Here is a 41892-nt window from a genome sequence, read left to right on the forward strand (position 1 = left end):
TTTGCGGTCGGCCGCGACTGTTGTTTATACGCCCCCGGTCCGGGGCGGAGCCCCAGGGACAGGATGGGACGGGTAGGGGCGGCGGGGGCGAAAGAAGCCCGTCCCGGTCACCCCCCCACCTCACCCCTTACTCCTCGCCCCGTTCCTCCGTCACCCTCAGCATGTTCTCGGCCTCGGCACACCGCGCCCCCGCGATCTCGTCCCCCTCCGACGCCCCGGCGTAGGCGGACAGAACACCCCGCGCCCGCGCAGCCGCGGCGGCGGGCCGGAGCAGGTCCGCCTCCAACCACCCCGCGGCAAGCTCCGCCCCGGTCCGCGCGTCGACCGCCTCGTCCCCCAGGGACGCGAACACCGACACGGCCAGCGTGACTTGCCCCAACGCCTCCTCGAAGAGCCCCCGGGCGGCGTCCTGTTCCACGTCGTCGGTGACGGACCGGGCGACGAGGTCGCCGAACTGCCGGTGGGTGTGGCCGAGTTCCGAGACCAGGCGGAGCGGGACCCGCGGGTCCTGTCCGGCCTCCGCCTCGGAAACCGCCCGCACCCCCTCCTCGCACTCCCGCACCGCCGTCGCCATCAGCTCCCGCGCCCCGTCCAGCCCCGCCCCCGTCCGCAGGGACGCCCAGGCCCGTGCCCGCAGCGACCGGACCAGCGCGTGCACGTTGCCGAGCTCCCGCCACAGGTCACCGGCCCGGGCGTACGCCCGCTCGGACTCGCCGGGCAGCCCGGCACGGCCGAGCGCTTCGGCGGCAAGATGGGCGAGCATCGCGTGGTCGCGCTGCTCGGGCCAGTGCCGGGCGATGTCCGCGGCCCGCAGCCAGTTCTCGGCCGCGGCACGGTGCTCGCCGAGCTCGGTGAGACAGTCGCCGAGCCACCAGCGGGTCTGCACGATCGCGCCGTCGCCGTGCATGTCGGCGGTCAGGTCGGGCAGCGCCGACTCCAGGATCTCCGCCGCTTCGGCCCAACGTCCCTGCCGGAGCAGGAAACCGCCCAGTTGGTGACGGGCCCAGGCCCCGAGCGTGGGCCCCTGCCCCGCCTCGTCGGCCCAGTGCGCGGCCTCCAGCGCGTGGTCCGCGGCGGCCGCGGACCGCTCGGTGTCGCCGAGGATCTCGGCGAGCTGGAGGTGCAGCTGCGCCTGCCCCATCGGCTCCAGACGGGGCCCGCCGTGCTCCAGCGCGGCCCGCGCCGCCCGCTCGGCGCCCTCCGCGTCGCCCAGCTGCCGGGCGATTCCGGCGAGCCGGGACTCGTACTCCACGGCGAACGACGGCAGCCCGGCCGCCACGAACGCCTCCGCCGCCCGTCCGAGCAGTTCCGCGGCGGCCCCGGCGTCCCCGGAGTGCGCGGCGAGCTCGCCGAGCATCGCCTGGGCCTCCGCCGCCCGCGAGGCCATCCGTACGTCCTCGACGTGCGGCTCGGCGAGCGCCAGCAGCTCCCGTACGGCCGCCTCGGCGGCCCGGACCTCGTCGGCGTGGCCCGGCCCGGACCCGTCCGCGTCGTCGCCCTCCTGTACCCGATGCACCAGGATCCGGGCCCGCCCGATCAGCACGGAAGCCGCCTGCGACACCCCCGTCCCGCCGTCCGCGAGGAGAGCGAGAGCCTTCCCGTGCAACTCGGTGACGGCCGCCAGCGCCTCCTGCGACCCGCCGACGAGGGCGAGGACGTACGCGGCGCGGGCCCGGGCGGCGAGCGCCTCGCCGGGATCGCCCGCCGCGTCGTAGAGCTCCGCGGCCTCGTGGAAGAGCTCGATGCCCTCGGGCCCGCGCTCCATCGCCGCGTGGTCGGCGATCTCCGCGCGGTCGCGGACCTCCAGCTCCCGGCCCTCGGCGGCGCGCGAGACCGCGGCCCAGGCCGCCACGGCGTCCGGGCTGCGGGACTGCGACAGCCGCCGGGCCTCGGCGAGCAGCTCGGGCAGGTCCGCCCCGGTGACCCGCGCCGGGCCGTCGTCCCCCGGCCGCGGCGGCGCGGCCGGCTCCGGGACCGATCCGGGACCCGCGGCCTCGGCGGTCGGGGCCGGCGGTACGTGCCGTGCCGAACGCACGCCCAGCGGCAGCCGGTCCACCAGCGGCCGCTGGTCCATCCGCGCCCGTGCCCGCTCGCTGACGTACGACGTGCCGTTGCGCGCGTCGAACCGCGCCGCGAGGGAAAGGGCCTGCTCGCGCGCGTGGACGGCGAGTTCGCCGGCGGTCCACGCGCGCCCGGCCGGTCCCGGCACCGTCCGACCGCCGAGACCGAGCCCGGTCAGGCGGTCCATCACCAGGGCGGTGACGGCCATGAAGTCGAGCTTGCTGCGGGGGTCGCCGGAGTCGGTGAAGTAGGCAGGCCGCTCGGCGAGCAGCTCCAGGGCGCGCGCCTCGTTCCCCGACAGCGCGCAGAACTCCACGTGGTCCGCGTAGGCCGCGCGCATGCTCTCCATCGGACGCACCAGACGCAGGCCCCGGAGGTGATGGGCGCGGGCCTCCTCCGGTCGGCCCAGGCGCAGCAGCGGGACGAGGGAGGACGCCAGCACGGTGTGCGGCTCGTGGGCGCAGCTGTGCTCGCCCTCCAGGACCGGGCGCCACAGTTCCAGCGCCTCCGTGTCGGCGCCGCGCTCGGCCCGCCACCAGCCCTGGCTGTGCAGTTCACACGCGTGGCAGTTCGCCATGCTGTCCCGGTCGGCGGCCAGCCAGGCGGCATAGGCCCGCTCCGCGCGCTCCAGGTCCCCCAGGTGCGCGGCCACACTGAACTCGGCACCGCGCACGGCCCGTTCGGAATGACCAGCGAGCCGGTAGCGGTACTCCATCTCGCCGAGCCACTTCTCGATGGAGGCGAGCGGGATGTGCGGCTGGTCGAGCATGCCGGCCGACATCCACTTGAAGACCCAGTGCAGCGAGTGGATCTCGTACTCGTCGAAGTCCTCGGGGTGCTCGTCCCACAGGCGCAGCAGGCGCGCGAAGGGGACGAACATCCTGTCCTTCTCGGAGCTGTAGTTGTAGACCTTCAGCTGGTGTCCGAGCGCCTCGATCACGGCGAGCGGGACGTCCAGCTTCTCCGCCTCGGCGAGCAGCTGTTCCGCGCGCGCGTTGCGCGCGGGACCCTCCGGCTGCTCGTAGTTCTCCGCCATCGCCTGGCGCAGGGTGTCGAAGTCCATGGCCGGGGCGCTCATCGGCGGTCGTCCTCCTCGGGATCGGTGTGGGTGGCCCATTCCAGGAGGCCGATGAACGCGCGGTTGAGGAGCGCGGAGTCCGCGGGCCGCAGCGGGCGCTGCGCCATCAGGAGGGCCTGGCCGTAGAGGGACTCCGTGGCGGTGCCGATCAGCTCCGGGTCGTTCAGCGAGCTGATCCGGCGGATCAGCGGGTTGAGATGGTTGAGCACCAGACGCGCGCGGGGGGCGCTGCCGCGCAGCGAACCGAGAATGCCCGCCCACAGGTCGTCGGCCTGCTCCTCGGCCTCCGCGCGGGCCTGCTCGTGACGCGCGGCCCGGTCGTCCAGGTGCAGGGCCGGGACCGAGAGCGGGTGGAAGGCGCGCAGTGACACGTCGCAGCCCAGCGGGTCGAGCTTGGCCCGCGCGGCCGCCAGGAAGCCGGACAGGGCCAGCTCCTCGGCCGGATCGACCGCGTCCAGGTGCGCCGTCACGGTGTCGGCGTCCAGCTCCGAGACCACCGAGCCCGGACGGACCGAGGGCAGCGCCTCCACCAGCTCGCTGTCGTAGGTGTAGCCGCCGTTGACGACACCGATGCCCTGCGCGGAGGCGATGGGCGCGACCTGGCGGTACTCCTCCACCGTGCGCGTGAAGTGCACCACCGGGTGGCGCTGCGCGAACTCCTCCAGGGACAGCCGTCCGTCGGTCGTCTCGAAGGGCAGCCAGGGCAGCATCGTGCGCAGCATCTCGTTGTCGTGCCGCGCCAGTGACTTCACGCCCAGGTGGTGGACGGACAGGAAGGCCGCCAGCCGCTCCGGGTCACCCGCCGCGAGTCCCGTCAGCCACGACCGGATGCGCTCGCCGAGGGCCTCGCGCACGGCCGCCAGGGTCTCGTCCTCGTAGAGCGACTCGCGGGACGCGGTGGGCCGCAGGCTGTCGGTGTCCAGGACACAGCGTACGAAGAACGCCCAGTCCGGCAGCAGCTGTTCGGCCCGCTCGGTCAGCAGCATGCCCTTCAGATGCACCCGGTGGCTCGCGCGCTGCGCGGGGCTGACCGCGGTCGGCAGGACGTACGCGACGCCCCGTACCCCCGCGAGCGGCACGTTCAGTTCGATCGAGTCCAGCGGCGTGAAGCCGAACAGCTCGCGGCAGTGCCGGGCCAGGGCCACCCTGCGGGTGCCGGGGCTCGGGTGGGCGCGGTCCCAGGGCGCGGGAAGGTCCGCGATCGCCTCGTCGCCGACGCGTACGTCGTACGGCAGCAGGGAGCCGAAGTCGCGGGCCAGTGACCGCACCCGCTCCTCGGTGAGCCACTCGCCGGCTCCGGCGCGCGCCACTAGGTGCACGGTGGTGCCCGGCTCCGTGCGGGCCTCGTGCGGCAGCGTGCGCACGGTGTACGAGCCGTCGTCGGTCGCCGTCCACTCCACGGGCGCCGCGTCGGGCGTCCGGGCGCTGCGGCTGACGACGCGGATGCGCTCGGCGACCACGAAGCACGCCAGCAGTCCGATGCCGAACTGGCCCAAGAAGTCGGAGCGGGCCGCCTGGATGCCGTCGTCCCGCTTGGAGCTGCGCCCGATCGTCGCGAGGAGGCTGTGCACGTCCGACTCGGTGAGCCCGACGCCGGAGTCCTCCACGCGCAGGGTGCCGTCCGCCGCGTGCAGCCGCACGGTGGCGGGCGCGTCCGGCTGCTCGGCACGCCGGGCGGTGATCGCGTCCACGGCGTTCTGCAGCAGTTCGCGCAGATAGACCTTGGGGCTCGAGTACAGGTGATGGGAGAGCAGGTCCACCAGACCACGCAGGTCGACCTGGAACGAATGGGGTGACGGGGATGCCTGGGAGGGCTGTGAGGTCTGGGAGTCCATCGTCGCTGCGCCGAGGGTGGGGGGACGGGCGACGGCGCGGGGTCGGGCGGTCCCGGCGGACGGTGACCGCGAAGAGGTCCGGAGCGCGTCATCCTAGGCCCGGAACGAGCCGTCTGACCAGCGGATTCCCAGGACGTATACGGCATTGTCGGTGGTGTGGTGTGCAATGGATCTCGTGCCCGCGCTCGATGAACCACTGAAGAAGGTGCTCGGTCCCCCCACCGCGAAGGTGATGGCCGAGCATCTCGGCCTGCACACCGTCGGTGATCTCCTGCACCACTATCCGCGCAGATACGAGGAGCGCGGCCAGCTCACCCACCTCGCCGACCTGCCCATGGACGAGCATGTGACGGTGGTCGCCCAGGTCGCCGACGCGCGCCTGCTCACCTTCGCCTCCTCCAAGGCGCCCCGCGGCAAGGGCCAGCGTCTGGAGGTGACCATCACGGACGGCAGCGGCCGCCTCCAGCTGGTCTTCTTCGGCAACGGCGTGCACAAACCCCACAAGGACCTGCTGCCCGGCACCCGCGCGATGTTCTCGGGCAAGGTCTCCGTCTTCAACCACCGCCTCCAGCTGGCCCATCCGGCGTACGAGCCGCTGCGCGGCGACGGCGACGAGGCGGTCGAGAGCGTCGACTCCTGGGCGGGCGCGCTCATCCCGATCTACCCGGCCACCGCCAAGCTGGAGTCCTGGAAGCTCGCCAAAGCCGTCCAGACGGTGCTGCCCAGTGCCCAGGAAGCCGTCGACCCGCTGCCGGACTCCCTGCGCGAGGGCCGTGGCCTCGTCTCCCTGCCCGAGGCCCTGCTGAAGATCCACCGTCCGCACACCAAGGCGGACATCGGCGACGCCCGCGCCCGCCTCAAGTGGGACGAGGCCTTCGTCCTCCAGGTGGCGCTGGCCCGCCGCCGGCACGCCGACGCCCAACTCCCCGCCGTCGCCCGCAGACCCCGGCCGGACGGCCTGCTCGCCGCCTTCGACGCCAAGCTTCCCTTCACCCTCACCGAAGGCCAGCAGAAGGTCTCCAAGGAGATCTTCGACGACCTCGCCACCGAACACCCGATGCACCGGCTGCTCCAGGGAGAGGTGGGCAGCGGCAAGACGATGGTCGCCCTGCGCGCCATGCTCGCCGTCGTCGACGCGGGCGGGCAGGCCGTGATGCTCGCGCCCACCGAAGTGCTCGCGCAGCAGCACCACCGGTCGGTCACCGAGATGATGGGGGAGCTGGCCGAGGGCGGGACGCTGGGCGGCGTCGAGCACTCCACCAAGGTCGTGCTGCTCACCGGGTCGATGGGGGCGGCGGGGCGCCGGCAGGCGCTGCTCGACCTGGTCACCGGCGAGGCCGGCATCGTCATCGGCACGCACGCGCTGATCGAGGACAAGGTGCGGTTCCACGACCTGGGCCTGGTCGTCGTCGACGAGCAGCACCGCTTCGGCGTCGAGCAGCGCGACGCCCTGCGCGGCAAGGGCAAGCAGCCCCCGCACCTGCTGGTGATGACCGCCACGCCCATTCCCCGCACGGTGGCGATGACCGTCTTCGGCGACCTGGAGACCTCCGTCCTCGACCAGCTCCCCGCGGGGCGCTCACCGATCGCCAGCCATGTCGTCCCCGCCGCGGACAAGCCGCACTTCCTCGCGCGCGCCTGGGAGCGCGTGCGCGAGGAAGTGGACAACGGCCATCAGGCGTACGTGGTCTGCCCCCGCATCGGGGACGAGGAGGACGACCCGAAGAAGGGCGCCAAGAAGAAGTCGCCCGAGGACGAGGCCGAGAAGCGCCCGCCCCTCGCCGTCCTCGACATCGCCCAGCAGCTGGCCGAGGGCCCCCTCCGGGGACTGCGGGTGGAGGTCCTGCACGGCCGTATGCCACCCGACGACAAGGACGCCGTGATGCGCCGCTTCGCCGCGGGCGAGACCGGCGTCCTGGTCGCCACGACCGTCATCGAGGTCGGCGTGAACGTGCCGAACGCCACGGCGATGGTGATCATGGACGCCGACCGGTTCGGCGTCTCCCAGCTCCACCAGCTGCGCGGCCGGGTGGGCCGTGGCTCCGCCGCCGGACTGTGCCTGCTGGTCAGCGAGATGCCCGAGGCGAGCCCGGCCCGTCAGCGGCTGAACGCGGTGGCGTCCACACTCGACGGTTTCGAACTCTCGCGCATCGACCTCGAACAGCGCCGTGAGGGCGACGTCCTGGGCCAGGCCCAGTCCGGCGTCCGCTCGTCGCTGCGCATGCTCACCGTCATCGAGGACGAGGAGATCATCGCCGAGGCCCGCGAGGAGGCGGCCGCGGTCGTCGCCGCCGACCCGGAGCTCGCCGGCCTCCCGGGCCTGCGAACCGCCCTGGAGGCGCTCCTGGACGAGGAGCGCGAGGGGTATCTCGACAAGGGCTGACGGAACCACCGACGAGGGCCGACGGGAGGGGGGAGGGCGCCGACGGGCCGGCCGGCGACCGGCCCGATCCGCACCGGCTCGCCCCGGGCAGGCCCAATGCCCTGACGTTCGCCCCGGACCGGTTCGCCCCGGACCGGTTCGAGACGGCTCGGCCCGCCCCGGAGCGGCTCGGCGGCCCGGCCCGGGAAGCATCCCGGACTCGGCCGGACCCGGACCCGGACCCGGACCCGGACCTGACCGGGGAGGCGGGATCCCGGCTCCGGCTGAGACACTGGCAGCCGACACGTCACCAGCGCAAAGGACCCTCATGACCCGCGTGATCGCCGGCCGGGCCGGCGGACGCCGTCTGGCCGTCCCGCCGGGCACCGGCACCCGGCCCACCTCCGACCGGGCGCGCGAGGGCCTCTTCTCCACCTGGCAGTCCCTGCTCGGCGGCCCGCTGGAGGGCGAGCGCGTGCTCGACCTGTACGCGGGCTCCGGCGCCGTCGGTCTGGAGGCGCTCAGCCGCGGCGCCGGACACGCCCTGCTCGTCGAGTCGGACGCCCGCGCCGCCCGCGTCATCCGGGAGAACGTCAAGGCACTGGGCCTGCCCGGCGCCGAGGTCAGGCCGGGCAAAGCGGAACAGATCGTCCAGGCGCCGGCGCCCGCGGAACCGTACGACCTCGTCTTCCTGGACCCGCCCTACGCCGTGTCGGACGACGATCTTCGCGAGATTCTGCTCACACTCCGGACGCAGGGCTGGCTCGCGGACGATGCGCTCGTCACCGTGGAGCGCAGCACCAGAGGCGGCGAATTCGGATGGCCGGGCGGTTTTGACGCGCTGCGGGCCCGTCGTTACGGCGAGGGGACCTTTTGGTACGGTCGCGCCGCCTCTACGTGCGAAGACGCACGATGACCGGACCGGAGAGCGAGGGACCACAGTTGCGCCGCGCCGTCTGTCCGGGGTCATTCGACCCCATCACCAATGGACACCTCGACATCATCGCCCGCGCTTCCAGGCTCTACGACGTCGTGCACGTCGTGGTGATGATCAATCAGTCGAAGCAGGGCCTGTTCACCGTCGACGAGCGGATCGAGCTGATCCGCGAGGTCACCGCGGAGTTCGGCAACGTCCAGGTCGAGCCGTACCACGGCCTGCTCGTCGACTTCTGCAAGCAGCGGGACATCCCCGCCATCGTCAAGGGACTGCGCGCGGTCAGCGACTTCGACTACGAACTGCAGATGGCCCAGATGAACAACGGCCTCTCGGGCGTGGAGACGCTCTTCATCCCGACCAGCCCCACCTACAGCTTCCTCTCCTCCTCGCTGGTCAAGGAGGTCGCGACCTGGGGCGGCGACATCTCCCACCTGGTACCCCCGGTGGTCCTGGAGGCGCTGAAGGGGCGGCTCGGCCAGGACTGACGGGCTGACAGCCCGTCACCCGGTGTCGGGCGGGGCGGGAGTGGTCGTACAGTCGACCCGTCCGTCTCCATCACAGCTGTAGAGAGTGGCGAGCACACGGTGGACGTGCAGAAGAAGCTCGATGAGATCGTCTCGGCGGTCGGCAGCGCCCGTTCCATGCCCATGTCGGCCTCGTGCGTGGTCAACCGCGCCGAGCTGCTCTCGATGCTCGAAGAGGTGCGCCAGGCCCTGCCCGGCTCCCTCGCCCAGGCCGAGGAGCTCATCGGCGGCCGCGAGCAGATGGTCGAGCAGGCGCGCATGGAGGCCGAACGGATCATCGAGACCGCGCACGCCGAGCGCGGCTCCCTGATCTCCGACACCGAGGTCGCCCGCCGTTCCCAGAACGAGGCGGACCGCATTCTCGCCGAGGCCCGCCAGGAGGCCGAGGAGATCCGCGCCGAGGCCGACGACTACGTCGACTCCAAGCTCGCCAACTTCGAGGTCGTCCTCACCAAGACCCTCGGCTCCGTCGGGCGGGGCCGCGAGAAGCTCCTCGGCACCGGTCCCGGCATCGACGAGCAGGGGTACGAGGACGAGGACGCCCCCGAGCGCAGCCACGACCCCGAGACGCTGCGCCGCAACGCCGACGACTACGTAGACGTGAAGCTCGGCGCCTTCGAGGCCGTCCTCGCCAAGACCCTGGAGGCCGTCGGCCGCGGCCGGCAGAAGCTGCACGGCCGGATCGCCAGCGACGACCTGGGCGACCTGGGAGCCTTCGCCGAGGACGGGACCCCCGTCCAGCACACCAGCGACGCCGACTACCTGGCCGGACTCGCCGAGCTCTCGGAGGTCCCCGAGCGGGCCGTCCAGGCCCCCGAGGTGCCGGCCCAGCCGTCCTACGCGCAGCAGCAGGACGCCTACGCGTACCAGCAGCAGCAGGCGGACCCCTACGGCTACCCGCAGCAGCAGTACGCCCAGCAGGACGCGTACGGCTACCAGCAGGCCGACCCGTACGCCGCCTACCCGCAGCACGGCTACGACCAGCAGCCCGCGTACGACCAGAGCGGCCAGCAGGGCTACCCGCAGCAGCAGACGCACGCCCTGGACCCACAGGCGAACGCCCTCGACGAGACCAGCCTCTTCGACACCACCATGATCAGCGCGGAGCAGCTGAGGGCGTACGAACAGGGGCGCTGACACCGGATTGGGCCGAGAGCGAAAGGTCCAGTATCCTGGCTCTTCGGTCGCGTGTACGTCCGCGATCACCGCTGCCCGGGAACACCAGGGGCGGCGCCCCTCGAGTTTTTGAAGATCGAAAGCAGGAACGGCTCTGAACACCCACCTCGACCACCGCAACCCTCTCGTGTTCGACACACACGAGCTGGGCCGGCGTCCTGGTGCGCTGCAGCGCCTGACCCGCACGATCGACGCCCCCACGGATCTCGGGATCCAGGGAGTCATCGGAGTGCCGGAAGGCACCCCGGTGGAGCTCGAACTCAGGCTCGAGTCGGTCATGGAAGGTGTGCTCGTCACAGGCACCGCCCGTGCACAGGTCGAGGGGGAGTGCGTAAGGTGTCTGGAGCCGCTCGAGCAGTCGCTCGCCGCGGACTTCCAGGAGATGTTCTCGTACCCTGACGCCGACGACCGGGGCCGCGCCAAAGCGGAGCCGGCCGACGACGCCGGGGAATCCGCGGATAACGAGGACATGCTCTTCATCGAGGACGGCCTGTTCGACCTCGAACCCGTGCTGCGTGATGCGGTGGTGCTCGCACTGCCGATGCAGCCGGTGTGCCAGGACGACTGCCCCGGCCTGTGCTCCCAGTGCGGAGCCCGGCTCGCGGACGACCCGGACCACCACCACGACGCCGTCGACATCCGTTGGGCGGCACTGCAGGGACTCGCTGGTTCATCCGGAGACGGCGAGAAGGACGAGTTGAGCGGCGGCGCGCTTCCATCAGCGCACGCCGACGAGAAGCAGGAGAAGTAGCCGTGGCTGTTCCGAAGCGGAAGATGTCGCGCAGCAACACGCGCCACCGCCGGTCGCAGTGGAAGGCTGCGGTCCCCACCCTGGTTGCGTGCGAGCGCTGCCACGAGCCCAAGCTGCAGCACATCGCGTGCCCGGCTTGCGGCACCTACAACAAGCGCCAGGTCCTCGAGGTCTGAGCGGCCGGTGAGAGGTCTGATGTCTGACGCCAAGGCGGAAACAAACGCCAAGAAAAAGGCGGACAACACAGCCTCGTCCCACACGCTTCTGGAAGGGCGGCTCGGGTACAAGCTCGAGTCCGCCCTTCTGGTGCGTGCGCTGACCCACCGTTCCTACGCGTACGAGAACGGCGGTCTGCCGACCAACGAGCGGCTGGAGTTCCTCGGGGACTCCGTGCTCGGCCTCGTGGTCACGGACACGCTGTACCGCACCCACCCCGACCTGCCCGAAGGCCAGCTGGCCAAGTTGCGGGCCGCGGTGGTCAACTCGCGTGCGCTGGCGGAAGTGGGCCGCGGCCTCGAACTCGGCTCCTTCATCCGGCTCGGCCGGGGCGAGGAAGGCACGGGAGGCCGGGACAAGGCATCCATCCTCGCCGACACCCTTGAAGCGGTGATCGGCGCGGTCTATCTCGACCAGGGTCTGGACGCGGCGGGTGAGCTCGTCCACCGGCTCTTCGACCCGCTGATCGAGAAGTCCTCGAACCTGGGCGCCGGCCTGGACTGGAAGACCAGTCTCCAGGAACTCACCGCGACCGAGGGGCTCGGCGTACCCGAGTACCTGGTCTCGGAGACCGGCCCGGACCACGAGAAGACCTTTACTGCTGCCGCCCGCGTCGGAGGCGTCTCGTACGGCACCGGCACCGGCCGCAGCAAGAAGGAGGCGGAGCAGCAGGCCGCGGAGTCCGCGTGGCGTGCGATCCGCTCCGCCGCGGACGAACGCGCGAAGTCGGCCCAGGCCGCCGAGCAGGTGGCCCAGGCGGCCGCTCAGCAGGCGGCCCAGGCCGCCGAGGAGGCCTCCGAAGCCCCCTCGGCTCCGACCAGCGACCCGGCCACGGCCTGATTCCTTCGCAAGAACGCCCGCAGCACCCGCGGCGACCACGAACCCGCTCACCGGCGGTGTCAGCGGTCCCGCGGGCGCGGAGGCACCAGCAGCAACGCAGTAACCGCAGGGCCCGAACCCCGTCGCAGCGTCCGTGCCGCGGCGGGGTTCGAGCATCCCCGCAACCACCTTCCGAAGGAGCGCCGTGCCCGAGTTGCCCGAGGTCGAAGTCGTGCGGCGCGGCCTGGAGCGCTGGGTCAGCGGGCGGACCGTCGCCTCGGCGGAGGTACGGCATCCCCGGGCCGTACGCCGTCACCTCGCGGGAGCCGAAGCCTTCGCCGAGGCGCTCGCGGGGCAGCGCGTCGGACCGGCGATGCGCCGCGGCAAGTACCTCTGGCTCCCCCTGGACGACTCCCCGTTCTCCGTCCTCGCGCACCTCGGCATGAGCGGTCAGCTCCTGGTGCAGCCACAGGACGCCCCGGACGAGAAGCACCTGCGCATCCGCGTCCGTTTCGACGACGACCAGGGCACCGAACTGCGCTTCGTCGACCAGCGCACCTTCGGCGGGCTCTCCCTGCACGAGACCACCCCGGACGGCCTGCCGGACGTCATCGCGCACATCGCCCGCGACCCACTCGACCCCCTGTTCGACGATGCCGCGTTCCACACCGCCCTGCGCGCCCGCCGTACGACGATCAAGCGCGCCCTGCTGGACCAGTCGCTGATCAGTGGCGTCGGCAACATCTACGCGGACGAGGCGCTCTGGCGCTCCAGGCTCCACTACGAACGTCCGGTGGCCGGCTTCACCCGGCCGCGCACCGCCGAACTCCTCGGCCACGTCCGTGACGTCATGAACGAGGCCCTCGCCGTCGGCGGCACCAGCTTCGACAGTCTGTACGTGAACGTCAACGGCGAGTCCGGTTACTTCGACCGCTCGCTCGACGCCTACGGGCGCGAGGACGAACCCTGCCACCGCTGCGGCACGCCCATGCGCCGGCGCGCCTGGATGAACCGGTCCAGCTACTTCTGCCCCCGCTGCCAGCGGCCGCCCCGGGTCACCGGCTGACGCCGACGACGACGCCGTACGGCCGCACCGCCTCCGGCGCGGCCACCAGACGGCGCCGTCGAACGCCCTCGCGCCTCCCGGCCCCCTCGGCGCTCCCGGCCCCCGCGAGCCTCGCCCTTCTCAGGCCCCGCGCGTCTCGTCGTAGTGCTCGCGCGCTTCCAGGACGTCGTCCATGCGCCCCTCCAGGAAGTGGATGAGGGTGAGCAGACGCTCCGCGACCTCGTGGCCGAGCGGTGTGAGGGTGTAGTCGACGCGCGGCGGGTTCGTCGGCTGGGCGTCGCGGTGCACCAGACCGTCGCGCTCCAGCGCGTGCAGGGTCTGGGAGAGCATCTTCTCGCTGACGCCGTCGACCCGGCGCCGCAGTTCGTTGAAACGGAACGTGCCGCCGTGCAGCGCGCCGAGCGTGAGCGATCCCCAGCGTCCGGTCACGTGCTCCAGCGTGCCCCGGGACGGGCAGCTGCGCGCGAACACGTTGTACGCGAGGTCCTGAAACTCACCGCTCTCGGCGGCGGGCACGGCGATTTCCATGGGATCACCATACTCCTGGACAGCGCTAACCGGGAGGTTGCACTAACTAGAAGTTAGTGCTTTCCTTTTGTTCGTTGTCACCACCTGGAGGAGTCCCATCGTGAGCACCCCTGTCGTCTCCATCGCCTACCACTCCGGCTACGGCCACACCGCCGTCCTCGCCGAGGCCGTCCGCTCCGGCGCGGCCGAGGCCGGCGCCGAGGTCCACCTGATCAAGGTCGACGAGATCACCGACGCCGAGTGGGAACGCCTCGACGCCTCGGACGCGATCGTCTTCGGCTCGCCGACCTACATGGGTACGGCGTCCGGCGCCTTCCACGTCTTCGCCGAGGCGTCCTCGAAGCGCTGGTTCGGGCAGGACTGGCGGGACAAGCTCGCCGCCGGGTTCACCAACTCCGGTTCCAAGAGCGGCGACAAGCTGCACACCCTGCAGTTCTTCCAGATCCTGGCCGCGCAGCACGGCATGAACTGGATCAACCTCGGCCTGCACCCGGGCTGGAACAGCAGCTCGGCGTCCGAGCACGACCTCAACCGCCTCGGCGTCTTCGCCGGCGCGGCCGCGCAGACCAATGTCGACGAGGGTCCCGAGACCGTCCACAAGGCCGACATCGCGACGGCGGAGCACCTCGGCCGCCGGGTCGCGGAGGCGGCCCGGGTGTTCACGCTGGGGCGTACGGCCGCGTGACGGCGGCGCCTCCTACGACGGGGGCGCACTCCCCGCGCCAAGGCCGCGGCCGCCGTGCTCCGGCGATCGCGGTCTCGGCCGTGAGCCGGGTCCGCCCGTCGGTGGTTGCCCACGCCGGTCGAGGTCGAGCACCCTCCGACGGCTCCGGGGCGGGCCGGCCGTCATGCGGGCCGCGCGTCACCAGGACTCGGCTTCCAGGTACAGGCTGATCGCCTCCACGAGGAACCAGATGATGAAGCAGACGGAGAACACGAGGCAGCCGACCCACAGCCCCCACAGGACCCAACAGGCCTCTCGCCGGACACGCATGAGCGGATCATCCCACCGCGGTCATGGCCCTGTCACCGACTTGGTCGCCCCCTGCGACAATGCCGCGACGGCGACGCAGGTCATGGGGCTGGGGAAGGAACGGCGTGGTTCTTCGTGGGGTGCTCGCACTGATCGCGGGCAGCGCTTTCACCGTGGTGGCCTGCGGCTACCGCGGCGTGGACGTGCGGATATGGGACTGGGCAGACGTGACGTTCTCGCCGCGCCACAGGACACGATGGGGCACGCCCTGGAAGAGCCTCGGACGCATGAGACTGCAGTTGGGGTTCGTGGGGGTCGGGCTGGTGATACTGGGTCTGGTGACCGTGGCGGGCTGACAGCGGGACCGGCGGAGTCGCGACCGGCAGGTCGACCCTCTTGAACGGGGCGGCCCCTGACCAGGTACATCGGTCAGGGGCCGTCGTGTTGCGTGCTGTCCGTGGGCGACCGTCGTTCCCCGGTGTTCCCCGCTCGCAACCGCTTCAACGATCGGGTCTGGCGGGCGGCGCTTGGGGCCGCTGGTGTCGAGACCGGACGCGACAACGGAATGCGTGCGCCGAGGCTCTGACCCGCGGCTGTCTCAGTAGCCGAAGTCCTGCGTCCACCAAGGACCGCCGGCGCCGAAGTGCACACCGACGCCCAGGGTCTTGAAGTCGCAGTTCAGTATGTTGGCGCGGTGGCCCTCGCTGTTCATCCAGGCGTCCATGACCGCCGCCGCGTCCGCCTGGCCACGGGCTATGTTCTCGCCGCCGAGCGCGGTGATGCCGGCCTTCGCCGCCCGGTCCCACGGGCTGAGGCCGGTCGGGTCGGTGTGGTCGAAGAAGTCGCGCAGGGCCATGTCCTCGCTGAAGGACTGGGCGAGATCCGTCAGGGCGCCGTTCGCCGTGACCGGGGTGCAGCCGGCCTTGGCCCGCTCCTCGTTGACCAGCGTGAGCACCGCGGCCTGCGCGGCGGCCTCGGCCGACACCACCACCGGGGCGGTGGCCGCCGGCGCCTTCGGCCTCGCGACCTCGGAGACCGGGGCAGAGGGCTCCGCGGGCTCGGCGGTCTTGCCCGGCTCGGTGGTCACCGGTTCCTGGGAAGGCGTCGCCGTCGGCGCGGCGGCCGCCGACGTCGAGGGAGGTGCGGAAGGGGAGGAGGCGCGGTCGGCGTCCCGGCTCGTCGACTGGTCGTCCCGGCTGTCCGCGCTGCCCGACGTGCCGCCCTGCTGGGTCTCCTGGCTGGACGGGGAACCGACGGCCTGGACGTTGTCGGACTTGTTGCCCCCACCGCCGAGCGCGTAGTTCTCCGCGCCCGGCACCACTCCGGCCGCGACGGCGACGGTGCCCAGGGCCACGGCCGCCGAGACGCCGAGCAGACCCGTGCGAACGGGCGTGGCCACCTTCCGCTTGCGGTGCGAGCGCGCGGCCGCCGTGCTGGGGAGGTCGGCGATGGCGGCGTAGCCGTACAGGTTCTCCGGCCCGTAGCTTTCCGTGAGGGGTCCGTTCGTATCGGTGACCCCGGTGGCGCGGCCTGTGGCGGCGCGGCCGGCGGCGGAGCGTCGGTGGCGTCCCATCTCCTGGCCTTCCTCGATCTTTCGGTCAGCGTCCCTCACTCGAAAGAGTGAGTTTCATATGAGACTCATTGGACCGGGACGGTACCGCATGGCGGGAGGGGAGGAAGTGCCCGGAGAGACTTTGTCCGGTTAGCGTGCACACATGAACGAGGTTGTACGACTGGTCGTGTGGGTACGCGGGCGCGTCCAGGGTGTCGGTTTCCGCTGGTTCACCCGTGCCAGGGCGCTGGAGATCGGCGGCCTGAGTGGTTTTGCTCTCAATCTGGACGACGGACGGGTCCAGGTGGTCGCGGAGGGCCCCAGGTCCGCGTGCGAGGGCCTGCTGGACTGGCTCCAGGGGGACGACACACCCGGGAGGGTGGACGGAGTCACTGAGATCTGGGACACGCCCCGGGGGATCTACGACGACTTCGCCATCCGGTGACGGTGACCGGCGCGAGGCCCCGGCCGGAAGCCCCGGCGCGTGCCTCCGGCACCCGCCGGGAGCGGAAACCGCCTGGTGGTTGCCAAGAACGGCTTGTCGTGGCAGGCTCCGGGATAAGGATGATCTCCACAGCCCCAGGGCCCCGCAGGAGTCGCAGCGCAGCCGTCCCAGAGCCGCGCGACAGCGGGTTGCCCCCCGATACGGGGCGTGATCGTGTTGACCGTCAAACTTTTTGGTGAGACGCTGAAAGCCCCGCGCACCTTAGCTGTTTGGCATGTGGAACCGCAGCAAGAATTTAGCAAGTGCCAAGCATCGCGGGTGCGATTCCCTCACGACCCACACCGCTTCGGTCGGTCACTCAGTGTGGAGGACCATCCATCATGGCAAAGGCGCTTCTCGGTTACGTCGGCGGTTCCGACCCGCGACTCATTGCCGAGATGCGACGGCTCCAGCAGCGCGTCCAGGACCTCGAATCCGAGCTCGGACGGATTCAGGCCGAGAACGACGCGCTCGCGGCTGCCGCTTCTCACGACTCGCTTCTCGAGAGCATCGACGTACCCCAGGCGGAGCCTGCGCTCACCTGATCACTGCACCGCATCACGACAGCAGTGGTTGGGCAGCCCCTATCAACCGCTAAGTTGTCAGATTTGCAAGGGACGCCTCTTCGGCGTCCCTTCTTCTTTCCCCCGCCTGTACCTCAAGCTCTTGTACGTCTGGTGTGCCCTGCACGTTCATGGGTGAAACCGCGGGTTCATGGAGTGAGACCGGCCCGAAAGGTAGAGTCCGGCGGCGTGCACCTCAAGGCTCTGACCCTGCGCGGGTTCAAATCGTTCGCCTCGGCGACCACGCTGCGCTTCGAGCCGGGCATCACCTGCGTCGTGGGCCCCAACGGCTCGGGCAAGTCCAACGTCGTGGACGCCCTGAGCTGGGTGATGGGCGAGCAGGGCGCCAAGTCGCTGCGCGGCGGGAAGATGGAGGACGTCATCTTCGCCGGCACCACCGGCCGCCCCCCGCTGGGCCGCGCCGAGGTGTCCCTGACCATCGACAACTCCGACGGGGCGCTGCCCATCGAGTACGCCGAGGTCACCATCACGCGGATCATGTTCCGCAACGGCGGCAGCGAGTACCAGATCAACGGCGACACCTGCCGGCTCCTCGACATCCAGGAACTCCTGTCCGACTCCGGCATCGGCCGCGAGATGCACGTGATCGTCGGGCAGGGACAGCTCGACTCCGTCCTGCACGCCGACCCGATGGGCCGCCGCGCGTTCATCGAGGAGGCGGCCGGCGTCCTCAAGCACCGCAAGCGCAAGGAGAAGGCGCTGCGGAAGCTCGACGCGATGCGGGCGAACCTCGCCCGGGTCCAGGACCTGACCGACGAACTCCGCCGCCAGCTCAAGCCCCTCGGCAGACAGGCCGCCGTCGCCCGCCGCGCCGCCGTCATCCAGGCCGACCTGCGCGACGCCCGGCTCCGCCTCCTCGCCGACGACCTCGTACGACTCAGGCAGGCGCTCCAGACGGAGATCGCGGACGAGGCGGCGCTCAAGGAGCGCAAGGACGCGGCCGAGGCCGACCTGAAGAAGGCGCTCCAGCGCGAAGCGCTCCTGGAGGAGGAGGTGCGCCGCCTCACGCCCCGCCTCCAGCGTGCGCAGCAGACCTGGTACGAGCTGTCGCAGCTCGCCGAGCGGGTGCGCGGCACGGTCTCGCTGGCCGACGCGCGTGTGAAGAGCGCCACCTCGGCGCCCGCGGAGGAGCGGCGCGGGCGTGATCCCGAGGACATGGAGCGCGAGGCCGCGCGCATCCGCGAGCAGGAGGCCGAGCTCGAAGCGGCCCTGGAGGCCGCCGAGCACGCCCTGGAGGACACGGTCGCGCACCGGGCCGAGCTGGAGCGCGAGCTCGCCGTCGAGGAACGCCGGCTCAAGGACGTGGCCCGGGCCATCGCCGACCGGCGTGAGGGCCTGGCCCGGCTCAACGGACAGGTCAACGCCGCGCGTTCACGGGCCGCCTCCGCCCAGTCCGAGATCGACCGGCTGGCCGCCGCCCGCGACGAGGCCCAGGAACGGGCGGTCACGGCGCAGGAGGAGTACGAGCAGTTGAAGGCCGAGGTCGACGGCCTCGACGCCGGCGACGCCGAGCTGACGGAGCGGCACGAGGCGGCCAAACGGGCGCTCACCGACGCGGAGTCCGCCCTCACCGAGGCCCGCGAGGCCGCCACCGCGGCCGAACGCAGGCGGGCCGCGACCCAGGCCCGTCACGAGGCACTGGCACTCGGCCTGCGCCGCAAGGACGGTACGGGGGCGCTGCTGGCGGCGCGGGACCGGCTCACGGGGCTCCTCGGCCCCGCCGCCGAACTGCTCTCCGTCACCCCCGGGTACGAGGTCGCCCTAGCGGCCGCCTTCGGTACGGCGGCGGACGCCATCGCGGTCACCACACCCGCCTCGGCGGCCGAGGCCATCCGCCTGCTGCGCAAACAGGACGCCGGACGGGCGGCGCTGCTGCTGGCGGGGGCACCGGAGGAGACGCCGGCAGCAGGGACCGGGGACGGTGCCGTGCCGCGTGGGACCGGGCGCCGGGACGTGCCCGCCGGTGAACCGGGCGGCCCGGACCGGCCGGACGGCCACCCCGGCTCCGGGCAGCCCGCGCGGCACCACGGCGACGGCGCCGGGAACGCCGGGACCGCGCCCGGCCACCCCACCGGTCCTCTCCACGCCGCGGACCTCGTCCGGGGCCCGGCGGACCTCATGCCGGCCGTACGGCGGCTGCTGCGCGGGATCGTCGTGGTCGGCACCCTGGAGGACGCCGAGGACCTGGTCTACGCGCGGCCGGGGCTGACCGCGGTCACCGCCGAGGGCGACCTGCTCGGGGCACACTTCGCGCACGGCGGCTCCGCCGGCGCGCCCAGCCTGCTGGAGGTGCAGGCGTCCGTCGACGAGGCGGCGGCCGAGCTCGAAGAACTCGCCGTGCGCTGCGAGGACCTCGGCGAGGCGCAGCGCCGGGCCGCCGAGCGGCGCAAGGAGCGGGCCGCGCTCGTCGAGGAACTGGGGGAGCGGCGCCGGGCCGCCGAGCGGGAGAAGTCGTCCGTGGCCCAGCAGTTGGGGCGGCTGGCGGGGCAGGCGCGCGGCGCCGCCGGGGAGGCCGAGCGGAGCACCGCCGCCGCCGCGCGGGCGCAGGAGGCGCTGGACCGGGCGGTGGACGAGGCGGAGGTGCTGGCCGAGCGGCTGGCCGTCGCCGAGGAGATGCCCGTGGAGGAGGAGCCCGACACCGCCGTGCGGGACCGGCTCGCCGCCGACGGGGCCAACGCGCGGCAGACCGAGATGGAGGCCAGGCTCCAGGTGCGTACGCACGAGGAGCGGGTGAAGGGGCTGGCGGGGCGGGCCGAGGGGCTCGACCGGGCGGCGCGTGCGGAACGCGAGGCACGCGCGCGTGCGGAGCAGCGGCGGGCCCGGCTGCGGCACGAAGCGGCGGTCGCCGAGGCCGTCGCCTCCGGTGCCCGGCAACTGCTCGCGCACGTCGAGGTCTCACTGGGCCGGGCCGAGGAGGAGCGGGGCGCCGCCGAGAACGCCAGGACGTACAAGGAGCAGGCGCTCGGGGCCGTCCGGAGCGAGGGGCGCGACCTCAAGGCGGAGCTGGACAAGCTCACGGACTCGGTCCACCGCGGCGAGGTGCTCGGCGCCGAGAAGCGGATGCGTATGGAGCAGCTGGAGACCAAGGCGCTGGAGGAGCTCGGCGTCGAACCGGCGGGGCTGGTCGCGGAGTACGGTCCTGACCAGCTCGTACCGCCCTCGCTGGCCGCCGAGGGCGAGGAGCTGCCGGAGGACCCCGAGCACCCGCGCAACCAGCCCCGGCAGTTCCACCGCGCGGAGCAGGAGCGACGGCTCAAGTCGGCCGAGCGGGCCTATCAGCAGCTGGGGAAGGTCAACCCGCTCGCCCTGGAGGAGTTCGCCGCGCTGGAGGAGCGTCACAAGTTCCTCAGCGAGCAGCTGGAGGACCTGAAGAAGACGCGTGCCGATCTGCTCCAGGTGGTGAAGGAGGTCGACGAACGGGTCGAACAGGTCTTCACCGAGGCGTACCGGGACACCGCACGGGAGTTCGAAGGTGTCTTCAGCCGACTCTTCCCGGGGGGTGACGGGCGGCTGATCCTGACCGATCCCGACAACATGCTCACCACGGGTGTGGATGTCGAGGCGAGGCCCCCGGGCAAGAAGGTGAAGCGGCTGTCCCTGCTCTCCGGCGGTGAGCGTTCCCTCACGGCCGTGGCGCTCCTGGTGTCGATCTTCAAGGCGCGGCCCAGCCCGTTCTACGTGATGGACGAGGTCGAGGCGGCGCTGGACGACACCAATCTGCAGCGGCTGATCCGGATCATGCAGGAGCTCCAGGAGGCCTCCCAGCTGATCGTGATCACGCATCAGAAGCGCACGATGGAGGTCGCCGACGCGCTGTACGGGGTCTCCATGCAGGGTGACGGTGTGTCGAAGGTCATCAGCCAGCGGCTCCGCTAGGGCCGGGGCGGCCCGGCGGCCGGAGCCGGAGCGGGCGGAGTGCCTCCCGGTTCTCGGGGTAGGCGGACCACGTCAGCCTCAAGCCTTCAAGACTTGAACACGATGGCCTCACCGGAGCGGGGAAAAGTCACAGCAGTCTGATTATTAACTTCGATACTTGAAGGCATAGTCTCTGCTGCGTTGCTTTTACCTTCAGGTGGTGGGTGGCGTGAAGCTATGCGCCACTGGAACCACCACCGGAGGGCTTGCCCCCACACCCCGGCAGCGAGGCCGGTGGCCCGAGGAGTTACACGTGACCAGCACTGCGCAGGCACCCCAATCAGGAGCCGGGACGGCTCACCCCGAACATCTCGGGCACGTCATCTTCATCGCGGCGGCGGCCGCGATGGGCGGTTTCCTCTTCGGCTACGACAGCGCCGTGATCAACGGCGCCGTCGAAGCGATCCGCGGCCGCTACGACATCGGTTCCGCGGCGCTGGCGCAGGTCATCGCCATCGCGCTGATCGGCTGCGCCATCGGCGCGGCCACCGCGGGCCGGATAGCCGACCGCATCGGCCGTATCCGCTGCATGCAGATCTCCGCCGTCCTCTTCACGGTCAGCGCCGTCGGTTCCGCGCTTCCGTTCGCGCTGTGGGACCTCGCCCTGTGGCGCATCATCGGCGGATTCGCCATCGGCATGGCCTCCGTCATCGGCCCCGCCTACATCGCCGAGGTCTCCCCGGCGGCCTACCGCGGCCGGCTCGGCTCCTTCCAGCAGGCCGCGATCGTCATCGGCATCGCCATCTCGCAGCTGGTCAACTGGGGCATCCTGAACGCCGCGGGCGGCGACCAGCGCGGCAAGCTCATGGGCCTCGAGGCCTGGCAGGTCATGCTCGGCGTCATGGTCATCCCGGCCGTCCTGTACGGCCTGCTCTCCTTCGCGATCCCCGAGTCGCCGCGCTTCCTGATCTCCGTGGGCAGGCGCGACCGCGCCCATGAGGTGCTCAAGGAGGTCGAGGGCGACCGGATCGACCTGAACGCCCGCGTCGCCGAGATCGAGCACGCCATGAAGAGCGAGCACAAGTCGAGCTTCAAGGACCTGCTCGGCGGCAGCTTCTTCTTCAAGCCGATCGTCTGGGTCGGCATCGGCCTGTCGGTCTTCCAGCAGTTCGTCGGCATCAACGTCGCGTTCTACTACTCCTCGACGCTGTGGCAGTCGGTCGGCGTCGACCCCTCGCAGTCGTTCTTCTACTCGTTCACCACGTCGATCATCAACATCATCGGCACCGTGATCGCCATGATCTTCGTCGACCGGGTCGGCCGTAAGCCGCTCGCGCTCATCGGCTCCGTGGGCATGGTCATCGGCCTCGGCCTCGAGGCGTGGGCGTTCTCCTACGACCTGGTGGGCGGCAAGCTGCCGGCCACCCAGGGCTGGGTCGCCCTGATCGCCGCGCACGTCTTCGTCCTCTTCTTCGCCCTCTCCTGGGGTGTCGTGGTCTGGGTCTTCCTCGGCGAGATGTTCCCGAACCGGATCCGTGCCGCCGCCCTCGGCGTGGCCGCCTCCGCGCAGTGGATCGCCAACTGGGCCATCACCGCGAGCTTCCCGTCGCTGGCCGACTGGAACCTCTCCGCGACCTACGTGATCTACACGGTCTTCGCCGCGCTCTCCATCCCCTTCGTGCTCAAGTACGTCAAGGAGACCAAGGGCAAGGCCCTGGAGGAGATGGGCTAGGCCCGCACCCCCCCGACACGGGGAGAAGGGCCAAGTCCCCGCTGCCCCTCTCCTCGTACTCGTGAGAGACGTACTGCCCCGGCTCAGCCTTCCAGGTCCCTGAGCCGGGGCAGTACGTCTTCGCAGAACAGGCGCAGGCTGCGCCAGCCCTCCTCGACGGGCATCCCACCGGACAGCGGATGGAGCACATGGTGGTCGAGGCCCTGGGCCGCACACGCCTCCGGCGTCAGGATGCGGTACACGCCCTCGGCACGCAGCTCCTCGACGGTGGTGGCCGCCGACTTCACCGCCGACCGGATGTCACCGGACTGCCAGGAGGCGTACGTCCGTGCCTCGTGCAGGAAGTGCCGGCCGTACGCGGCCCACGTCCGGTCCGGGTCCTCGGCGATGTGCAGCAGCGGGGTCTCGGCGGCGGGCATCATGGTCCAGCCCTCGGTGCCGTACTCGATCAGCCGCTCCTTGTAGTAGGCCTCCAGGTCGGGAAGGTGCGCGCTGGGGAAGAACGGCAGCCCGAGCCGGGCGGCGCGCCGGGCGGCGGCCCGGGAGGACCCGCCCACCAGCAGCAGCGGATGCGGATCCGAGAAGGGGCGCGGGGTGACCCGTACGGTCCGGCCCCGGTAGGTGAACTCCTCGCCGGTCCACGCCTTCAGCACCGTCTCCAGCAGCTCGTCCTGGAGCCGGCCGCGCCGTTTCCAGTCGACGTCGAACAGGGCGTACTCCTCCGGCCGGTAGCCGATGCCCGCCACCGTCACCAGACGGCCGCCGCTCAGCAGGTCGAGTACGGCGACGTCCTCGGCGAGCCGCAGCGGATCGTGCAGCGGGCCGATGATCGCCGAGACGGTGACCGCGAGGTGCCGGGTCGCGCCGAGGACCGCGCCCGCGAAGGTGAACGGCGAGGGCAGCCAGTTGTCGGCGACGCCGTGATGTTCCTCGGTCTGCACGGTGGTGACGCCGTGCTCGTCGGCGTAGGCGGACATCTCGACCGCGGCCCGGTAGCGGGCGCTCAGCGACGCGGGGGTCGCGTCCGGGGCGACGAGGTTGAAGCGCACGACCGTCACGGGCATGGGGAGCCCCCCTTCGTGTGTGGAGGAGGACGGTAGCTGACGGACCGTCAGACAGCCATAGTCGCGCACTCCTCGGCGGGTTCCGCCCCGGGAGCCACGGGGGGTTTCGGCAGCACGGCGTAGAGGAGGAAGGAGGTCACCATCGTCGCCGCCCAGCCGAGGCCGTACGCGCCGACCGGGTTGCCCGTCGCCAGCGGGCCCGTGAACCAGTCGGACGTGGTGAACAGCAGCCCGCAGCCGAGGCCGACCGCCCACGCCGTGACCGCGGCCGGGCTGAAGCCGCCCCGGTACCAGTAGGCGCTGGTGCGCGTGGTGTCGAGCAGGGCGCCGGCGTCGTAGGCCGGGCGGCGCAGCATGTCCGCGCCGAAGACGCCGGCCCAGGCCGAGAACGTGACCGCGAGCAGGGTCAGGAACGCGAGGAACGAGCCGATGAAGGAGGGGGCGACCAGCATCAGGACGCCGCCGAGGAGCAGCGAGATGACGGCGTTGACGCAGACCGCCCAGGGGCGTGCCAGCCTGACGCCGAGGGTCTGCGCGGTGAAGCCCGCCGAGTACATCGACATGGCGTTGATCAGCACCATGCCGACCAGGGCGATCAGCAGGTAGGGGACCGCCATCCACAGCGGCAGGACGGCGCCGAGGAACGAGACCGGGTCGGCGGCCGAGGCCAGGTCCGGCGTGGCGACCGCCATGACCGCGCCCATCAGGGTCAGCGGGAGCACGACGACGACGGCGCCGCCGAGCGAGCAGCACACGATCGCCGCGGACGAGGCACGGCGCGGAAGATAGCGCGTGAAGTCCGGAGCCGAGGGCGCCCAGCTGATCCCGCCCGCCGCGATCAGGCCGATGCCCGTGATCATCAGGTGCGCCGGTCCCGGCGGCCTCCGCAGGACCTCGGGCCAGTCGGTCCTGGCGGCCAGACGGCCGAGGACGACGAGGGAGAAGGCGGCGAAGAGGTAGGCCGCCCACTTGTTGCACCGGTGCACGGCGTTGATGCCGAGGCCGGAGATCGCGAACGTCGCGACCACGAAGAGCAGCAGTGTGACGAGCGTCAGGAACGTGTTGCTCCTGATGCCGAAGACGATGTCCAGGACGGTCAGCAGGGCGTAGGCGCCGGTCACCGCGTTGATCGTCTCCCAGCCCCAGCGCGAGACCCAGATCAATGAGCCGGGCAGGAGGTTCCCGCGCTGGCCGAAGACGGCACGGGACAGGGCCATGCCGGGCGCGCCGCCCCGCTTGCCCGCGATGCCGATCAGTCCGACCAGGCCGTACGACACGGCCGGCGCCGCGGTGGCGACCACCAGGGTCTGCCGGAGGTCGAGCCCGTACGTGACGGCCAGCGTGGCGCCCATGGTCAGCAGCAGCACGGTGATGTTGGCCGCCACCCAGGTGGGGAAGAGGTCGCGGGTCCTGGCGTGCCGCCGGGAGTTCGGCACGGGCTCGATGCCACGCGTTTCGAGGGCGCCATCGGAGTGCTCGGTGGTGCTCATGGGCAATGATCATAGATTACGTAGGTTTGTCGTCTTTGCTCGCTTCTTGTTCCGCTGTGAGGTCACGGATTCCTTCCCCGGCAAGGGAATCTCCCTCCCCGGGGAGCGATGACTGATACTGGGGGCGTTATGGAAACCGTCATCCTTGCTGTAGTCATCGCCGTGGTCGTGATCGGCGCACTCGGCGGGCTCGTCATCGGCAGTCGCCGCAGGAAGCCGCTGCCCCCGGCGCCCCCCACCACGCCCGACATCACCGCCCCTCCCGCCGAACCGCACCTCGGCGACGAGGCCGAGACCCCGCGCGACGAAGCGCGCCGGACGATAGAGGAGGTGGACCTTCCGGACGGCTCGTCGCCGTCCGGCGTCGCCGTCGAGGAACCCGCGCCCGTCATCGAGGCGCCCTCGATCGAGATCCCGGAACCCACCGCCGGACGCCTGGTGCGGCTGCGCGGCCGGCTCTCCCGCTCGCAGAACGCCCTCGGCAAGGGGCTGCTCACGCTCCTGTCGCGCGAGCACCTCGACGAGGACACCTGGGAGGAGATCGAGGACACGCTCCTGACCGCGGACGTCGGCGTGCAGCCCACCCAGGACCTGGTCGAACGGCTGCGTGAGCGGGTGAAGGTGCTCGGCACCCGCACGCCCGACGAACTGCGCGCACTGCTGCGCGAGGAACTCCTCCAGATCCTCGTCCCCGAGTTCGACCGGACCGTCAGGACCGACTCCAACCTCGACACCCCGGGCATCGTGATGGTCGTCGGTGTCAACGGCACCGGGAAGACCACCACCACCGGCAAGCTCGCCCGCGTGCTCGTCGCCGACGGCAAGAACGTGGTGCTCGGCGCAGCCGACACCTTCCGCGCCGCCGCCGCCGACCAGCTCCAGACCTGGGGCGAGCGCGTCGGCGCCCGCACCGTGCGCGGCCCCGAGGGCGGCGACCCCGCCTCGATCGCCTTCGACGCGGTCAAGGAGGGCATCGAGGAGGGCGCGGACGTCGTCCTCATCGACACCGCCGGGCGCCTGCACACCAAGACCGGCCTCATGGACGAGCTCGGCAAGGTCAAGCGCGTCGTCGAGAAGCACGCGCCGCTCGACGAGGTACTGCTCGTCCTCGACGCCACGACCGGCCAGAACGGTCTCATCCAGGCGCGGGTCTTCGCCGAGGTCGTCGACATCACCGGCATCGTGCTGACCAAGCTGGACGGCACCGCCAAGGGCGGCATCGTGATCGCGGTCCAGCGCGAGCTGGGCGTGCCGGTCAAGCTGGTGGGTCTGGGCGAGGGCGCGGACGACCTGGCGCCGTTCGAGCCCGCCGCGTTCGTGGACGCGCTCATCGGTGAGTGATCCCGGCTTAGTCGCACGGAAAAGCGCCCGTTCCCCCGCCGTGAGACGGGAACGGGCGCTTCGTCGTACCGGCCGCGCGGGCCGTCGTCACGCCCGCGAGCGGTGCGCCACGTAGGCCAGCGTCCCCAGCAGCAGCCGCGCCTGCGGCGGCCGGGTCGCCGAGTCCAGGGCGGGGGAGCGCAGCCAGCGGACCGGGCCGAGGCCGGCGCGGTCCGAGGGCGGGGCCGTGACGAACGCGCCCGGGCCCAGGCCGTGCAGGTCGAGGGACGCGTCGTCCCAGCCCATCCGGTAGAGCAGCTCGGGAAGCTCGGCCGCCGCGCCGGGGGCGACGAAGAAGTGGGCGCGGCCGTCCGGGGTGGCGGTCACGGGACCGGTGGGCAGGCCCATCCGCTCCAGCCTGACCAGCGCCCGCCGGCCGGCGGGCTCGGCGACCTCGATCACGTCGAAGGCGCGGCCGACCGGCAGCATCATCGCGGCACCCGGGAACTCGGACCAGGCCTCGGACACCTCGTCGAGCGTCGCGCCCGCCGGGATCACCGGAGCGAAGTCCAGCGGATGCGCCCCCGGCGCAGAGCAGCCGGCCCTTCCGCACGAACACGCCCCCGCGGCGGCCCGGGCGCCGGGCACCACGTCCCATCCCCACAGTCCGGTGAACTCGGCCACCGCGGTGCACTCCGACGAGCGGCCGCGGCGGCGGGAGCCGGGCCGGATCTCGCGAATCCCCCGGCTGCTGCCGATCGTGAAGCCCATGCCCCCTCCAACGGGTCAGACGCACCCGCGGTTACGACCCGGATGCGATCCGTTACTCACTGTGCCCGCGCCTGTGCCCGTGCCCATGTCTGTGCCCATGCCCCGGCTGCCCCCGCGGCCCTGACGGCGCGCGGGAGTGCTCCGAGGGGTGCGTTCCGCTGTGTGCGCCCCCGCATGCATCGCTACGCCCACTTCTGGCTGTCCTATGTCAAGTGAATCGCGTACTGGCGATCCGGAGTTCATTCGAAGGGGTGGCGAAAGGTGGCGTTTCACGGATCGCCATGGCTGGACGGGTGATCGTAGGATTACTTTGAGTGCACGAGTCCTGGGGACGAATGCACTCGTGGGTATGCCGGAGGCAACTCGGCTTCCCGTTCGAAGGGTGAGAACCACCGGACGTGCGGCCGTATTTACCGGCATTCTGATAGGGCTTGGCGCACGCAGCGTACAAGTGGTCTCAGGGATGGGGGCGTTCCAGTGGGCGGCAACGGCGGAAGCGGTGTGAACGCTGACAAGCGCCCGAATGAGCTGTTGGGCTCGTGGTTCGTGCGCAGCGGCTGGTCGAAGGGCGAGCTGGCGCGTCAAGTGAACCGCAGGGCCCGTCAACTGGGGGCCAGTCACATCTCCACGGACACCTCGCGGGTGCGCCGCTGGCTGGACGGCGAGAACCCGCGCGAGCCGATCCCGCGGATCCTGTCCGAGCTGTTCTCCGAGCGGTTCGGCTGTGTCGTCGCCGTCGAGGACCTCGGGCTGCGCGCCGCCCACCAGTCACCTTCCGTGTCGGGTGTCGACCTGCCCTGGACCGGCCCGCAGACCGTCGCGCTGATCAGCGAGTACTCACGCAGCGACCTGATGCTCGCGCGCCGCGGCTTCCTCGGCAGCTCGCTGGCCCTCTCCGCCGGACCGTCCCTCATCGAGCCGATGCAGCGCTGGCTGGTGCCCACCCCCACGCCGCCCCCGGAGGAGCCCGAGCACCCGTCCGCCGCCCGCCGCGCCGGCCGGCTCTCCGCACCGGAGCTGGACCTCCTGGAGTCCACCACCGTGATGTTCCGCCAGTGGGACGCCCAGTGCGGCGGCGGTCTGCGGCGCAAGGCCGTCGTCGGCCAGCTGCGCGAGGTGACCGACCTGCTCCAGGAGCCGCAGCCCGCCGCGACCAGCCGCCGTCTGTTCAAGGTCGCCGCCGAGCTGGCCGAGCTGGCGGGCTGGATGAGCTACGACGTGGGTCTCCAGCCCACCGCGCAGAAGTACTTCGTGCTCGCCCTGCACGCCTCCAAGGAGGCCGGCGACAAACCGCTGGGCTCGTACATCCTCTCCAGCATGAGCCGCCAGATGATCCACCTCGGCCGGCCCGACGACGCCCTGGAACTGATCCACCTCGCGCAGTACGGGAGCCGGGACTGCGCGAGCCCGCGCACCCAGTCCATGCTGTATGCGATGGAGGCCCGCGCCTACGCCAACATGGGACAGCCGGGAAAGTGCAAGCGTGCCGTCCGGATGGCCGAGGACAGCTTCGAGGACGTCCACGACTGGGACGACCCCGATCCCGACTGGATCCGCTTCTTCTCGCAGGCCGAGCTGCACGGCGAGAACTCGCACTCCTACCGCGACCTCGCCTACGTCGCGGGCCGCAGCCCCACCTACGCCTCGCTCTCCGAGCCCCTGATGCAGAAGGCCGTCGACCTCTTCGCCAAGGACAGCGAACACCAGCGTTCGTACGCACTCAACCTCATCGGCATGGCCACCGTGCACCTGCTGCGGCGCGAGCCCGAGCAGAGTGCGGTATTGGCCAAGGACGCGATGGCGGTCGCCAGGAAAGTGCGCTCGGAGCGCGTCAACACTCGTATCCGAAAGACGGTCGACACGGCCGTCCGTGACTTCGGTGAACTCGCGGAGGTCGTGGACCTCGCCGAGCAGCTCGCCGTCGATCTGCCGGAGACCGCCGAGGCGGTCTGAGCCCAGGCCGCGCAAGCGGCCCGATCCCAGTACCCCGGCCACGGCCGGCCGTCCCGAACTGCCCGACTCGGCTCCCCCATGCCAGGTCATCGGACGACCGACCGTGGCCGGTTTCTTCGTATCCGGGGAAGGTTGCGCAACAATAACGATCGCTCCGCCCGGTATCGGGCAGTTCATGCACGCGTAACACACGAGACGCCTTCGTCACTGCGGCGAAACATCGAGGGGCGTCGACGGAAACCGCGCTGCGTCAATCTCATGGCGCATAACCGGCCCACCCCTCATGACCGCTCAGGCTTCGCCCGCACGGGGCCGTACCAACGACGAGGAGACGCCGATGGCACCAGCCATCACGCTAGCCGCAGAAGCTCCCAAGCTCTCGGCCGCCAACACCGGGTTCATGCTCATCTGTTCCGCCCTGGTGCTGATCATGACCCCCGGCCTGGCCTTCTTCTACGGAGGCATGGTCCGGGTCAAGAGCACCCTGAACATGCTGATGATGAGCTTCATCAGCATGGGGATCATCACGATCCTGTGGGTCCTGTACGGCTTCTCCCTCGCCTTCGGCACGGACAAGGGCTCCTTCATCGGCTGGACCTCGGACTGGGTCGGCCTCAGCAACGTCGGCCTGACGGAACTGTGGCCCGGATACACCATTCCGATCTTCGTCTTCATGGTCTTCCAGCTGATGTTCGCCATCATCACGCCCGCGCTGATAAGCGGTGCGCTGGCGGACCGGGTGAAGTTCACGGCGTGGTCGCTGTTCATCACGCTGTGGGCCACGGTCGTCTACTTCCCGGTCGCCCACTGGGTCTGGGGCACCGGCGGCTGGGCGTTCGACCTCGGCGTGATCGACTTCGCGGGCGGTACGGCGGTCCACATCAACGCGGGTGCCGCGGCGCTCGGCGTGATCCTCGTCATCGGCAAGCGCGTCGGCTTCAAGAAGGACCCGATGCGCCCGCACAGCCTCCCGCTGGTGATGCTCGGCTCCGGTCTGCTGTGGTTCGGCTGGTTCGGGTTCAACGCCGGCTCGTGGCTCGGCAACGACGACGGCGTCGGCGCGCTGATGTTCGTCAACACGCAGGTCGCCACCGCCGCCGCCATGCTGGCCTGGCTCATCTACGAGAAGATCCGCCACGGCGCGTTCACCACGCTGGGCGCCGCCTCCGGCGCGGTCGCCGGTCTGGTCGCCATCACCCCGTCCGGCGGCGCGGTCTCCCCGCTCGGCGCGATCGCCGTCGGCGCCATCGCCGGTGTGGTCTGCGCCATGGCCGTCGGCCTGAAGTACAAGTTCGGCTACGACGACTCCCTCGACGTGGTCGGCGTGCACCTCGTCGGCGGTGTCATCGGCTCCCTTCTGATCGGCTTCTTCGCCAGCGGCAAGGGCCAGTCCACCGTCGAGGGCCTCTTCTACGGCGGCGGCCTCACCCAGTTCTGGAAGCAGTGCGCCGGCGTCTTCGCCGTCCTCGGCTACTCCCTCGTCGTCTCCGCGATCCTCGCCTTCCTCATCGACAGGACGATGGGCATGCGGGTGAGCGAGGACGAGGAGATCGCGGGCATCGACCAGGCCGAGCACGCCGAGACCGCATACGACTTCAGCGGAGCGGGCGGCGGCATCGTCGGCGGCTCGGTCTCCGCCCTCGCGGGTACGCAGAGCAAGAAGGTGGACGCATGAAGCTCATCACCGCCGTCGTGAAGCCCCACCGGCTCGACGAGATCAAGGAGGCCCTGCAGGCCTTCGGGGTGCACGGCCTGACGGTCACCGAGGCCAGCGGCTACGGCCGCCAGCGCGGACACACCGAGGTCTACCGTGGTGCCGAGTACACCGTCGACCTGGTCCCCAAGATCCGCATAGAGGTGCTGGCCGAGGACGACGACGCCGAGCAGCTCATCGACGTCGTGGTGAAGGCGGCCCGCACGGGCAAGATCGGTGACGGCAAGGTGTGGTCCATCCCGGTCGAGACGGCCGTCCGGGTCCGGACCGGCGAGCGCGGCCCGGACGCGCTCTAAGCGGAAGAACAGAACAGGAGTCGCTGGGTGACGAGTACGGACATGCGTACGGATGCAGAGGACTCGGGACCCAGCGGCTACGCGGCGGCCCGGCTGCGCCTCCTCCAGGAGGGGGCGCGGTCCGGGCCGCCGCGCCGTGCCGCCCTCGCCGAACTGACGGACGAATGGCTGACCGGCCTCTTCGGAGCGGGCACCCAGGGCGGCAGGAACGGCAAGGACGGCGGCGACGGCGGCACCGGCGCGGACGACGGGGACGGCCGGGACACGGCGCGGCCCTCCCAGAAGAGCGGTGGCGGACGACGGGAGGGCCTGCGCGGGGTCTCGCTCGTCGCCGTCGGCGGCTACGGACGCGGTGAACTCTCCCCGCGCAGCGACCTCGATCTGCTGCTCCTGCACGACGGCAGCGACTCCGGCACGGTCGCCGCTCTCGCCGACCGCATCTGGTACCCCGTCTGGGACCTCGGCCTCGCGCTCGACCACTCGGTCCGCACACCCGGCGAAGCCCGCAAGACCGCCGGCGACGACCTCAAGGTGCAACTGGGACTGCTCGACGCGCGCCACATCGCCGGCGACCTCGGCCTCACCGCCTCCCTGCGTACAGCCGTCCTCGCCGACTGGCGCAACCAGGCACCCAAACGCCTCCCCGAGCTCCAGGAACTCTGCGCCGAACGGGCCGAGCGCCAGGGCGAGCTGCAGTACCTGCTGGAACCGGACCTCAAGGAGGCCCGCGGCGGACTCCGCGACGCCACCGCCCTGCGCGCCGTCGCCGCCTCCTGGCTGGCCGACGCGCCCCGCGAGGGCCTCGCCGACGCCCGGCGGCGCCTGCTCGACGTACGCGACGCGCTGCACCTGACCACCGGACGCGCCACCGACCGGCTCGCGCTCCAGGAACAGGACCAGGTCGCCGCGGAACTGGGACTGCTGGACGCCGACACCCTGCTGCGCCAGGTCTACGAGGCCGCGCGGGTCGTCTCGTACGCCAGCGACGTCACCTGGCGCGAGGTCGGGCGCGTCCTCAAGTCGCGCGCCGTACGGCCCCGGCTGCGCGCCATGCTCGGCGGCGGCCCCAAGCCCGCCGCCGAACGCTCACCCCTCGCCGAGGGGGTCGTCGAGATGGACGGCGAGGTGGTGCTCGCCCGCGCCGCGCGACCCGAGCGCGACCCCGTGCTCCCGCTCCGCGCCGCGGCCGCCGCCGCGCAGTCGGGACTCCCGCTGTCCCTGCACGCCGTGCGGCGCATGGCCGCCGTAGCCCGCCCGCTGCCCACGCCCTGGCCCGCCGAGGCGCGGGAACAGCTCGTCACCCTGCTCGGTTCCGGGCGCCCCACCGTCGAGGTCTGGGAGGCGCTGGAGGCCGAGGGACTGATCACCCAGCTGCTGCCCGACTGGGAACGGGTGCGCTGCCGGCCGCAGCGCAACGCTGTGCACATCTGGACCGTCGACCGCCACCTCATCGAGACGGCCGTCCGCGCCTCCGAGCTGACCCGCCGGGTGGGCCGCCCCGACCTCCTCCTCGTCGCCTCCCTGCTGCACGACATCGGCAAGGGCTGGCCCGGCGACCACTCCGTCGCGGGCGAGATCATCGCCCGCGACGTGGCCACCCGGATCGGCTTCGACCGCGCGGACGTGGCCGTGCTCGCCACCCTCGTACGCCACCACCTGCTGCTCATCGACACGGCGACCCGCCGCGACCTGGAGGACCCGGCGACCGTCCGCTCGGTCGCCGACGCCGTCGGCTCGCAGGGCACCCTCGAACTGCTGCACGCGCTCACCGAGGCGGACGCGCTGGCCACCGGCCCCGCCGCCTGGTCCTCCTGGCGCGGCTCCCTCGTCACCGACCTGGTCAAGCGGGTCGCCGCCGTGCTCGCCGGAGACGCCCCCGAGGAGCCCGAGGCGGCGGCCCCCACGGCCGAGCAGGAACGCCTGGCCATCGAGGCCTTCCGCACCGGCGGCCCGGTCCTGGCCCTGCGCGCGCAGACCGAACCGCCCACCGAGGAGGAGCCCTCCGGAGATCCGGAACCCCTCGGCGTGGAGCTGCTGATCGCCGTCCCCGACCAGCCCGGGGTGCTGCCCGCGGTGGCGGGCGTCCTCGCGATGCACCGCCTGACCGTCCGCACGGCCGAACTGCGCGCGTTCGACCTGCCCGACGGCGTGCGGGGCTCGGTGCTGCTGCTCAACTGGCGGGTCGCCGCCGAGTACGGCTCCCTCCCGCAGGCCGCCCGGCTGCGCGCCGACCTCGTCCGCGCCCTGGACGGTTCCCTGGACATCGCCGCCCGGCTCGCCGAACGCGACGCCGCCTATCCGCGGCGCCGCGGGACCATCGCGCCACCGCCCCGGGTCACGGTCGCCCCGGCGGCCTCCCGGCACGCCACGGTCATCGAGGTCCGCGCGCACGACGCCCCCGGCCTGCTCCACCGCATCGGCCGCGCCCTGGAGGACGCGAGCGTACGGGTGCGCAGCATGCACGTCTCCACACTCGGCGCCAACGCCGTGGACGCCTTCTACGTGACCGGACCCGAGGGCGCGCCACTGCCGGGGGCGGAGGCGGCCACCGTGGCCCGTGGGCTGGAGGAGATGCTGCGGGGATGACCGGCGCCGGGGCCGCCACCGGTCTCGTACGAACGCGGTGGAGACCCCACCGCACCGGGCCGGATACCCTGGAGGGCGATTCCCATCGCCCCCGACCCCTGAGGACAGACGAGCGCCGTGTTCGATACTCTCTCCGATCGCCTCTCAGCGACGTTCAAGAACCTGCGGGGCAAGGGCCGGCTGTCCGAAGCTGACATCGACGCCACCGCACGCGAGATCCGTATCGCGCTCCTCGAGGCCGATGTGGCCCTGCCGGTCGTGCGGACCTTCATCAAGAACGTCAAGGAACGTGCCCTCGGCGCCGAGGTCTCCAAGGCGCTGAACCCGGCCCAGCAGGTCCTGAAGATCGTGAACGAGGAACTCGTCACGATCCTCGGCGGCGAGACCCGCCGTCTGCGGTTCGCCAAGAACCCGCCCACCGTGCTCATGCTCGCCGGTCTGCAGGGTGCCGGTAAGACCACGCTCGCCGGAAAGCTCGGCAAGTGGCTCAAGGACCAGGGCCACTCGCCGCTCCTGGTGGCCGCCGACCTCCAGCGCCCCAACGCCGTGAACCAGCTCAGCGTCGTCGCCGAGCGCGCCGGTGTGGCCGTCTACGCGCCCGAGCCGGGCAACGGCGTCGGCGACCCGGTCAAGGTCGCCAAGGACTCCATGGAGTTCGCGCGGACCAAGGTCCACGACATCGTGATCGTGGACACCGCCGGCCGCCTCGGCATCGACCAGGAGCTGATGCAGCAGGCCGCGGACATCCGTGACGCGGTCAGCCCGGACGAGATCCTCTTCGTCGTCGACGCGATGATCGGCCAGGACGCGGTCAACACCGCCGAGGCCTTCCGCGACGGCGTCGGCTTCGACGGCGTGGTGCTCTCCAAGCTCGACGGTGACGCCCGCGGTGGTGCCGCGCTCTCCATCGCCTCGGTCACCGGCAAGCCGATCATGTTCGCGTCGAACGGCGAGAAGCTCGACGACTTCGACGCCTTCCACCCGGACCGGATGGCCTCCCGCATCCTCGACATGGGTGACCTGCTCACCCTGATCGAGCAGGCGGAGAAGACGTTCAGCCAAGAAGAGGCCGAGAAGATGGCCTCCAAGCTGGCGTCCAAGAAGGGCCAGGACTTCACCCTGGACGACTTCCTGTCCCAGATGGAACAGGTCAGGAAGATGGGCAGCATCAGCAAGCTGCTCGGCATGCTCCCGGGCATGGGCCAGATCAAGGACCAGATCAACAACCTCGACGAGCGCGACGTCGACCGCACGGCCGCCATCATCAAGTCGATGACCCCGGCCGAGCGCCAGGAGCCGACGATCATCAACGGCTCGCGCCGCGCCCGTATCGCCAAGGGTTCCGGCGTCGAGGTCAGCGCGGTCAAGGGCTTGGTCGAACGCTTCTTCGAGGCCCGCAAGATGATGTCCCGCATGGCCCAGGGCGGCGGGATGCCCGGGATGCCGGGCATCCCGGGCATGGGCGGCGGCCCCGGCCGAGCCAAGAAGAAGGTCAAGCAGGCCAAGGGCAAGCAGCGCTCCGGCAACCCGATGAAGCGCAAGCAGCAGGAGGAAGAGGCCGCCGCGCGCCGCGAGGCCGGTGCCCAGCCGGGCGGCGCCTTCGGACTGCCGGCCGGACAGCAGGGCGAGGACTTCGAGCTGCCGGACGAGTTCAAGAAGTTCATGGGCTGATCGCACCGACGCATGGACCGACGGTTCGTCCCGTGCGCCGCCCGTCGTCCCGTACGTCACCGGGGGCGCCCCTCGCCGGAGGGGCGCCCCCGGTGCTTTTCCGGCGGCTTCCTGCGCGTGCTGGCGCGCATTACGTGGCGTAACGTCCTGATATGAGCAACCCTGTGCCGCCACGCAAGGACCCTGATCAGCCGTGGCGTACCGAGGGCACGCCACCCGAACCGAACCCGCCGCCCTCCGGACGACGGAAGATGCCGGGTGGCTGGATAGGCCTGGCGGTCGCCGCTCTGATCGTGTTCGTGATCGCCGTCCTGGCGCTGTCCTTCTTCAACGAGGGCAACGAGCCGACGATCTCCTACACGGAGTTCAGCAAGCAGATCGACGGGGGGAACGTCACCAAGATCTACTCCAAGGGCGACGCGATCCAGGGCGAGCTCAGGACCGCCCAAAACAAGCCGGACGGCGGCGGGAAGTACACCAAGTTCAAGACGCAGCGCCCGTCCTTCGCGGACGACAAACTCTGGCAGAACCTGGAGAAGCGCGGCGTCACGGTGACCGCCTCGCCGGTGGTCCAGCAGCGCAGCCTGCTCTCCAACCTGCTGCTCTCCCTCGCCCCGATCCTGGTCCTGGTCGCGCTGTGGTTCTTCGTCGCGCGGCGGCTGCGGCCGGGGATGGGCGGCCCGGGCGGCATGCTCGGCCGCAAGGCACCCCCGAAACCCGTCGAACTTCAGCCCGGCGCCCAGCGCACGACCTTCGCGGACGTGGCGGGCATCGACGAGGTCGCGGGCGAGCTCAACGACGTCGTGGACTTCCTCAAGAATCCGGGCGCCTACCGCAGGATGGGCGCCAAGATGCCGCGCGGCGTACTCCTCGCGGGCCCTCCCGGCACCGGAAAGACCCTGCTGGCGCGAGCGGTGGCGGGCGAGGCGGGAGTGCCCTTCTTCTCGGCCTCGGCGTCGGAGTTCATCGAGATGATCGTCGGCGTGGGTGCCTCGCGCGTCCGTGAGCTCTTCGCCGAGGCCCGCAAGGTCGCCCCCTCCATCATCTTCATCGACGAGATCGACACCATCGGACGCGCCCGCGCCGGCGGCTCGGCGATGGGCGGCCACGACGAGCGCGAGCAGACCCTGAACCAGATCCTCACCGAGATGGACGGCTTCTCGGGCGCCGAGGGCGTCATCGTCATCGCCGCGACCAACCGCGCCGACATCCTGGACCCGGCACTGACCCGGCCCGGCCGCTTCGACCGCGTCGTCAACGTCTCACCGCCCGACCGCTGCGGCCGCGAGGCGATCCTGGAGATCCACACCCGCGAGATCCCGCTCTCCCCGGACGTGGACCTGGCCCAGGTGGCCCGGACGACCCCGGGCATGACGGGTGCCGATCTGGCCAACCTCGCCAACGAGGCGGCGCTGCTCGCGGTCAAGCGCAAGCAGGAGCAGGTGACGCGCTCGGACCTCTCCGAGGCGCTGGAGAAGGTGCAGCTGGGTGCCGAACGCCCCCTGGTCATGCCCTACGAGGAGCGCCGCCGCACGGCGTACCACGAGAGCGGCCACGCCCTGCTCGGCATGCTGCGGCCGGGCGCCGACCCGGTCCGCAAGATCACCATCGTCCCGCGCGGGCGCGCGCTCGGCGTCACGCTCTCGACCCCGGACGCCGACCGCTACGCGTACACCGAGGAGTACCTGCGCGGCCGGATCATCGGCGCCCTCGGCGGCATGGCCGCCGAACACGTCGTCTACGCGGTCGTCACCACCGGCTCCGAGAACGACCTCGAACAGGTCACCAACATCGTCCGCGGCATGGTCGCCCGCTGGGGCATGACCGAACGCGTCGGCCGGCTCTCCGCCCTCCCGGGCGACGCCCAGCAGGCCTACGGCCTCGCCGCCGCCCCGGCGACCCTCGACTCCATCGACCACGAGATGCGCCGCATCGTCGACGAGTGCTACGAGGAGGCCTGCCAGAACCTCCGCGACCACCGCGACCAGCTGGACGCGCTGGCGGAGGCACTGCTCGCCAACGAGACGCTGGAGGAGGCGGACGCGTACCGGATCGCGGGCATCACCCGGACACGGAAGGAGGAGGCCTGAGCCCTCGCCCTCCGCGGCCGCGCCGGACCCTCCGGCCTACCTGGTCCGGGCGATCAGATACCGGAAGACGTTCGGCATCCACACCGTCCCGTCCCGCCGGCGATGGGGGTGGAGCGCCTCCGTGAGTTCCTTGTCGACCTGGACCTCGTCCGTCGCGGCCACCGCCGCGTCCAGCAGCCCGGTCGACATGAGCCCCCGTACCGCGCTCTCCACGTCCGCGTACCCGAAGGGGCACGCCACGCGTCCCGACCCGTCGAGCCCGAGCCCGGCCCGCTGGGCGATCTCCTCCAGGTCGTCCCGCCGGGCGGCCCGCCACCCGCGGCCGCCCCGCGGCGGTTCGGCCAGTCTGCCGACGCCCCGCAGCACGGCGGACGTGGCGCAGCGCTCCGGCGGCCCCCATCCCACGAGCACCACGGCAGCCCCCCGCCCGGCTAGCGGAGCGGCCGACTCCAGCACCTCGGCGAGCCCTTCGGAGTCACCGGTCACAGCTCCGACCGGCTCGAACGCGGTCACCAGGTCGTACGCGGGTCCCCCGGCGCCGGCCAGGTCCGCGGGCGATCCCCACACGATCCGGGCGTCGGCGCGCGCGTGCGTGCCGTGACCCTCGGGAAGCAGCCGTTCCCGTGCGAGCCTCACCCGTTCGAGTGAGGAGTCGTCGACCCCGGTCACCGCGGCGCCCCGGGCGGCCGCCGTCAGCAGGGCCAGCCCGGAACCGCAGCCGAGGCCGAGCAGCCGTGTCCCGCCGCCGACTTCGAGTCGCTCGTAGACGGCCTCGTGGAGCGGTACCAGCATCCGCTCCTGGATCTCGGACCAGTCACGCGCGCGTACCCGCGAGTCCACACGGGAGGCAGGCCCCGTGTGATGCAGGTGTTGCCGCACGAGCGTAGGTGTCATCGAAAGCGCCCCAATCCGCCGAGAGTTGTCGCTGTGCCCCGTTTCCCCGACCCCCGCGCCCTGCGCGCGCACTTCCCCCGTATGTCAGGTAACTCCGCACTCGTCGCGGCGTCCAGGGGTTGCGGCGCGCTGCTTGTGCGCTGTCCGCGCGCCGCACGAGAATTCACGTCCCGGCAACGTGGGCCCGTACGATCGCGCCATGGCAAAGGCACCCGTTCTCACGCCCCAGGCGGACGACTTCCCGCGCTGGTACCAGGACCTGATCAACAAGGCCGAGCTGGCCGACAACGGGCCGGTGCGCGGCACCATGATCATCCGGCCCTACGGGTACGGGCTGTGGGAGCGGATGCAGCAGGAGATGGACGCCCGCATCAAGACGGCGGGTGCCCAGAACGCCTACTTCCCGCTCTTCATCCCGCAGTCGTACCTGACGAAGGAGGCCGAGCACGTCGAGGGCTTCGCCCCCGAGCTCGCGGTCGTCACGCACGGCGGCGGCAAGGAGCTGGAGGAGCCGGTCGTCGTCCGCCCCACCTCCGAGACGATCATCAACGCCTCCTTCTCCAAGTGGGTGCAGAGCTACCGCGACCTGCCCCTGCTGATCAACCAGTGGGCGAACGTGGTCCGTTGGGAGATGCGCCCGCGGGTGTTCCTCCGTACCACCGAGTTCCTCTGGCAGGAGGGCCACACCGCCCACGCCACCTACGAGGACGCCCGGGACTACGCCGCGTACATCCACAAGGAGGTGTACGAGGACTTCATGGTGAACGTCCTCGGCATCGACGTGCTGCTCGGCCGCAAGACCCCCCGCGAGCGGTTCGCCGGCGCCGTCAACACCCTCACGCTCGAAGGCATGATGGGCGACGGCAAGGCCCTCCAGATGGGCACCAGCCACGAACTCGGCCAGAACTTCGCGAAGGCCTTCAACACCCAGTACCTCTCCAAGGACGGCAAGCAGGAACTCGTCTGGCAGACCTCCTGGGGGTCCTCGACCCGCATGGTCGGTGGCCTGATCATGTCGCACGGCGACGACAGCGGGTTGCGGGTGCCACCGCGGCTCGCCCCCGTGCAGGCCGTCGTCCTCGCGATCAAGCACGACGAGGCGGTTCTGGCCAAGGTCCGCGAGATCGGCGACCGGCTCTCGGCGGCGGGCGTACGGGTCCAGGTGGACGACCGTACGGACACCCCCTTCGGGCGGCGCGCGGTCGACTGGGAACTCAAGGGCGTACCGGTGCGTATCGAGGTCGGCCCCCGTGACCTGGAGAACGGCACCGCGATGCTGGCCCGCCGCATCCCCGGGGGCAAGGAGCCGGTCGCCCTCGACGCCCTGCCGGGACTGCTGCCCGCCCTCCTGGAGGAGGACCAGGCGCTGCTCCTGAGGCAGTCGCGTGAGCGCCGCGCGTCCCGTACGTCGGACGTGGCCACGGTCGGGGAGGCCGTCGAGGCCGCCACGGCCGGCGGCTGGGCCCGCGTTCCCTGGGCCGACCTCGGTGAAGAGGGCGAGGCCAGGCTCGCCGAGCACTCCGTGACCGTACGGTGTCTGGTCGCCGAGGACGGGTCGGTGCCCGACAGCGACGACGCACCGGGTAACGTCGCCGTCGTGGCGCGCGCCTACTGAGCCGTCCCCGAGGGCGGCCGAAAGGCCTCTTGCGCATCTGATGACGACAGGTGCCCCGGCGCGCGGACGGCGTCTACGCGCCGGGGCGTACGCGTGACTACGTACCAGCTTGGTGCGAGCTGTGAGGCTTCTCCGCAGATCAGCGCACCCGCCCTCGTCAGGACGCATCAGCGGCAACTGACGGGTACGTGCAAATTATTTGGGATGCCCCGGAATAGGAACACACAGGGCCCCCGGCTCGTTGTCACGACGTGAGCACGACACCACCTGTTCTTGCCGCAGAGCTGGCAGGGGCGTGGGCCGACATTCAGCGGCACCACCCCGAACTGCCGGATCTGGCCGCGCCCGAGTCCCTGATCGGAGAATCGTCGTCCGCCTGCGGGCACGAACTCTCCTTCGAACGCCTGTTGCACGAGGCAGTCCACGGCATCGCCGCCGCCCGCGGAGTCCGCGACACCTCACGCGCCGGCCGCTACCACAACCGCAGATTCCTGGCGATCGCCGAGGAGCTGGGCCTCGACCACCCCGAGGAACCGCATCCCAGCAGCGGTTTCTCGCTCGTCACGCTCAACCCCGAGGCCAAGCGCCGCTACCGCCCGACCATCGAGCGGCTCCAGCGCGCCCTCAAGGCGCACACCGCCGCGACCACCGCCGACACCGCCCGCTCGTTCCGCGGCCCGGCCGCCCGGCACGGCTCCTCCGGAGGAGGCGTCCGCGTCAAGGCGGTCTGCGACTGCGGCCGCAACGTACGGGTCGTCCCGTCCGTGCTGGCACAGGCGCCGATCGTGTGCGGGGGGTGCGGCAAGCCCTTCCGGATTCCGGAGGTGGTCGGGGCGGCGGCGAGCTGAGAGGACGGCTGCTCGTGGCAGCCGTACTCGGCCGCACCACCCGATGAGCGACGGGTCACACCCCGGCGCCCGCGAACCGGCGCCGGGCGCCGGTCAGGCATGTCCTCGCGCGTACGGCCCGGTCAGGCACGGCCTCGCGGGTACGGCCGGTGAGGTGAACCTCCAGGGTGTGGCACAATGTCTAGCTGTACTCGACAGTCGCATAGGACCCCTCTCTCCTCCGGCTGACGCGTCCATCGGGCACTCGGGTACCGCAACCCCACGCGGCCATCTCGCCGTGCCCAACCACGTCAAGACCAGGAGACACCACTTCCGTGGCAGTCAAGATCAAGCTGAAGCGTCTGGGCAAGATCCGTTCGCCTCACTACCGCATCGTCGTCGCCGACTCCCGTACCCGCCGTGACGGCCGGGCCATCGAGGAGATCGGCCTGTACCACCCGGTGCAGAACCCCTCGCGCATCGAGGTCGACTCGGACCGCGCGCAGTACTGGCTGGGTGTCGGCGCGCAGCCGACCGAGCCCGTCCTCGCCATCCTGAAGCTGACCGGTGACTGGCAGAAGTTCAAGGGTCTGCCCGCCCCCGCTCCGCTGCTCGTCGCCGAGCCGAAGGCGTCGCGCCCGCTGTTCGACGCCCTGGGCGCCGACGACGAGGGCAAGGGTGAGGCCATCACCCAGAAGAAGAAGGCTGAGAAGAAGGACGAGGCCCCGGCCGCGTCGTCTTCGTCTGAGTCGACCGAGGCCTGAGCATGCTCGAGGAGGCTCTCGAGCACCTCGTGAAGGGCATCGTCGACAACCCCGACGACGTGCAGGTCGCCTCGCGCGACCTGCGCCGCGGGCGCGTACTCGAGGTCCGGGTCCACCCCGACGACCTCGGCAAGGTGATCGGCCGCAACGGCCGCACCGCGCGCGCCCTGCGCACCGTCGTGGGCGCCATCGGCGGCCGCGGTGTCCGCGTCGACCTCGTCGACGTGGACCACGTCCGCTGACGTAACAGGCAGCACCGGCTCGGGGGGGGGGGGGGGGGGCGCGCCGGCCCCCCCCCCCGGTC

General features: G+C 71.4%; 34 protein-coding genes. 25 read left to right on the plus strand and 9 right to left on the minus strand.

The annotated features are described in order from the left end of the window. Positions 1 to 127: 127 nt before the first annotated feature. Together ACFV2J_RS22020 and ACFV2J_RS22025 are read right to left on the minus strand one after the other, a co-directional pair. A complete protein-coding gene (locus ACFV2J_RS22020; RefSeq protein WP_385440127.1) occupies positions 128 to 3139 on the minus strand; it encodes a tetratricopeptide repeat protein in 3012 nt (1003 codons plus the stop codon). Further along, entirely contained in the window at positions 3136 to 4974 is a 1839-nt protein-coding gene (locus ACFV2J_RS22025; RefSeq protein WP_385083683.1) for an HSP90 family protein, read from the minus strand. Before ACFV2J_RS22025 ends, ACFV2J_RS22020 begins: the two co-directional genes overlap by 4 nt. A gap of 166 nt (positions 4975 to 5140) precedes the next feature. Between ACFV2J_RS22025 and recG the strand changes: the two genes are divergently transcribed. From recG to mutM, 8 genes are all read left to right on the plus strand, one after another. Further along, positions 5141 to 7357: an ATP-dependent DNA helicase RecG gene (gene recG / locus ACFV2J_RS22030; protein ID WP_385083684.1), complete on the plus strand. Its 2217-nt coding sequence runs from the start codon at positions 5141 to 5143 to the stop codon at positions 7355 to 7357. 307 nt (positions 7358 to 7664) lie between these two features. Then, positions 7665 to 8252 carry a 16S rRNA (guanine(966)-N(2))-methyltransferase RsmD gene (gene rsmD, locus ACFV2J_RS22035; RefSeq protein WP_385083685.1) on the plus strand — a complete coding sequence of 196 codons (588 nt, stop codon included), beginning with the start codon at positions 7665 to 7667 and terminating at the stop codon, positions 8250 to 8252. A gap of 26 nt (positions 8253 to 8278) precedes the next feature. Then, entirely contained in the window at positions 8279 to 8758 is a 480-nt protein-coding gene (gene coaD, locus ACFV2J_RS22040; RefSeq protein ID WP_211118255.1) for a pantetheine-phosphate adenylyltransferase, read from the plus strand. A 99-nt stretch (positions 8759 to 8857) separates the two neighbouring features. Then, positions 8858 to 9934 carry a cell division initiation protein gene (locus tag ACFV2J_RS22045; protein WP_385440131.1) on the plus strand — a complete coding sequence of 359 codons (1077 nt, stop codon included), beginning with the start codon at positions 8858 to 8860 and terminating at the stop codon, positions 9932 to 9934. A gap of 133 nt (positions 9935 to 10067) precedes the next feature. Continuing rightward, complete coding sequence (locus ACFV2J_RS22050) at positions 10068 to 10724, plus strand: YceD family protein (protein ID WP_385083702.1); 657 nt, start codon at positions 10068 to 10070, stop codon at positions 10722 to 10724. 2 nt (positions 10725 to 10726) lie between these two features. Further along, entirely contained in the window at positions 10727 to 10900 is a 174-nt protein-coding gene (gene rpmF / locus ACFV2J_RS22055; RefSeq protein WP_006139588.1) for a 50S ribosomal protein L32, read from the plus strand. Positions 10901 to 10919: 19 nt separating this feature from the next. Continuing rightward, complete coding sequence (rnc, locus tag ACFV2J_RS22060; RefSeq protein ID WP_385083686.1) at positions 10920 to 11780, plus strand: ribonuclease III; 861 nt, start codon at positions 10920 to 10922, stop codon at positions 11778 to 11780. Between the two features lie 184 nt (positions 11781 to 11964). Then, positions 11965 to 12825 (plus strand): bifunctional DNA-formamidopyrimidine glycosylase/DNA-(apurinic or apyrimidinic site) lyase, encoded by an 861-nt coding sequence (gene mutM, locus ACFV2J_RS22065; RefSeq protein ID WP_385083687.1) that lies wholly within the window; start codon positions 11965 to 11967, stop codon positions 12823 to 12825. A gap of 120 nt (positions 12826 to 12945) precedes the next feature. Here the strand turns inward: mutM and ACFV2J_RS22070 are convergent, their stop codons facing one another. Then, positions 12946 to 13353: a winged helix-turn-helix transcriptional regulator gene (locus ACFV2J_RS22070; RefSeq protein ID WP_385083688.1), complete on the minus strand. Its 408-nt coding sequence runs from the start codon at positions 13351 to 13353 to the stop codon at positions 12946 to 12948. A 100-nt stretch (positions 13354 to 13453) separates the two neighbouring features. On the opposite strand from ACFV2J_RS22070, the gene ACFV2J_RS22075 reads away from it, so the two are divergent. Next, the gene (locus ACFV2J_RS22075; RefSeq protein ID WP_385083689.1) at positions 13454 to 14038 is read left to right on the plus strand and encodes a flavodoxin family protein; all 585 of its coding nucleotides are present in this window, start codon (positions 13454 to 13456) and stop codon (positions 14036 to 14038) included. 177 nt (positions 14039 to 14215) lie between these two features. On the opposite strand, the gene ACFV2J_RS22080 is transcribed toward ACFV2J_RS22075, so the two are convergent. Then, entirely contained in the window at positions 14216 to 14347 is a 132-nt protein-coding gene (locus ACFV2J_RS22080) for a hypothetical protein (protein ID WP_385083690.1), read from the minus strand. A 104-nt stretch (positions 14348 to 14451) separates the two neighbouring features. Between ACFV2J_RS22080 and ACFV2J_RS22085 the strand changes: the two genes are divergently transcribed. Next, entirely contained in the window at positions 14452 to 14682 is a 231-nt protein-coding gene (locus ACFV2J_RS22085; RefSeq protein WP_385083691.1) for a hypothetical protein, read from the plus strand. A gap of 242 nt (positions 14683 to 14924) precedes the next feature. Here ACFV2J_RS22085 and ACFV2J_RS22090 read toward each other — a convergent pair whose 3' ends face one another. Continuing rightward, a complete protein-coding gene (locus ACFV2J_RS22090) occupies positions 14925 to 15899 on the minus strand; it encodes a CAP domain-containing protein (protein WP_385083692.1) in 975 nt (324 codons plus the stop codon). Positions 15900 to 16041: 142 nt separating this feature from the next. On the opposite strand from ACFV2J_RS22090, the gene ACFV2J_RS22095 reads away from it, so the two are divergent. The 4 genes from ACFV2J_RS22095 (at position 16042) to ACFV2J_RS22110 (ending at position 22533) form a co-directional block, all read left to right on the plus strand. Beyond that, positions 16042 to 16323: an acylphosphatase gene (locus tag ACFV2J_RS22095; protein ID WP_385083693.1), complete on the plus strand. Its 282-nt coding sequence runs from the start codon at positions 16042 to 16044 to the stop codon at positions 16321 to 16323. A gap of 380 nt (positions 16324 to 16703) precedes the next feature. Next, the gene (locus ACFV2J_RS22100; protein WP_107021972.1) at positions 16704 to 16907 is read left to right on the plus strand and encodes a hypothetical protein; all 204 of its coding nucleotides are present in this window, start codon (positions 16704 to 16706) and stop codon (positions 16905 to 16907) included. Between the two features lie 207 nt (positions 16908 to 17114). Further along, positions 17115 to 20822, plus strand: a complete 3708-nt coding sequence (locus ACFV2J_RS22105; protein ID WP_385083694.1) for an AAA family ATPase — start codon at positions 17115 to 17117, stop codon at positions 20820 to 20822. A gap of 292 nt (positions 20823 to 21114) precedes the next feature. Then, positions 21115 to 22533 (plus strand): sugar porter family MFS transporter, encoded by a 1419-nt coding sequence (locus tag ACFV2J_RS22110; RefSeq protein WP_385083695.1) that lies wholly within the window; start codon positions 21115 to 21117, stop codon positions 22531 to 22533. A gap of 83 nt (positions 22534 to 22616) precedes the next feature. Here ACFV2J_RS22110 and ACFV2J_RS22115 read toward each other — a convergent pair whose 3' ends face one another. Both ACFV2J_RS22115 and ACFV2J_RS22120 read right to left on the minus strand, forming a co-directional pair. Beyond that, a complete protein-coding gene (locus ACFV2J_RS22115) occupies positions 22617 to 23597 on the minus strand; it encodes an LLM class flavin-dependent oxidoreductase (RefSeq protein WP_385083696.1) in 981 nt (326 codons plus the stop codon). A 47-nt stretch (positions 23598 to 23644) separates the two neighbouring features. Next, positions 23645 to 25087, minus strand: a complete 1443-nt coding sequence (locus ACFV2J_RS22120) for a purine-cytosine permease family protein (protein WP_385083697.1) — start codon at positions 25085 to 25087, stop codon at positions 23645 to 23647. 129 nt (positions 25088 to 25216) lie between these two features. Here ACFV2J_RS22120 and ftsY point away from each other — a divergent pair, with 129 nt between their 5' ends. Then, entirely contained in the window at positions 25217 to 26428 is a 1212-nt protein-coding gene (ftsY, locus tag ACFV2J_RS22125) for a signal recognition particle-docking protein FtsY (protein WP_385083698.1), read from the plus strand. An 87-nt stretch (positions 26429 to 26515) separates the two neighbouring features. On the opposite strand, the gene ACFV2J_RS22130 is transcribed toward ftsY, so the two are convergent. After that, positions 26516 to 27178 carry a bifunctional DNA primase/polymerase gene (locus tag ACFV2J_RS22130; protein ID WP_385083699.1) on the minus strand — a complete coding sequence of 221 codons (663 nt, stop codon included), beginning with the start codon at positions 27176 to 27178 and terminating at the stop codon, positions 26516 to 26518. 477 nt (positions 27179 to 27655) lie between these two features. Between ACFV2J_RS22130 and ACFV2J_RS22135 the strand changes: the two genes are divergently transcribed. The 6 genes from ACFV2J_RS22135 (at position 27656) to ftsH (ending at position 37488) form a co-directional block, all read left to right on the plus strand. Further along, positions 27656 to 29131: a hypothetical protein gene (locus ACFV2J_RS22135; RefSeq protein WP_385440148.1), complete on the plus strand. Its 1476-nt coding sequence runs from the start codon at positions 27656 to 27658 to the stop codon at positions 29129 to 29131. Positions 29132 to 29468: 337 nt separating this feature from the next. After that, the gene (locus ACFV2J_RS22140) at positions 29469 to 30806 is read left to right on the plus strand and encodes an ammonium transporter (protein ID WP_385083701.1); all 1338 of its coding nucleotides are present in this window, start codon (positions 29469 to 29471) and stop codon (positions 30804 to 30806) included. Continuing rightward, positions 30803 to 31141 (plus strand): P-II family nitrogen regulator, encoded by a 339-nt coding sequence (locus ACFV2J_RS22145; RefSeq protein WP_054235369.1) that lies wholly within the window; start codon positions 30803 to 30805, stop codon positions 31139 to 31141. The genes ACFV2J_RS22140 and ACFV2J_RS22145 overlap by 4 nt, the downstream gene beginning before the upstream one ends. Positions 31142 to 31168: 27 nt before the next feature. After that, on the plus strand, positions 31169 to 33727 hold the full coding sequence (locus ACFV2J_RS22150) for a [protein-PII] uridylyltransferase (protein ID WP_385440151.1): 2559 nt from the start codon (positions 31169 to 31171) through the stop codon (positions 33725 to 33727). A 117-nt stretch (positions 33728 to 33844) separates the two neighbouring features. Beyond that, positions 33845 to 35398, plus strand: a complete 1554-nt coding sequence (ffh, locus tag ACFV2J_RS22155) for a signal recognition particle protein (protein ID WP_385092986.1) — start codon at positions 33845 to 33847, stop codon at positions 35396 to 35398. Between the two features lie 152 nt (positions 35399 to 35550). After that, positions 35551 to 37488 (plus strand): ATP-dependent zinc metalloprotease FtsH, encoded by a 1938-nt coding sequence (gene ftsH / locus ACFV2J_RS22160; protein WP_385092989.1) that lies wholly within the window; start codon positions 35551 to 35553, stop codon positions 37486 to 37488. 36 nt (positions 37489 to 37524) lie between these two features. Here ftsH and ACFV2J_RS22165 read toward each other — a convergent pair whose 3' ends face one another. Further along, on the minus strand, positions 37525 to 38382 hold the full coding sequence (locus ACFV2J_RS22165; RefSeq protein ID WP_385092992.1) for an SAM-dependent methyltransferase: 858 nt from the start codon (positions 38380 to 38382) through the stop codon (positions 37525 to 37527). Between the two features lie 199 nt (positions 38383 to 38581). On the opposite strand from ACFV2J_RS22165, the gene proS reads away from it, so the two are divergent. The 4 genes from proS to ACFV2J_RS22185 all read left to right on the plus strand — a co-directional run bounded on the left by proS (position 38582) and on the right by ACFV2J_RS22185 (position 41830). Beyond that, on the plus strand, positions 38582 to 39997 hold the full coding sequence (gene proS / locus ACFV2J_RS22170) for a proline--tRNA ligase (RefSeq protein ID WP_385092995.1): 1416 nt from the start codon (positions 38582 to 38584) through the stop codon (positions 39995 to 39997). A 251-nt stretch (positions 39998 to 40248) separates the two neighbouring features. Further along, a complete protein-coding gene (locus ACFV2J_RS22175; RefSeq protein WP_153288376.1) occupies positions 40249 to 40845 on the plus strand; it encodes a hypothetical protein in 597 nt (198 codons plus the stop codon). Positions 40846 to 41159: 314 nt separating this feature from the next. Then, the gene (gene rpsP, locus ACFV2J_RS22180) at positions 41160 to 41588 is read left to right on the plus strand and encodes a 30S ribosomal protein S16 (protein ID WP_385092998.1); all 429 of its coding nucleotides are present in this window, start codon (positions 41160 to 41162) and stop codon (positions 41586 to 41588) included. A 2-nt stretch (positions 41589 to 41590) separates the two neighbouring features. Beyond that, on the plus strand, positions 41591 to 41830 hold the full coding sequence (locus tag ACFV2J_RS22185) for an RNA-binding protein (protein ID WP_005479813.1): 240 nt from the start codon (positions 41591 to 41593) through the stop codon (positions 41828 to 41830). Positions 41831 to 41892: the final 62 nt, after the last annotated feature.

It is taken from the genome of Streptomyces sp. NPDC059668, from assembly GCF_042734135.1.
In the GTDB taxonomy this organism is placed as follows: Bacteria; Actinomycetota; Actinomycetes; order Streptomycetales; family Streptomycetaceae; genus Streptomyces.

Excerpts from the sequence above, each read along its gene's own strand:
- ACFV2J_RS22020 (WP_385440127.1), bottom strand. The coding sequence starts at position 3,139 with ATGAGCGCCCCGGCCATGGACTTCGACACCCTGCGCCAGGCGATGGCG.
- ACFV2J_RS22025 (WP_385083683.1), bottom strand. The coding sequence starts at position 4,974 with ATGGACTCCCAGACCTCACAGCCCTCCCAGGCATCCCCGTCACCCCAT.
- recG (WP_385083684.1), top strand. The coding sequence starts at position 5,141 with ATGGATCTCGTGCCCGCGCTCGATGAACCACTGAAGAAGGTGCTCGGT.
- rsmD (WP_385083685.1), top strand. The coding sequence starts at position 7,665 with ATGACCCGCGTGATCGCCGGCCGGGCCGGCGGACGCCGTCTGGCCGTC.
- rnc (WP_385083686.1), top strand. The coding sequence starts at position 10,920 with ATGTCTGACGCCAAGGCGGAAACAAACGCCAAGAAAAAGGCGGACAAC.
- ACFV2J_RS22070 (WP_385083688.1), bottom strand. The coding sequence starts at position 13,353 with ATGGAAATCGCCGTGCCCGCCGCCGAGAGCGGTGAGTTTCAGGACCTC.
- ACFV2J_RS22080 (WP_385083690.1), bottom strand. The coding sequence starts at position 14,347 with ATGCGTGTCCGGCGAGAGGCCTGTTGGGTCCTGTGGGGGCTGTGGGTC.
- ACFV2J_RS22090 (WP_385083692.1), bottom strand. The coding sequence starts at position 15,899 with ATGGGACGCCACCGACGCTCCGCCGCCGGCCGCGCCGCCACAGGCCGC.
- ACFV2J_RS22095 (WP_385083693.1), top strand. The coding sequence starts at position 16,042 with ATGAACGAGGTTGTACGACTGGTCGTGTGGGTACGCGGGCGCGTCCAG.
- ACFV2J_RS22100 (WP_107021972.1), top strand. The coding sequence starts at position 16,704 with ATGGCAAAGGCGCTTCTCGGTTACGTCGGCGGTTCCGACCCGCGACTC.
- ACFV2J_RS22115 (WP_385083696.1), bottom strand. The coding sequence starts at position 23,597 with ATGCCCGTGACGGTCGTGCGCTTCAACCTCGTCGCCCCGGACGCGACC.
- ACFV2J_RS22120 (WP_385083697.1), bottom strand. The coding sequence starts at position 25,087 with ATGAGCACCACCGAGCACTCCGATGGCGCCCTCGAAACGCGTGGCATC.
- ftsY (WP_385083698.1), top strand. The coding sequence starts at position 25,217 with ATGGAAACCGTCATCCTTGCTGTAGTCATCGCCGTGGTCGTGATCGGC.
- ACFV2J_RS22130 (WP_385083699.1), bottom strand. The coding sequence starts at position 27,178 with ATGGGCTTCACGATCGGCAGCAGCCGGGGGATTCGCGAGATCCGGCCC.
- ACFV2J_RS22140 (WP_385083701.1), top strand. The coding sequence starts at position 29,469 with ATGGCACCAGCCATCACGCTAGCCGCAGAAGCTCCCAAGCTCTCGGCC.
- ACFV2J_RS22145 (WP_054235369.1), top strand. The coding sequence starts at position 30,803 with ATGAAGCTCATCACCGCCGTCGTGAAGCCCCACCGGCTCGACGAGATC.
- ftsH (WP_385092989.1), top strand. The coding sequence starts at position 35,551 with ATGAGCAACCCTGTGCCGCCACGCAAGGACCCTGATCAGCCGTGGCGT.
- ACFV2J_RS22165 (WP_385092992.1), bottom strand. The coding sequence starts at position 38,382 with ATGACACCTACGCTCGTGCGGCAACACCTGCATCACACGGGGCCTGCC.
- proS (WP_385092995.1), top strand. The coding sequence starts at position 38,582 with ATGGCAAAGGCACCCGTTCTCACGCCCCAGGCGGACGACTTCCCGCGC.
- ACFV2J_RS22185 (WP_005479813.1), top strand. The coding sequence starts at position 41,591 with ATGCTCGAGGAGGCTCTCGAGCACCTCGTGAAGGGCATCGTCGACAAC.